This window comes from Cupriavidus sp. 22TCCZM01-5 (genome assembly GCF_057798915.1).
Window position 1 is genome coordinate 1 of sequence record NZ_JBYOJR010000040.1, and the last position, 56395, is coordinate 56395.

At 68.2% G+C, this 56395-nt stretch carries 51 protein-coding genes; 40 read left to right on the forward strand and 11 right to left on the reverse strand.

What is annotated here, in order from left to right; all coding sequences use genetic code 11:
- Positions 1-364 precede the first annotated feature (364 nt).
- Positions 365-1498: a helix-turn-helix transcriptional regulator gene (locus AC3FNH_RS27795; RefSeq protein ID WP_488722356.1), complete on the reverse strand. Its 1134-nt coding sequence runs from the start codon at positions 1496-1498 to the stop codon at positions 365-367.
- A gap of 807 nt (positions 1499-2305) precedes the next feature.
- Here AC3FNH_RS27795 and AC3FNH_RS27800 point away from each other — a divergent pair.
- Together AC3FNH_RS27800 and AC3FNH_RS27805 are read left to right on the forward strand one after the other, a co-directional pair.
- A complete protein-coding gene (locus AC3FNH_RS27800) occupies positions 2306-2746 on the forward strand; it encodes an Hsp20/alpha crystallin family protein (RefSeq protein WP_276101958.1) in 441 nt (146 codons plus the stop codon).
- A gap of 24 nt (positions 2747-2770) precedes the next feature.
- Positions 2771-3181, forward strand: coding sequence for an Hsp20/alpha crystallin family protein (locus AC3FNH_RS27805; protein WP_488722357.1), 411 nt, complete (start codon positions 2771-2773; stop codon positions 3179-3181).
- 59 nt (positions 3182-3240) lie between these two features.
- Here the strand turns inward: AC3FNH_RS27805 and cysN are convergent, their stop codons facing one another.
- Both cysN and cysD read right to left on the reverse strand, forming a co-directional pair.
- Positions 3241-5163 carry a sulfate adenylyltransferase subunit CysN gene (gene cysN, locus AC3FNH_RS27810; RefSeq protein ID WP_488722358.1) on the reverse strand — a complete coding sequence of 641 codons (1923 nt, stop codon included), beginning with the start codon at positions 5161-5163 and terminating at the stop codon, positions 3241-3243.
- Positions 5163-6116 carry a sulfate adenylyltransferase subunit CysD gene (gene cysD / locus AC3FNH_RS27815; RefSeq protein ID WP_488722359.1) on the reverse strand — a complete coding sequence of 318 codons (954 nt, stop codon included), beginning with the start codon at positions 6114-6116 and terminating at the stop codon, positions 5163-5165. Before cysD ends, cysN begins: the two co-directional genes overlap by 1 nt.
- A gap of 156 nt (positions 6117-6272) precedes the next feature.
- Between cysD and AC3FNH_RS27820 the strand changes: the two genes are divergently transcribed.
- From AC3FNH_RS27820 to AC3FNH_RS27835, 4 genes are all read left to right on the forward strand, one after another.
- Positions 6273-7394, forward strand: a complete 1122-nt coding sequence (locus AC3FNH_RS27820) for a DUF1214 domain-containing protein (protein ID WP_488722360.1) — start codon at positions 6273-6275, stop codon at positions 7392-7394.
- Complete coding sequence (locus AC3FNH_RS27825) at positions 7391-8560, forward strand: sulfotransferase family protein (RefSeq protein WP_488722361.1); 1170 nt, start codon at positions 7391-7393, stop codon at positions 8558-8560. Before AC3FNH_RS27820 ends, AC3FNH_RS27825 begins: the two co-directional genes overlap by 4 nt.
- Positions 8561-8721: 161 nt before the next feature.
- Positions 8722-9513 carry an SDR family oxidoreductase gene (locus AC3FNH_RS27830; protein ID WP_488722362.1) on the forward strand — a complete coding sequence of 264 codons (792 nt, stop codon included), beginning with the start codon at positions 8722-8724 and terminating at the stop codon, positions 9511-9513.
- A 23-nt stretch (positions 9514-9536) separates the two neighbouring features.
- Positions 9537-10529 (forward strand): acetyltransferase, encoded by a 993-nt coding sequence (locus AC3FNH_RS27835; protein ID WP_488722363.1) that lies wholly within the window; start codon positions 9537-9539, stop codon positions 10527-10529.
- On the opposite strand, the gene AC3FNH_RS27840 is transcribed toward AC3FNH_RS27835, so the two are convergent.
- Genes AC3FNH_RS27840 through AC3FNH_RS27850 form a run of 3 tightly spaced genes read right to left on the reverse strand, consistent with a single transcriptional unit; the run spans position 10504 to position 13457 of the window.
- Entirely contained in the window at positions 10504-11616 is a 1113-nt protein-coding gene (locus AC3FNH_RS27840) for a 3,4-dihydroxy-2-butanone-4-phosphate synthase (protein WP_488722364.1), read from the reverse strand. The two genes, AC3FNH_RS27835 and AC3FNH_RS27840, sit on opposite strands and share 26 nt — an antisense overlap.
- Positions 11613-12614 (reverse strand): alpha/beta hydrolase, encoded by a 1002-nt coding sequence (locus AC3FNH_RS27845; protein WP_488722365.1) that lies wholly within the window; start codon positions 12612-12614, stop codon positions 11613-11615. Before AC3FNH_RS27845 ends, AC3FNH_RS27840 begins: the two co-directional genes overlap by 4 nt.
- A 33-nt stretch (positions 12615-12647) precedes the next feature.
- Entirely contained in the window at positions 12648-13457 is an 810-nt protein-coding gene (locus AC3FNH_RS27850; RefSeq protein WP_488722366.1) for an SDR family NAD(P)-dependent oxidoreductase, read from the reverse strand.
- Between the two features lie 399 nt (positions 13458-13856).
- Here AC3FNH_RS27850 and AC3FNH_RS27855 point away from each other — a divergent pair, with 399 nt between their 5' ends.
- On the forward strand, positions 13857-15044 hold the full coding sequence (locus tag AC3FNH_RS27855) for a helix-turn-helix transcriptional regulator (protein WP_488722367.1): 1188 nt from the start codon (positions 13857-13859) through the stop codon (positions 15042-15044).
- 816 nt (positions 15045-15860) lie between these two features.
- Here AC3FNH_RS27855 and AC3FNH_RS27860 read toward each other — a convergent pair.
- Positions 15861-16205 (reverse strand): VOC family protein, encoded by a 345-nt coding sequence (locus AC3FNH_RS27860; RefSeq protein ID WP_488722368.1) that lies wholly within the window; start codon positions 16203-16205, stop codon positions 15861-15863.
- Positions 16206-16426: 221 nt separating this feature from the next.
- Here AC3FNH_RS27860 and AC3FNH_RS27865 point away from each other — a divergent pair, with 221 nt between their 5' ends.
- From AC3FNH_RS27865 to AC3FNH_RS27900, 8 genes are all read left to right on the forward strand, one after another.
- Complete coding sequence (locus AC3FNH_RS27865) at positions 16427-17578, forward strand: LLM class flavin-dependent oxidoreductase (RefSeq protein WP_488722369.1); 1152 nt, start codon at positions 16427-16429, stop codon at positions 17576-17578.
- Positions 17579-17761: 183 nt separating this feature from the next.
- The gene (locus AC3FNH_RS27870; RefSeq protein ID WP_276101945.1) at positions 17762-18955 is read left to right on the forward strand and encodes a flavin-dependent monooxygenase; all 1194 of its coding nucleotides are present in this window, start codon (positions 17762-17764) and stop codon (positions 18953-18955) included.
- 25 nt (positions 18956-18980) lie between these two features.
- Entirely contained in the window at positions 18981-20735 is a 1755-nt protein-coding gene (locus AC3FNH_RS27875; RefSeq protein WP_488722370.1) for an FAD-dependent oxidoreductase, read from the forward strand.
- On the forward strand, positions 20732-21256 hold the full coding sequence (locus AC3FNH_RS27880) for a flavin reductase family protein (protein WP_276101943.1): 525 nt from the start codon (positions 20732-20734) through the stop codon (positions 21254-21256). The genes AC3FNH_RS27875 and AC3FNH_RS27880 overlap by 4 nt, the downstream gene beginning before the upstream one ends.
- 60 nt (positions 21257-21316) lie before the next feature.
- Positions 21317-22081 (forward strand): SDR family oxidoreductase, encoded by a 765-nt coding sequence (locus AC3FNH_RS27885; protein WP_488722371.1) that lies wholly within the window; start codon positions 21317-21319, stop codon positions 22079-22081.
- Between the two features lie 29 nt (positions 22082-22110).
- Positions 22111-23166, forward strand: a complete 1056-nt coding sequence (locus tag AC3FNH_RS27890) for a ferredoxin--NADP reductase (RefSeq protein ID WP_276101941.1) — start codon at positions 22111-22113, stop codon at positions 23164-23166.
- A gap of 1 nt (position 23167) precedes the next feature.
- Entirely contained in the window at positions 23168-24799 is a 1632-nt protein-coding gene (locus AC3FNH_RS27895; RefSeq protein ID WP_488722372.1) for a FadD3 family acyl-CoA ligase, read from the forward strand.
- Between the two features lie 17 nt (positions 24800-24816).
- A complete protein-coding gene (locus tag AC3FNH_RS27900; protein ID WP_276101939.1) occupies positions 24817-25263 on the forward strand; it encodes a nuclear transport factor 2 family protein in 447 nt (148 codons plus the stop codon).
- Positions 25264-26005: 742 nt separating this feature from the next.
- Here AC3FNH_RS27900 and AC3FNH_RS27905 read toward each other — a convergent pair.
- Positions 26006-26872 (reverse strand): SDR family NAD(P)-dependent oxidoreductase, encoded by an 867-nt coding sequence (locus AC3FNH_RS27905; protein ID WP_488722373.1) that lies wholly within the window; start codon positions 26870-26872, stop codon positions 26006-26008.
- Between the two features lie 231 nt (positions 26873-27103).
- Here AC3FNH_RS27905 and AC3FNH_RS27910 point away from each other — a divergent pair, with 231 nt between their 5' ends.
- From AC3FNH_RS27910 to AC3FNH_RS27920, 3 genes are read left to right on the forward strand one after another with little or no spacing between them, the layout of a single operon-like run.
- Positions 27104-27523 carry a nuclear transport factor 2 family protein gene (locus AC3FNH_RS27910; RefSeq protein WP_488722374.1) on the forward strand — a complete coding sequence of 140 codons (420 nt, stop codon included), beginning with the start codon at positions 27104-27106 and terminating at the stop codon, positions 27521-27523.
- A complete protein-coding gene (locus tag AC3FNH_RS27915; protein ID WP_488722375.1) occupies positions 27520-28377 on the forward strand; it encodes an SDR family NAD(P)-dependent oxidoreductase in 858 nt (285 codons plus the stop codon). The genes AC3FNH_RS27910 and AC3FNH_RS27915 overlap by 4 nt, the downstream gene beginning before the upstream one ends.
- A gap of 26 nt (positions 28378-28403) precedes the next feature.
- Positions 28404-29162 carry an SDR family oxidoreductase gene (locus AC3FNH_RS27920; RefSeq protein ID WP_276101935.1) on the forward strand — a complete coding sequence of 253 codons (759 nt, stop codon included), beginning with the start codon at positions 28404-28406 and terminating at the stop codon, positions 29160-29162.
- Between the two features lie 44 nt (positions 29163-29206).
- Here the strand turns inward: AC3FNH_RS27920 and AC3FNH_RS27925 are convergent, their stop codons facing one another.
- Both AC3FNH_RS27925 and AC3FNH_RS27930 read right to left on the reverse strand, forming a co-directional pair.
- The gene (locus tag AC3FNH_RS27925) at positions 29207-30106 is read right to left on the reverse strand and encodes an NAD-dependent epimerase/dehydratase family protein (protein ID WP_276101934.1); all 900 of its coding nucleotides are present in this window, start codon (positions 30104-30106) and stop codon (positions 29207-29209) included.
- Positions 30107-30149: 43 nt separating this feature from the next.
- Positions 30150-30980: an SDR family NAD(P)-dependent oxidoreductase gene (locus AC3FNH_RS27930; RefSeq protein WP_276101933.1), complete on the reverse strand. Its 831-nt coding sequence runs from the start codon at positions 30978-30980 to the stop codon at positions 30150-30152.
- Positions 30981-31180: 200 nt separating this feature from the next.
- On the opposite strand from AC3FNH_RS27930, the gene AC3FNH_RS27935 reads away from it, so the two are divergent.
- The 22 genes from AC3FNH_RS27935 (at position 31181) to AC3FNH_RS28040 (ending at position 54874) form a co-directional block, all read left to right on the forward strand.
- Entirely contained in the window at positions 31181-32368 is a 1188-nt protein-coding gene (locus tag AC3FNH_RS27935; protein ID WP_488722376.1) for a helix-turn-helix transcriptional regulator, read from the forward strand.
- Between the two features lie 190 nt (positions 32369-32558).
- Complete coding sequence (locus AC3FNH_RS27940) at positions 32559-33275, forward strand: EthD domain-containing protein (RefSeq protein ID WP_488722377.1); 717 nt, start codon at positions 32559-32561, stop codon at positions 33273-33275.
- A 106-nt stretch (positions 33276-33381) separates the two neighbouring features.
- A complete protein-coding gene (locus AC3FNH_RS27945) occupies positions 33382-34278 on the forward strand; it encodes a VOC family protein (RefSeq protein WP_488722378.1) in 897 nt (298 codons plus the stop codon).
- A gap of 26 nt (positions 34279-34304) precedes the next feature.
- A complete protein-coding gene (locus AC3FNH_RS27950) occupies positions 34305-35195 on the forward strand; it encodes a CoA transferase subunit A (protein ID WP_488722379.1) in 891 nt (296 codons plus the stop codon).
- A gap of 35 nt (positions 35196-35230) precedes the next feature.
- Positions 35231-36031, forward strand: coding sequence for a CoA-transferase subunit beta (locus AC3FNH_RS27955; protein ID WP_488722380.1), 801 nt, complete (start codon positions 35231-35233; stop codon positions 36029-36031).
- A 16-nt stretch (positions 36032-36047) separates the two neighbouring features.
- Positions 36048-36956 (forward strand): enoyl-CoA hydratase, encoded by a 909-nt coding sequence (locus AC3FNH_RS27960; protein ID WP_276101927.1) that lies wholly within the window; start codon positions 36048-36050, stop codon positions 36954-36956.
- A gap of 8 nt (positions 36957-36964) precedes the next feature.
- Positions 36965-38047, forward strand: a complete 1083-nt coding sequence (locus AC3FNH_RS27965) for an NAD(P)H-dependent flavin oxidoreductase (RefSeq protein ID WP_488722395.1) — start codon at positions 36965-36967, stop codon at positions 38045-38047.
- A 19-nt stretch (positions 38048-38066) separates the two neighbouring features.
- Complete coding sequence (locus AC3FNH_RS27970; protein WP_488722381.1) at positions 38067-38858, forward strand: enoyl-CoA hydratase family protein; 792 nt, start codon at positions 38067-38069, stop codon at positions 38856-38858.
- Positions 38848-40014 carry an acyl-CoA dehydrogenase family protein gene (locus tag AC3FNH_RS27975; protein WP_488722382.1) on the forward strand — a complete coding sequence of 389 codons (1167 nt, stop codon included), beginning with the start codon at positions 38848-38850 and terminating at the stop codon, positions 40012-40014. Before AC3FNH_RS27970 ends, AC3FNH_RS27975 begins: the two co-directional genes overlap by 11 nt.
- Positions 40015-40033: 19 nt before the next feature.
- A complete protein-coding gene (locus AC3FNH_RS27980) occupies positions 40034-41113 on the forward strand; it encodes an acyl-CoA dehydrogenase family protein (RefSeq protein ID WP_488722383.1) in 1080 nt (359 codons plus the stop codon).
- A 21-nt stretch (positions 41114-41134) separates the two neighbouring features.
- Complete coding sequence (locus AC3FNH_RS27985) at positions 41135-42286, forward strand: acetyl-CoA C-acetyltransferase (protein ID WP_488722384.1); 1152 nt, start codon at positions 41135-41137, stop codon at positions 42284-42286.
- A gap of 10 nt (positions 42287-42296) precedes the next feature.
- Complete coding sequence (locus AC3FNH_RS27990; protein WP_488722385.1) at positions 42297-43172, forward strand: SDR family oxidoreductase; 876 nt, start codon at positions 42297-42299, stop codon at positions 43170-43172.
- Between the two features lie 11 nt (positions 43173-43183).
- Complete coding sequence (locus tag AC3FNH_RS27995) at positions 43184-44338, forward strand: acyl-CoA dehydrogenase family protein (RefSeq protein WP_488722386.1); 1155 nt, start codon at positions 43184-43186, stop codon at positions 44336-44338.
- The gene (locus AC3FNH_RS28000) at positions 44335-45537 is read left to right on the forward strand and encodes an acyl-CoA dehydrogenase family protein (RefSeq protein ID WP_488722387.1); all 1203 of its coding nucleotides are present in this window, start codon (positions 44335-44337) and stop codon (positions 45535-45537) included. The genes AC3FNH_RS27995 and AC3FNH_RS28000 overlap by 4 nt, the downstream gene beginning before the upstream one ends.
- Positions 45534-46346: an SDR family oxidoreductase gene (locus AC3FNH_RS28005; RefSeq protein WP_488722388.1), complete on the forward strand. Its 813-nt coding sequence runs from the start codon at positions 45534-45536 to the stop codon at positions 46344-46346. Before AC3FNH_RS28000 ends, AC3FNH_RS28005 begins: the two co-directional genes overlap by 4 nt.
- A 56-nt stretch (positions 46347-46402) precedes the next feature.
- A complete protein-coding gene (locus tag AC3FNH_RS28010; RefSeq protein ID WP_276101918.1) occupies positions 46403-46858 on the forward strand; it encodes a MaoC family dehydratase in 456 nt (151 codons plus the stop codon).
- Positions 46859-46874: 16 nt separating this feature from the next.
- Positions 46875-48077, forward strand: coding sequence for an acetyl-CoA C-acyltransferase (locus tag AC3FNH_RS28015; protein ID WP_488722389.1), 1203 nt, complete (start codon positions 46875-46877; stop codon positions 48075-48077).
- 130 nt (positions 48078-48207) lie between these two features.
- The gene (locus AC3FNH_RS28020; RefSeq protein WP_488722390.1) at positions 48208-49170 is read left to right on the forward strand and encodes a WD40/YVTN/BNR-like repeat-containing protein; all 963 of its coding nucleotides are present in this window, start codon (positions 48208-48210) and stop codon (positions 49168-49170) included.
- 28 nt (positions 49171-49198) lie between these two features.
- Positions 49199-51652: an efflux RND transporter permease subunit gene (locus AC3FNH_RS28025; RefSeq protein ID WP_488722391.1), complete on the forward strand. Its 2454-nt coding sequence runs from the start codon at positions 49199-49201 to the stop codon at positions 51650-51652.
- Positions 51653-51681: 29 nt separating this feature from the next.
- Complete coding sequence (locus tag AC3FNH_RS28030) at positions 51682-52923, forward strand: NADH:flavin oxidoreductase (protein WP_488722396.1); 1242 nt, start codon at positions 51682-51684, stop codon at positions 52921-52923.
- A gap of 71 nt (positions 52924-52994) precedes the next feature.
- The gene (locus tag AC3FNH_RS28035) at positions 52995-54080 is read left to right on the forward strand and encodes a 3-ketosteroid-9-alpha-monooxygenase, oxygenase component (RefSeq protein WP_488722392.1); all 1086 of its coding nucleotides are present in this window, start codon (positions 52995-52997) and stop codon (positions 54078-54080) included.
- 2 nt (positions 54081-54082) lie between these two features.
- Positions 54083-54874, forward strand: coding sequence for an SDR family oxidoreductase (locus AC3FNH_RS28040; RefSeq protein WP_276101913.1), 792 nt, complete (start codon positions 54083-54085; stop codon positions 54872-54874).
- 85 nt (positions 54875-54959) lie between these two features.
- Here AC3FNH_RS28040 and AC3FNH_RS28045 read toward each other — a convergent pair whose 3' ends face one another.
- A complete protein-coding gene (locus AC3FNH_RS28045) occupies positions 54960-55784 on the reverse strand; it encodes a 3-oxoadipate:acetyl-CoA acetyltransferase (protein ID WP_488722393.1) in 825 nt (274 codons plus the stop codon).
- Positions 55785-56395 lie beyond the last annotated feature (611 nt).

The following is a 56395-nucleotide window of genomic DNA, read 5'->3' on the forward strand; positions in this document are numbered from 1 at the left end:
GGCGATTACACGATGTCGGTCGCAGCAGGGACCACGGACAGTTTCGGGGCTCGTTCAATCAGCACTCTAATCCTGCCCACGGACGTGCACCACGCGGCAGGCAGCCAAGCAGACTCTGAAGCCCATACCCGTACAACACCCGCAGCACACTACGATCAATATTCGCCCGCTAGGGCAAGTAAACGCGCTTTTTGGTTACTTTTTGTCGCTCGGACAAAAAGTGACTCGCCGGCTACGCCGGCGAAACAGCAGCGCCTGCCAAGAACGACAACCCCATCAATACCCATTCCCCGCAATCCCCAACTGGTACCTCCAGCCCAGGAAAGAACCAACGCTGAGCCTCAATTGCCTACGTTAGCCCGCCTCAAAGGACCACGCTCGAAAGCAGCATCTTCACCAGCACCGCCTGCCGCGTCGCCCCGGTCTTGGCGAAGATCCCGCGCAGGTGGGCCCGCACCGTGTTCTTCTTGACCCCAAGCCGAACGGCCGCTTCATCCAGGGTCAGCCCATCGACCATCAGCAAGGCCAGTTCGATTTCTGTCGGCGTCAGGTGGAAGAGCTTGCGCAGGCTGGCGTGCGGGTTGCGCGGCGTGCCTGCCGGATCGCGGATGAACACTACCACCGCGGGGCGGCGCGCCCTGTCTTCGGTGCGGTACCTGAGCGGGATCGGGCGCACCAGTACGCTGAGCGGCGTGGGTGCCGCGGGACGGCTCAGCGTGGTGACTTCACTGCGCGGCGCGGCCAGCGCATGGGCCTGGGCGGCGTCTTCGAGGATCTTGCGGAACCTGCGGCTTTCCACCGGGCAGTGCGCGTGCAGCGCGTCGTCTGACAGATAGAGGCCGTCGCGCTCCCGCAGGAGGCGGCCGGCGACGTCGTTGCTGCGGATCGCCTTGCCATGCTCGTCGAGGATGATGGTGCCGACCAGCATTCGGTCCACGGCTTCCGCGTACAGGGCGCGCTCGGATTGCAGCGTGTCGAGCGCGGCATGCAGGTCGACCGCTCGCTTCAGGTGTGGCAGCAGGCCGAGCAGCAGTGCCTTCTCGGCTTCGCCGAAGTCCTGTCCGGCATGGCCGCGGCTCACGAACCACGCACATTCCACGCCATCCGGCGTCACCAGGTTGGCTGCCAGGATATAGCGCAGGCCGAGCGGTTCCAGGTACTTGGTATAGAAGGGGTGCGCCAGCCAGCCGGCTTCGCCGAACAGTTCGTCGGCGCTGAAGAGACGGTCCGGATGCAGGTCCAGGAAGGGGCACAGCGCGTAATACCGCTCGCTGTAAGCGGGCTCGCCCGGCAGGTGCGGGCCGAAGCCGGAGGCGTTGACGATCAGGCCGGGCCGGTTGCTGGCGGGGTGGCGCAGCACCAGCGTGACGAAGACGGCGCCCAGGCGCTGGCGCATGCTTTCCAGGAAGCCCGCCCAGGGCATGTCCTCGGTCGGGCCCTGGTAGAGCTGGGCGAGCAGGGCGCTGAGTTCGGTGGCCGGCAGGGAGTCTGGAAGCATGATGACGGTGGCTCGATGCAGGGCAACAGGAAAAGCGGGCATCCCGCCGTTCCCATCGTACCGACCGAGGCCACCGCCTCATCGTCCGTTCGGCCTAGGGTTTCTCCCGCAGCCACGATGGATGCTATCGGGAATAGTTGCTGGAAACTATGATGCTTGCGAAGACGACGTAGCCTGCTGACTCTCTTTGTCCGGCCGTCCTGAAAGGAACCATTGTGACGGCCCGTGTCTGGTCAGGCGGATGTATCCTCAAAGGAGGATGTTATCCGGAGAGCCGGATGGATCTTGCAACTTGCGATCGATACATAGCGGACGGCCGCGCGCGCGTACGCCGTCAAATTGCGCTCGTGAGAGAGCTGGGTGCGGATGGCCATGACACAACCTTTGCGCGCCAGCTTCTGACCGCTCTTCGAGAGACAGTCGCTGCCCAACGGCGGCATCGCGCTTTGGTCGTAGAGTTAAATGGCCATATAAAGCCACAAGGCAAGGCTGACGGCACGATCGTCGTCGGGCGAGAAGCCTAGGCGGATTGGCGCCTTCGCGGCAGTTGTTAATACACATTCACAGCCGGCTTTGCCGCACAGGCAGCAACGCAAGACTTCCGCAGCTCCCGGAAAGTACTTGAACGTGTACTTCAGTCGCCTGCGTTCTTGACGTCTTGAAATCTCCCCACAGGGCCCTAGATAAGCATTGCGAAGCCGCCGCAGCCGTGCGAGCGGCATGAACCACCGGGTGTGCCAGCGGGTGGCAGGCAACCATGTGGCAATGGCCGGCGCCATCCGTGCTAACTGGAAGGAGGACCTAACCATGAGTGAATATTATTTCGGCACTGACTTGTTCAGTGAGTTCGACCGGATGCAACGGCAGATGGCGAGCCTGTTCGGCGGGTTCCCATCGAGCTTGCGATCCGGGCGTTTCGGGGCATTTCCCCCGGTCAATATCGGCACGACCGACGACACCATCGAGGTGGTCGTATTCGCCCCAGGCATGCGCGCCGACCAGATTGACGTGTCGATCGACAAGGGGCTGCTCACGATCAGCGGCGAGCGCACCGCGGCGCGGCCGGAGGGCGATGCCGAAGCGCGCGCCTACGCGCAGGAGCGCTTCTCAGGCAGTTTCCGCCGTGTGATCGAGTTGCCGCAGTCGGCCGATCCCGACAAGGTGCAGGCGCGCTACGCCAACGGCTGCCTGTCGATCAGCGTCGGCAAGCGCGAGACCTCGCGTCCGCGGGCCATTACTGTCAGCTAAATGATCGATGTCAAGGAGCGAGCCATGAATGATTCCACCCAAGTCACGCAGAACACGCAACAGGGACAGGGCGCGGTTGCGCAGCGCCGCGACACCGCACAGGCAACGACGCTGGTCCCGGCGGTCGACATCTACGAAACCGCCAGCGGCGTCGTGCTGTGGGCAGACTTGCCAGGTGTGCCGCGGGAAAAGCTGGAAGTGCACGTACATGACAGTCAGCTGCGCATCGAGGGCGAAGCTGTAGTGCCTACCCCGGCAGGTCTGCGCGTGCAACATGCCGAGGTGCGCCAGCCGCGCTATGCACGTACCTTTACGCTCAGTGCTGACCTGGATGCTGCTGGCATCGAGGCAAACCTGCAGGACGGTGTGCTGAAGGTGACCGTCCCGCGCCGCGAAGAGGCCAAGCCTCGGCGAATCGAAGTGTCAGCTGGCTGACGGGCCCAATGCGGAGCAGCGGTGCGGCTTGGCACCGCTGTTTCCGTTCTTTGAATCGCTTAAGGTCTGTCCCGCAGCCATGCTACGATCCGCTGCGCCGCCTGCTCCGCGGTATCGGCCGTAGTATCGATGCGCAGTTCCGGCCGCTCAGGCGGCTCGTAAGGCGAATCGATGCCGGTGAAGTTCTTCAGCTCGCCGCGGCGCGCCTTGCGGTACAGGCCCTTGGGATCGCGTTGCTCGGCCACCGCCAGCGGCGTATCGATGAAGACTTCGACGAACTCGCCGTCGCCGGCCAGCGTGCGTGCCATCTCGCGTTCGGAACGGAACGGCGAGATAAACGACACCAGCACGATCAGTCCCGCATCGAGCATCAGCCTTGCCACTTCCGCCACGCGCCGGATGTTCTCGACGCGGTCCGCCTCGGAGAAGCCCAGGTCCTTGTTCAGGCCGTGGCGCACATTGTCGCCGTCGAGCAGATAGGTGTGGTGGCCGAGTGCGTGCAGGCGCTTCTCCACCAGGTTGGCGATGGTTGACTTGCCCGCGCCGGACAGCCCGGTGAACCAGACGATGCGCGGCGACTGGCGCTTGAGCGCGGCGTGGGCGCGGCGGTCCACGTCGATCGCCTGCCAGTGCACGTTCTGCGCCCGGCGCAGCGCAAAATGGAGCATGCCGGCACCGACCGTGTTGTTGGTGAGGCGGTCGATGAGGATGAAGCCCCCCAGCTCGCGGCTGCGCGCGTAGGGATCGAACGCCACCGGCTGGTCCAGGTGCAGGTTGCACACGCCGATCTCGTTCAGCTCCAGCGTGCGCGCGGCCAGGTGTTCGAGCGTGTTGACGTTGACCTTGTACTTGGGCTGCGCCACGGTCACGCCCACGGTGCGCGTGCCGAGCTTGAGCAGGTAGGGGCGCCCGGGCAGCATGGCGTCCTCGTTCATCCACACCAGCGTGGCCTCGAACTGGTCGGCCACCGCGGGCGGGTTTTCCGCGCACGCCAGCACGTCGCCGCGGCTGACGTCGATCTCGTCGGCCAGCGTCAGCGTCACGGCCTGGCCGCGCATGGCGTACTCGCATTCCCCGTCGGCGCGGACGATCGCGGTGACGCGGCTTTCGCGGCCGGAAGGCAGCGCGCGCACGCGATCGCCACGGCGGATCTCGCCCGCGCTGACCGTGCCGGCAAAGCCGCGGAAGTCCAGGTTGGGGCGGTTGACCCATTGCACCGGCAGCCGGAACGACTCGTCCTGCGCGGGCACATGGTCGATCGGCACGCTTTCCAGATGGTCCATCAGCGTCGGGCCCTGGTACCACGGCGTATTCGCGCTGGGAGCGGTGATGTTGTCGCCGCGCAGCGCCGACATCGGGATGCAGACGATATCGGTCAGGCCGATCTGCTGCGCGAACTCGCGATACTCCTTTTCGATACGCGTGTGGACGTCGCGCGAGTAGTCCACCATGTCGAGCTTGTTCACCGCCAGCACCACGCGCCGGATGCCCAGCGTCGACACCAGATAGCTGTGGCGGCGTGTCTGCGTCTGCACGCCGCGGCGCGCATCCACCAGCAGGATGGCCAGGTCGGCGGTTGAGGCGCCAGTGACCATATTGCGCGTGTATTGCTCATGCCCGGGCGTATCGGCGACGATGAACTTGCGCTTGTCGGTGGCAAAGAAGCGGTAGGCCACGTCGATGGTAATGCCCTGTTCGCGCTCGGCGGCCAGGCCATCCACCAGTAGCGCGAAGTCCAGGTTCTCGCCCTGCGTGCCCATCTTCTTCGAGTCGGCTTCGAGCTGGGCCAGCTGGTCCTCGAACAGCATCTTCGATTCATACAGCAGCCGGCCGATCAGCGTGCTCTTGCCGTCGTCGACGCTGCCGCAGGTGATGAAGCGCAGCAGGCTCTTGCTTTGCTGGGCGCGCAGGTAGTGGGCAATATCGCCCTGTGCGCCGTCCGGTTGCGCCATCGCGGGCGCATTGTCGATCAGGGTTTCCATCAGAAATATCCCTCCTGCTTCTTCTTTTCCATCGAACCGGCCGAGTCGCTGTCGATCAGCCGTCCCTGGCGCTCCGACGTGGTCGCCAGCAGCATTTCCTGGATGATGCCGCCGAGCGTGTCGGCCTCGCTTTCGATCGCGCCCGTGAGCGGGTAGCAGCCCAGCGTGCGGAAACGGACCTTGCGCATCTGCGGCGTTTCTCCCGCAAGCAGCGGCAGGCGCTCGTCGTCGACCATGATCAGCGTGCCGTCGCGCTCGACCACGGGCCGCTCCTTGGCGTAGTAGAGCGGCACGATCGGGATGTCGTTGAGATAGATGTATTGCCAGATGTCCAGCTCGGTCCAGTTCGACAGCGGGAACACGCGCAGGCTTTCGCCCTTGCGCTTGCGGGTGTTGTACTGGTGCCAGAGTTCGGGGCGCTGCATCTTAGGGTCCCAGCGGTGCTGCGCGGTGCGTACCGAGAACACCCGCTCCTTGGCGCGCGACTTCTCCTCGTCGCGGCGTGCGCCGCCGAAGGCGGCATCGAAGCCATAGTGGTCCAGCGCCTGCTTCAGGCCCTGCGTCTTCCACACGTCGGTATGGACGGCCGAGCCGTGCTCGTGGGGGCTGATGTTGCGCTCCAGCCCTTCGGGGTTGATATGCACGCGCAGGTCCAGGCCCAGGCGCTCGACCGTCTGGTCGCGGAACGCGATCATCTCGCGGAACTTCCACGTGGTATCGACGTGCAGCAGCGGAAACGGCGGCCGCGCGGGATGGAAGGCCTTCATCGCAAGGTGCAGCATCACGGCGCTGTCCTTGCCGATGGAATAGAGCATGACGGGGTTTTCGCATTCCGCCACCACCTCCCGCATGATGTGGATGCTCTCCGCCTCCAGTTGCTCCAGGTGGGTCAACATCGGGATCTCCTCTTGGTTGCGCCGGCCCCGTGCAGGGATCTTGCGGTGGCCTGGCATGGGCAAAAGGTAGCGAGCCGGGGCCCTGCGCCACTTCGTCCGGGCGGACTAAGAAATGGCGGGACGGGGCGCGCATTTCCTAGTCCGCCCGGACGAGGCTGAGCCTGCCCTGCGCTGGGTATCGTTGCTTCGCCGACGAACCACGGGAGCAGGCAGATGGCGACCTCCGCCGAAGACCAGTTGCTGAGCGGCCAGACCTGGGCCGAGTTTTGCGAAGTGCTCAGGCGCAGCGGACAGCAGATCCTGCGCCCGGAGGCGCCATCCGACGCGCTCACGCGCGCCGAGGGCTTCCGCTACCTGAGCCGCTTGCTGCGCATTGCGCTGGAGATGCATGTGGAATTCGCCGATCCGGCGTTTCCCGGCTTTTTCTCGCCGTCGCACGAGACCGCCAAGATCGGCGCGGACAATCCGGACAATCTCTATCGCTACGCGCGGCTGGACGGCAATGCGGAGTACCGCGTCCGCGGCCGCCGCGGCACGGTGGCCTACCTGAGCTTCGGCACGCAGAAAGGCGGCTACGAAACCGACGGGCGCATGATCCAGACCGGCTTTATCGACAGCAACAAGCTGGCGGTGGACGCGGACGGCAGCTTCGAGCTCATCCTCAGCGCGCGCCCGCACGACGGCAACTGGGTGCGGATGGAGCCGGCCACCAATGCGCTGGTGGTGCGGCAGACCTTCCTGGACCGCAAGGCGGAGACGCCGGCCGAGCTGCATATCGAGCGTCTCGACGGCAGCGGCAAGCCGCCCGCAATCAGTGCGGAGCGCCTGCACGCCGGCCTGCTGCGCGCCGCGGGCTTTGTCGAGGGCACCGCGCGCGTGTTCGCCGACTGGGCGCAGGGCTACGGCGGCCATGTCAATGCCCTGCCGCCGGCGGACCAGGCGGTGTGCCAGGCGGCCGGCGGCGATCCCAACATCTTCTATTACCACTCCAGCTGGCAGCTGGCGGACGACGAGGCGCTGGTGATCGAGGTCGAGCAGGTGCCGGCGTGCGAGTTCTGGAACTTCCAGGTCAATAACTACTGGATGGAATCGCTCGACTACCGCTACCACGATATCTGCATCAACAAGCACAGCGCCCGCCTCGATGCCAACGGCGGCGTCACCGTCATCCTCGGCGCGCGCGACCCGGGCCTGCCCAACTGGCTGGAGACCGCCGGCCATGGCAACGGCACCATGTGCTGGCGCTGGGTCGGGGCGGCGCAGCCGGTGCATCCGCGCACGCGTGTGGTCAAGCTTGTATCGCTCAGGGAGAACCTCAGGGAGAACAAGGCATGAATGCAATCAATGTGGAGCGCCTGCTCGCGCAGGCCAGCCAGCAGGCCGGTGGACTGACCGACTTCGGCCCGGGCAACTACCGCGAGGCACTGGAGGTGCTGTCCGGCTCGCTGGCGCGCGAGGCCAGGCTGTCGCCGCAGGGCGTGCAACTGCTGGAAGGCAAGCTGCAGGCGCAACTGGTGAACCGGCTGGTGATTCAGGACTACTGCAAGCGCCATCCGGAGATCCTGCAGGAGCGCGTGGAAGACCCGCTGGTCATCGTCGGCCTGCCGCGCACCGGCACCACGCTGCTGCAGCGCATGCTGGCCACGGACGCGCGCTTCTGTTCCGCGGCGTGGTGGGAAACCCGCTACCCGGCGCCGCTGCCCGGCGAGGACGTGGGCGACCCCGGCCAGCGCATTGCGCTGGCGCGCGAGGAAGTCGCGCAGATGATCCGCTTCATCCCGGACATCCTCGCCATCCACCCGCTGGACGCCATGGCGGCCGACGAGGAATTCATGCTGATGGAGCATTCCTTCCTGTGCGCGATGGATTCCTACGCCAACGTGCCGGCCTACACCGCGTGGCTGGCGCGCCAGGACCGCACCGAAGTCTATGCCTACCTGAAGACCATGCTGCAGTTCCTGCAATGGCAGAAGCGGCAGCGTGGCGAGGCACCGGCGCAGCGGTGGGTGCTGAAGACGCCGCAGCACCTGCATACGCTTGAGATCCTGTTCAAGGTGTTCCCGGGCGCGCAGGTCGTCCTGACCCACCGCGATCCTACGCAGACGATACCGTCGATGGCCAGCATGGCGCATACGCTGTGGAAGATGTACGCCGATGCTCCCGATGCCGTCACCGTTGGGCGGCAGTGGAGCGAGCAGATGCGGCGCGGCACCGAGCACGCCATGGCCGTGCGCGACGGGCTGCCGGCCGACCGTTTTCTTGACGTGCGCTTCGAGGACACGGTGAGCGATCCTTTCGGCGTGGCCCGCGCGGTCTACCGCTTTGGAGGCATGCCGCTGACCGAAGCCGCGCGCGCGGGAATGTGGGCATGGATGGAAGGCAATCCGCGCAACCAGCGGGCGGCGCATGCCTATACGCCGGAACAGTTCGGCCTGAGCCAGGTGCAGCTTGAGCGCGACTTCGCTGGCTACCGGGGAAGGCATATTTTGAATCGCAATTGAGGGGATTGGGGTTTTGGTGGATTGGGGGTTGCCAGTCACCACCACGAAACCCCGCCGGCCAAGCCGGCGAAACAGCAGCGCTAGCCAAGAACGACAACCCCATCATCACCACAATCCCGCGAAGAACCCAAAAGATCCAAAACTCTGAAGGAGACAACACCATGCTACTAAAAGACAAAACCGTCATCGTGTCCGGCATCGGCCCGGGACTGGGCATCAAGCTCGCCGTGGAAGCCGCACGCGAAGGCGCCCGCGCCGTGGCCATCGCCGCGCGCACCGCGGCGAAACTGGACGAAGCCCAGACCCGTATCGACGCCCTGGGTGCCGACTGCGAAGTGCTCAAGGTCGTGACCGATATCACCGACCGCACCCAGTCCCGCCACCTGGCCACCGAGACCATGCGCCGCTTCGGCCGGATCGACGCGCTGGTCAACAGCGCCTTCCAGCACGGCAATTTCCCCGAGCCGGTGGAGGCCGCAGACCTGGATGTCTGGCGCCAGGTGTTCGACACCAACGTGTTCGGCACCATGACGCTGACGCAGGAGGTGGCGGCGCTGATGAAACCGCAGGGCGGCGGCGCCATCGTGATGATCAACACCCAGGCCACGCGCAAGCCGATGCCCGGCGAATCGGGCTACGCGGCGTCCAAGGGCGCGCTGGCGGTGGCGGTCAAGTACCTGGCGCGCGAACTCGGTCCGCACGGCATCCGCGCCAACAGCGTGTTCATGGGCTGGATGTGGGGCGCGCCGGTGCAGGGCTACGTGCGCCATGCCGCAGCCGAGCAAGGCGTCAGCGAGGACGCTATCATCGCACCCGTGGCTTCGCAGATCGCACTGGGCCGCATGCCGACGGACGATGACTGCGCGCGCGCGGCGCTGTTCCTGGTGTCGGACTATGCCCGGGCGATCACCGGCGCCTCCCTGGATGCCAACGGCGGCGATTTCATGCCCTGACCCACGACCCCTGAGCCATTGCCATGACCCGCTACATTGCCTTCAACGGCGACGCCGATGGCCTGTGCGCGCAGCAGCAGCAGCGCCTGGCTAACCCTGGCGACGTCACCCTGGTCACCGGCGTCAAGCGCGATATCCGGCTGCTCGACCGCATCGACGCCGTGCCGGGCGATTCGGTGACCGCGCTCGACATCTCGCTCGACCAGAACCGCGACGGCCTGCTGCGCTTGCTCGCGGCCGGTGCCAGCGTGGAGTACTTCGACCACCACCATGCCGGCGAAGTGCCGGCCCATGGCTGCCTGCGCGCCCATATCGACGAGGGACCCGAGGTCTGCACCAGCATCCTGGTCGACCGCCACCTCGGCGGGCGCCACCGGCGCTGGGCAATCACCGCCGCGTTCGGCGACAACCTGGCTGCCGTGGCCCGGGCGCTGGCGGCGCAGTCAGGGCTCGATGCTGGCCAGATCGCCATGCTGGAGCGCCTGGGCACTTGCCTGAACTACAACGCCTATGGCGAGTGCCTGGCGGATCTGCATTTCGATCCCGCCGACCTGGCGCTCCACATGCTGCCCTTCGAGGACCCCCTGGCATTCGCGGCGCAATGCGGCGCCTATGCGGCCCTGTGCGACGGCTACGAGGAAGACATGGCGCACGCGCGGCGGCTGTCGCCCGCGCATGAGGTGCCCGGTGCCGCGCTGCTGGTGCTGCCCGACGCGCCATGGGCGCGGCGCGCGATCGGTGTGTTGGCCAATGAGCTGGTGCGCGGGCGCCCCGGCGATGCGATTGGCCTGCTGTCGCCGAAGTCCGGCGGCGGCTTTGCCGTCAGCGTGCGGGTGCCGGCGCACTGCGCTACCAGCGCGGTGGACTTTTGCCGCGGCTTCGAGACCGGCGGCGGCCGGCGCCTGGCCGGTGGCATCAACCACCTGGCCGACAGCGATGTGGACCGTTTCACCCGCAGCTTTGCCGATTGTTTTGGCGGGCCTGGCCTGATCAGGCCGGCGGGACAAACTCGGTAACCTCCAGCTCGAATCCGGTGACGGCGCGGTACGGCACCGGATGGCTGAGCAGGCGCAGCTTATGCGCGCCCACGTCGCGCAGGATCTGCGCCCCGACGCCCAGTGCCCTTTGCGCGAACGCCGGCGCGGGTGCGGCCGATGGCGGCGCCGCCAGCCGCTCCACCCGCTGCTGCGGCGATTCGCGCTCATCGAGCAGCACCAGTACGCCGCAGCCCTCGGCGCCGATGCGCGCGAGCGACCGTTCCAGGTTCCAGGCGGGCAGCGCCGGCGTGCCGAAGGCCAGCACGTCGCGGTGCATTTCCACGGTCTGCACGCGTGTGAGCACGGGCTGGCGCGGATCGGGCGCACCCAGCACCAGCGCGAGATGGAGCGCGTCGACCGGCGCGTCATGGTACGCATGCACCGTGAAGCGCCCGTAAGGCGTGTCGAGTTCGCGCGTGTGCGTGCGGCGCAGTGAGCCTTCGGTCAGCAGGCGGTGGTGGATCAGCCCGCTGATCGAAACCGCCGGCAGGCCGTGGCGCCGGGCAAAGGCCAGCAGGCCGGGGCCGCGCAGCAGGTCGCCGTCATCGTCGAGCAGCATGGCATACGAACCGGCCGCAACGCGTCCTGCCAGCCTGGGCAGGTCGGAGCAGGCCTCGGCGAAGCCGGCGCGGCGCAGCACGCCGTCCGGCTGTGCCACCACCGGGAAAACGTGGCCCGGCTGCACCAGGTCGTGCGGCTGCGCATGCGCCGCTGCCGCCACGCGCAGCGTCAGGGCCCGGTCCGCGGCGGAAATGCCGGTGCTGACGCCCGTGGCCGCTTCGATCGACACCGTGTAGCGTTCGCGCTGGCGCTGGTTGGCCGCCATCGGCGGCAGTTGCAGCCGCTGGCGGCGCGCTTCGGTGATCGCCATGCACACCAGGCCGCGCGCCTCGGCGGCCATGAAGTTGACGTCGGCCTCGGTGGCGCGCTCGGCCGCGACCAGTACGCAGCCGGTGGCTTCGTCGGTTTCGTCTTCGATCACCACCGCGCGCTGGCCCGCGGCCAGTGCCGCCAGTACGTCTGACATAGCGTCGGCCATCGGCGGCAGTACGTTGGCCGCGCTCATGCTGCCTCCTGGCGGCTAGCACTGCTGTTGTCACTCCAGGCCTGGCGCAGTGCCGCCGCCGTCGCATCCAGCGCATCGCTCGCGGCGTCGATTGCGCCCTGCATGCTCATGAAGCCATGGAACTGGCCGGGCCAGCGCCGCACGGTGGCGCTGCCGCCGGCACGCTGCAAGGCCTCGCCATAGGCTTCGCCCTGGTCGCGCAGCGGGTCGAATTCGGCGGTGATGATGGTGGCAGGCGGCAAGCCGTGCAGGTCGCGCTGGTGCAGCGGGCTGGCGCGCACGTCGGCGGCGTCCGCGCGATGGGCCAGGTATTGGGCGCGGTACCAGTCCAGTTCCGCCGCGCTGAGGAAGTAGCCCTCGCTGCATGCGCGATAGCTGGCGCTGCCGGTGGCGGCGTCGGTGCAGTCCAGGTAGGGGTAGAGCAAGAGCTGGTGCCGCAGCGCGATGCCGCTGCCACGCAGTTGCTGGCATGCCACGGCGGCAAGGTTGCCGCCGGCGCTGTCGCCGGCCACGGCAATCCGGGCCGGGTCGGCGCCCAGTTGCGCCGCATGCGCGGCGGCCCAGCGCACGGCCACGACAGCGTCTTCGGCGGCGGCCGGGAAGCGTGCCTCGGGGGCCAGGCGGTAGTCCACCGACAACACCAGCGCACCGCTGCGGCGCGCGAGGGTGCGGCAGATGTTGTCGTGCGAATCGAGTCCGCACAGGACAAAGCCCCCGCCGTGGAAATAGACCACCAGCGGCAGCCCCGCGCTGTCATCGGGCCGATGGTCGGGCCGATGGTCGGGCCGATGGTCGGGCCGGTAAAGGCGGGCCGGCAGCGGCCCGTCGGCACCCTCGATGGTGAGGTCCTGTTGCGCGGCGATGGCATCGCCCGGCGCGAAGCCCGGCATGGCCGCCAGCGCGGCGCGGTAGTCGGCGGCGCGCAGCGTTGTGAAGTCGGGGCGGGGCATGGCGGCCATGGCCTCCAGCATGGCGCGGGCCTGAGGATCGAGCGGCATCTTGTCTCCTGCTATGTATCGGGGAAGTCTGCTTCAGAGCGAAAATGCCGGCGGTGTGCCGGCGGCAATGCCTTGCGCGCGCGCCATCGCCGCGTGCACGGCCTGCTCGTGCGGCAGGATCCAGAACTGTCCGGCCGCCACGCCATCCAGGATCACGCGCGCGGCCTCGTCAGGGGGCAGGCCGGCGGCGATGCCGCCGCGCAGCGCACCGTTCATCTGGTTCACTTCCTCCGGCCCGGCGCCGTTCAGGTCCGCCGCGATGCTGGTGGCCACCGGGCCGGGGCAGACCACGGACACCTTGACCGGCATACCGGCCGCCTGCAGTTCCAGCGCCAGCCCTTCGCTCAGTGCGACCACGCCCTGCTTGGACAGCGTGTAGGGCGCCAGCCATGGTCCGACGGCCAGGCCGGCCATTGACGCGATATTGACGATATGACCCGAGCCTTGCGCCGCCATGCGCGGCACGAAGCAGCGCAGCGCGTGCAGCACGCTCCACAGGTTGACGCGCAGCACGCGCTCGAACACCTCCGGCGCCAGTTCCCAGCAACGGCCGGTGGCGAGCACGCCGGCGTTGTTGATGAGCAGGTCGACATGGCCCAGGCGCAGGAAGCTCTCGGCGCACAAGTGCTCGATCTGCCGCGCGTCGGACACATCGGTAGGAATGGCGATCACGGTCGCCCCCTGGGCAGCAAGCGCCGCGCGCGTCGCTTCGAGCGCATCGGCGTCGATATCCGCCAGCGCCAGCGCATATCCCTGCGCGGCCAGGGCCTGTGCCAGCGCGCGGCCGATGCCGCCGCCCGCTCCGGTGATTACTGCGGCCTGCAGCCGCGGGTTTGCCGCCATGGTGGTCGTTCTCCGTGGAAAGAGGGCGGCGCGGATCGACGCCCATGGCTGTCTTTTAGCGGCGGCACGCCGGCGTGGCATCGTCTGTTTGGGTAGGGCGCAGGGGCGCCATGCGATGGCTAGGGTTTGCCCTTGGCCAGGTAAGCCTGGGTCTGTCCTTAGTCTGTTTGGAGTATGTCTTCGCGCCGCGGGCGCGTGACGATTTGCCCTGTCCCGCGAGACTAGTCCGGCCCGCACCCGGAGCCGGTTTCGACTAGGGCAAACCATGGAGGCAAGGGGCAAGCCGCGACCCCTTGCCGTCCCTATAATCGGGGCACAAAAAAGGGCCAGAGAGCCCGCAGCAGGCCAGCCGTCCGGCATGCCCGGGGCGCTGCGCACGCCACAATGGAGACAGAGGAAATGCTGATGGAGGTTAGCCACAACCAGGCCGCCGCACACCTGTTCGCGCAAACGACGGTGTCGCTGTCGGAATTCAGCGCGCTGCTGGGCGACATCTACCAGGGCCCGATGGAGCAGGTGCCCTGGGGCAAGGCGCTGGAGCACATCCGCCGCCAGCTCAACGCCAACTACGCCACGCTGATCCTGCGTTCGCCGGCCACCGACCGGCCCGGGCTGATGGTCAATGTGTCCGAGCACGGGGGCTCGACGCTTGCGGGCGAGACCTCCTACAACAACTACTACTACGCGCTCGATCCCTTCATCGGCCTGCCGTCGGACCGCGTGGTGACGATCGACGAACACCTCGGGCCGGGCGTGTGGTGTCAGAGCGAGATCTACCAGCAGTTCCTGAAGGACGTTGGCATCCGCTACATCCTCGGTGCCGACCTGCGCACCGATGACGGCGTGGAATGCCGCTTCCGCCTGTGCCGCAATATCGACAGCCCGAATTTCTCCGCCGCGGACAAGGCCTTGTGCACGGCGCTGCTGCCGCATCTGAAGCGCGCGGTGGATCTGCACTCGCGCATCGACGTGGTGGAATCGGAGCGCACCGTCTATGCCAGCGCCATCGACCGCATGCTGGTCGGCATGGTGATCCTCGACGAATCCGGCACCATCATCAAGACCAACGCCGCCGCCGACGAGATCCTTGGCGCCAGGGACGGCATCCGCATCTCCAAGGGCGGGCTGGACGTGGAATACGGCCAGGAGAACCGCAAGTTCCAGCGGCTGCTGCGCCAGGCGATGATGGGCCACCTGGGCACCACGCCGGCGCTGATGGAAGCGATGTCGATCACGCGCCCGTCGGGCAACGCCCGGCTGGGCGTGCTGATCCGCACGATCCCGCTCAGCGAGTGGTCGGAGGACAATCGCAAGCGTCCGGCGTGCGTGGTGTTTATCCGTGATCCGGAGCGGCGCTCGCAGGCTTCCCACGACGTGGTGCGCCAGCTGTTTGATTTCACGCCGGCGGAAACGCAGCTGGCGCTGCAGCTTGCCAACGGGCTTACGCTTGATGAAGCGGCTGACGAACTTGGTATCAGCAAGAACACGGCACGCGCGCATCTGCGGGCGATTTTCTCCAAGACTGGCGTGACCCGTCAGGCTACGTTGGTGCGGATGCTGTTGAGTAGTGTGATTTCGTTGGGATGAAGGACGGTTCTTGGGGGGGAATGGGTTGTCGTGCTTGGTGGGCGCTGCTGTTTCGCCGGCGTAGCCGGCGAGTCACTTTTTGTCCGAGCGACAAAAAGTAACCAAAAAGCGCGTTTACTTGCCCTAGCGGGCGAATATTGATCGTAGTGTGCTGCGGGTGTTGTACGGGTATGGGCTTCAGAGTGTGCCCGGCTGCCTGCCGCGTGGTGCACGTCCGTGGGCAGGATTAGAGCGCTGATTGAACGAGCCCCGAAACTGTCCGTGGTCCCTGCTCCTGGCAGGTATCGCATCATCGCCTTCGGCTGCGCTACGCGCGGCTCAGTAGCCTGGGCACGCAGGCCGCAGCCAACTCATCCCCCAGCAGTTTGCTCGCGCGCATCGCCATGCGCGAGGGAACAGACCTTCGGTGCCAGCGACGTTGATGCCTGTGGCCGACCGACTAGGACGCGCGCGCAGCGCAGCCGAAGGCGTCCGACCACTGACGCTGTTGGAACGCTGTACCCGAGCCCTACATGGGGATCGTACAAGAGCCGGTTATCGCAGGCACTGGTTCTGAATCACTATGCGTAGCAGGGTCGAACGGGCAACCAAGCCTCGCGAGACCAAAGCCGCTTGAACACAAGAAGCGTATCGTTGATGGCCAGCCGCCAGGCGACGCGCTTCTTGCCTACTTCTTGTCGCTCGGACAAGAAGTAGGTCGCCGGCTACGCCGGCGAAACAGCGGCGCCCGCCAAGCACGACGAGCCAGTCATAGCCACAAAGCCCCCGCCGGCGACGCCGGCGAAACAGTGACGCCGGCCAAGCACGCCACACCAATCAATACTTCCCGCTGAGCACCAACGCAAAACCCTCCAGGGTCTGCAGCACCGCGCGCGTCTCATGCGGACCCTGCGCCGCGGGCAGTGTCACGATGGCACCGGCATCCACCAGCCGCGCAATGGCTGCGTCGATCTCCTGTCCTTCCTCCACCCTGAACGCCAGCGCCGGCTGCTCCACCAGTCTCTCTTCGCCGGCCACGAGCGCCAGCGTCAACGCCCCCGCATCGAGCGCGCAATAGCGGTCGCCGTCGCGAAACTTCACGGGCAGCCCGAGCCCTTCGGTGAAAAACGGCAGCGCGGTGTCGATATCCGCGACGGGGTAAAGCAATAGTCTGGCTTGCATGATGTCCTTGGTCCCTTCGATGAACGGGCGTGATGTTGAACTGAGGCCCGCAGCCAATGATAGGGATGCGCCATCGAGTGCTCATAATCCAATCAGACGATGTTGCAACGCCTTGCGCCGACCACACTGCAAGCACACAGGCCGCTTCCGGCCCGAGGCGCGGCATCCGGCGGCGTCCCGGCGGCGGTCCTGAACCATCAATGCCAGGGAAGGGGACTGCAATGCGTTTTTCGCTGATCTATGAAGCACAGACCGTCGATGCCTCGCGCGCCGGCGACCACAAGGTGTTCGATGAAATCATGGAACAGGTGGTGCTGGCCGAGGACATGGGCTTTGACGTGGTCTGGGCGGTCGAGCACACCGCGCTGACCAACTACGCACACATGAGCGCGCCCGAAACGTTCCTGGCCTTCGTCGCCGGCCGCACGCAGCGCATCGGCATCGGCCACGGCGTGGTATGCCTGCCGCCCGCGATGAACCATCCGGTCAAGGTGGCCGAGCGCATCGCCACGCTCGACATCCTCTCCGGCGGCCGCGTGCACTTCGGCGTGGGCAAGGGCGGCACCCAGCAGGAGGCCGGCACCTTCGGCTACGACCTGAACAGCCTGCACCCGATGATCGACGAGTCGATGTACCTGATCCCGAAGATCATGACGCAGGACGAGATCGAGCACAACGGCGAGTTCATCAAGATCCCGCGCCGTCCGATCCACCCGAAGCCGCGCCAGGACCCGCACCCGCTGATGTACCTGGCCTGCACCAATGCCGACACGCTGCAACGCGCCGGCGCGCGCGGCATGGGCGCGCTGGTGCTCGGCTTCGGCGGCCCCGAGGATGTCGCCAAGAAGAACGAGATTTACCGCAGCGCGTGGGCGAGCCGCAAGGCCGAGGACCAGGTCGGCTTCCGCCCGCACCAGCACCTGGCGGCACTGTGCCCGACCATCGTGCTCGACGATGGCCTGGCCGCGCGCAAGATCGGCATCACGGGGCAGCGCTATTTCATGGAATCGCTGTCGTACTGGTACGCCGGCGGCGAGCGCCCCGACCCGTCGAAGTGGGACGACGAGCATGTCACCGCCACTGACGCGCAGGGCAAGGCCGTCATCAACACCAGGTTCGCATCCGAGAAGGTCTCGGTGGACTTCAGCGACCCGTCGATGATGATGCTGAACCCGAACCACGCCTACGGCACCGTGGATGACTGCATAGGCTACGTGCAGCGCCTGATCGACGCCGGTGCCGACGAGATCCTGTTCATCTGCCAGATGGGCACGGTGCCGCAATGGGCGCAGCTCGAAACCATCCGCAATATCGGCGAGCACGTGATTCCGCACTTCCGCAAGCAGGGCCGCAAGCTGAGCGCGGTGGCCTGAGCGCGCAAGCGTTTGCTTCCCGTGGGGGCGAGACCCTCTCCCGCTTGCGGGAGAGGGCCAGCGCCGCCACGAAGTGCCACACGCCAGATCGCAAAGACAGCTAGTCCCATCAGACGATGGCACCCGGCCCACCCGGTGCAAACATCAACGCCAGCACAAGACAAGACCACAAGGAGACCCGCGGTGCCTCACCACAACAACCCCAAGGACCTGGCCGCTAGCCTGATCGCGCGTGCCGAGCAGATGATTCCCGCGCTGGCCGGACGCGCCGGACAGGCAGAAGCCGAAGGGCGCATCCCCGCCGAAACCATCGCCGAGATGCAGGCCGCGGGTTTCTTCAAGGTGCTGCAGCCGCGCCGCTACGGCGGCTACGAGCTGGACCCGCAGACCTTCTTCCGCATCCAGATGGCCCTGGCCAGGGGCTGCATGTCCACGGCCTGGGTCTACGGCGTGGTCGGCGTGCACAACTGGCAGCTCGCGCTGTTCGACGAACGCGCGCAGAAGGAGGTGTGGGGCAACGATCCCGCCACGCTGATCGCCTCGACCTATATGCCGGTCGGCAAGGTCACGCCGGTCGAAGGCGGCTACCGCTTCTCCGGCCACTGGAAGTTCTCCAGCGGCAGCGAGCTGTGCGACTGGATCTTCCTGGGCGGCCTGGTGCCGCCGGCCGAACCGGGCGGTGCCCATGACTACCGCACCTTCCTGCTGCCGCGCTCCGACTACAAGATCGTGCGCAACTGGGACGTACTGGGCCTGCGCGCCACCGGCAGCCACGACATCGTGGTCGATGACGTGTTCGTGCCGGACTACCGTACCCACCGCGCCGTCGATGGCGCCATGGGCACCAGCCCGGGCCTGGCGATCAACGACACGCCGCTGTACCGCCTGCCGTTCGCGCAGATCTTCGTGCGCGCCGTGTGCACCGCGTGCATCGGCGCGCTGGAAGGCACGCTCGACGATTTCATCGGCTACGCCGACGGCCGCGTCAGTAGCAACGGCGGCAGCAAGACCGCGGAGGACGGCGGCGCGCAACTGGCCTGCGCCAATGCGCAGGTGGCCGTCGACGAGATGCGCGCCATCCTCGAACGCAACTTCGACGAACTGCTCGCCGTCGCGCGCGAAGGCGGCCAGCTGCCGACGCCGCGCCGCCTGCATTTCCGTTACCAGTCGTCGCAGGTGGCCGAACGCTGCGCGCAGCTTGCGAACGGCCTGCTGCGCTACGCCGGCGGCAACGGCATCTACCGCAGCAACCCGATGGTGCGCCGCTTCCTGGACCTGCACGCCGCACGTGCCCACTACGCCAACAACCTGGACCGCTTCGGCCAGAACCTGGGCGGCGTGATGATGGGTCGCGCCAACACCGACTTCTTCATCTGAAGCCGCCAAGGCAAGGGAGCCCATCATGACCCAGAGCACAGCGCGCATGCAGCCGACGGAGTTTGACGTGGTGGTGGTCGGCTCGGGCGCCGGCGGCATGCTGGCCGCCTGCCGCGCCGCCGACCGCGGGCTGTCGGTGGTGGTGCTGGAAAAGAGCAGCCAGTACGGCGGCACCTCGGCGGTGTCCGGCGGCGGCATCTGGATTCCGATGAACCACCATATCGCGCCGGCCGGCGGGCAGGACGACTATGCCAAGGCGCTCGAGTACGTGCTCGCCTGCACCGGCGAGCATGGCGACCCGCAGCGCATCCGCGCCTACCTCGAGCACGCGCCGCGCATGCTGCAGTACCTCGAGCAACAGGCCGGCGTGCGCTACTACACGCTGCCGCGCTACGCGGACTACTTCCAGAAGGAACCGGGCGCAATGCCCGGCTACCGCGCGCTTGACCCGATGCCGTTCGACGGCGCACGGCTGCGCGAGGAATTCGACCGGCTGCGTCCGCCGTCGCCAGGCACGCTGGTGGGCGGCCGCGTGGCCGTGACTTCGGGCGAGGCGCACGCATTGCTGTGCCGCTCACCCGGCTGGTTCGGCCTGGCGGTGCGCCAGTTCGCCCGCTACTGGCTGGACATTGGCTGGCGCCGCAAGACCCGGCGCGATCGCCGCCTCACGCTCGGCAACAGCCTGGCCGGCGGCCTGCGACGGGCGATGATGGACCGTGCGATTCCGCTGTGGCTCGATACCGCGCTGCAGGACCTGATCGTGGAAGACGGCGCGGTGCGCGGCGTGCGCGCGCTGCAGGGCGGGCGCGCGGTGGAGATCCGCGCATCACGTGGCGTGATCCTCGCCGCCGGCGGCTTCGAGCGCAACCAGGCCATGCGCGAGCAGTACCTGCCGCAGCCGACGCGGTCCGACTGGAGCGCCACGCCGCCGAACAATACCGGCGACGCCATCCGCGCCGGACAGGCTGCCGGCGCCGGCGTGGCATTGATGTCCCATGTCTGGGGCGCGCCCACGGTGCATGTGCAGGGTGAGGAGAAGCAGCGCGCGCTTTTCATCGAGCGCGCCATGCCGGGCTGCCTGGTGGTGAACGGGCTGGGCCGTCGCTTCGTCAACGAGGCCGCGCCGTATTCCGAGTTCGTGCCCGCCATGTATCGCGACCATGAAAAGACCGGCTGCAGCGTGCCGGCGTGGATGGTGTTCGACGCCACCTTCCGGCACAAGTATCCGTGCGGGCCGATCCTGCCGGGCTCGGTCATGCCGGACCGCAGCATTCCGGCCGATCTGTCCGGCATCCTGGTGCGTGCCGGCTCGCTGGCCGAACTGGCAAGCCAGATCGGCGTCGATGCCGACGGGCTTGCCGACAGCGTCGCGCGCATGAACCGCTACGCCGCCACCGGCGTCGACGAAGAGTTCGGCAAGGGCGACAACGTCTTCGACACCTACTACAGCGACCCAACGGTGCGGCCGAACCCGTGCCTGGCCCCGATCGGCAAGGCGCCGTTCTATGCGGTGCGGCTCGACGCCGGCGATATCGGCACCAAGGGCGGGCTGGTGACCGACGCCGGCGCGCGCGTGCTGCGCGAGGACGGCAGCGCAATCACCGGGCTCTTCGCCATCGGCAATACCAGTGCCTCGATGATGGGCACCAGCTATCCCGGCGCGGGCTCTACCCTGGGCCCCGCCATGACCTTCGGCTTTATCGCGGCCGACCTGCTTTCGCAGCGCGCGCCGCAGCCGGCCGCCGTGCCCCACGCTCAAACCGTACAGGAGGCCTCATGAGCGCCAATCCCGAAACCAGCACCGCGCTGCGCGACGACATGCTGAAGGCGATGCGCCGCATGGCGCGCTCGGTGGCGGTCATCAGCTGCCGCCATGGCGAGCGCCGCTATTCGATGTCCGTGACCGCGGTCGATTCGCTGTCAGCGGATCCGCCTTCGCTGCTGATCTGCATCAACCGGAATTCGTCGATCTACCCGCCGCTCGATGCCGGCGCGGATTTCTGCATCAACCTGCTGGCCGCCGACCACCGCGATATCGCGGTGGACTGCAGCGGCCGCCTCAAGGGCGAGGAGCGCTTCACCAGCGGCGAGTGGGAAGACGACCTGCTCGGCGTGCCGTGCCTGCGCGACGCCCAGGCCAACCTGGTGTGCCTGCAGGACGGCCGCTTCGACTACGGCACGCACGCGATCTTCATCGGACGGCTGCGCGAGGTGCGGCTGGCGGGCGAGGTGTCGCCGCTGGTCTATGTCGACGGCGCCTATACCACGTCGGCGCCGCTGGGCGCGCCGTGCCCGGCCTGAGCCACCTGACACAACAGCCTGCCGGTGGGCGGCGGGCACACACCAACAAGGAGATGTCCCATGAGCCGACGTACTGAAGGCAAGATCGCGATCGTCACCGGGGCCGCCAGCGGCGTCGGCAAGGAAGATGCCCTGCTGCTGGCGCGCGAAGGCGCGCGCGTGGTGCTGACCGACCTCAACGAGGAAGCCGGCCACGCGCTGGCGCGCGAGATCGGCGAGACCGCGCTGTTCGTGCAGCACGACATTGCCAGCGAAGCCGGCTGGCAGCAGGTGATGGCGCGCACCGGGCAGCGCTTCGGCGCACCGAATGTGCTGGTCAACAATGCGGCCATCCTGATGCTCGGCACGGTCGAGGACACCACGCTGGAGCAATGGCAGCGCGTGCTGCGCATCAACGCCGACGGCTATTTCCTCGGCTGCAAGTACGGCGTTGCCGCGATGAAGGCGGGCGGCGGCAGCATCGTCAATATGTCGTCGGTGGCGGCGCTCGGCGGCATGGGCGCGTTCTGCGCCTACAGCGCCAGCAAGGGGGCGGTGGCCGCGCTTACGCGCGCGGTGGCGGGCCACTGCAAGCAGAGCGGCTACAAGGTGCGCTGCAATTCGATCCATCCGGACGGCATCATGACGCCGATGACCGCGGCCTTCCTGCCTGGCGGCGCCGCAGCCCTGCCCGAGGAAATCGGCGGCGCCGAGCCCATGCAGCGCATGTGCCATCCGCGCGACGTGGCCAACCTGGTGCTGTTCCTAGCCTCCGACGAATCGCGCTTCATCAATGGCGCGGAACTGCGTATCGACAACGCGCAGACCATCATGGGCGTGGCCTGACGCCGCACCTCAGCTATAGAAGGACATCCATGGCGCCAGTGCAATACCATCGGCTGCAGATCGCCGAAGTCGTCACGGAAACGGAGCAGGCGCATTCGCTGGTCTTTGCGCTGCCCGACGGCTTGCGCGATACCTTTGCCTACCGTCCGGGGCAGTTCCTGACGCTGCGCGTGCCCGTCGACGGCAAGCCGCTGCAGCGCTGCTATTCGCTGTCGAGCACGCCCGAGGTCGACCACGCCCTGCGCGTGACGATCAAGCGCGTGCAGGGCGGGCGCGTGTCCAACTGGATCTGCGACCATCTTGGCGCGGGCGATACGGTCGAGGTGATGGCGCCGGCCGGCGTCTTCACGCCGCCCACGCTGCATGGCGATTTCCTGCTGCTGGCCGGCGGCAGCGGCATCACGCCGGTATTGTCGATCGCCAAGGCGGCGCTGCGCCACGGGCGCGGCGCGGTGACGCTGGTCTATGCCAACCGCGACGAGCGCTCCATCATCTTCGCCGAAACGATTGCGGCGCTGGCGCGCAGCCATCCGGGCCGGCTGCGCGTGGTCCACTGGCTGGACAGCGTGCAGGGGCCGCCGACGCAGCGCCAGCTGGAAGAACTGGTGAGGCCCTGGAGCCTGGCGGAATGCTTTGTGTGCGGCCCGGCCCCGTTCATGGACGCGGCCCAGGCTGCGCTGCAGGAACTCGGCGTGCCGCGCGGCAAGCTCCACGTGGAGCGCTTCCTGTCCCTGCCCGATGTGCCGGTGGCAATACCGCCAGCGCAACCGGCCGTGATGGATGCGGCCACCCCTGCGCCCGCCATGCGGGGCGCGGCACTGACCGTTGAGCTCGACGGCGCGACCCACCAGGTCAGCGTGACGCCGGACGAGACCGTGCTCGACGCCCTGCAGCGCGCCGGCGTGCCGGCGCCCAATTCCTGCCGCGCCGGGCTGTGCGGCGCCTGCATGTGCCAGGTGACGCGGGGCGACGTGTCGCTCGGCGAAAACCATGTGCTCGACCGCGCCGACCTGGAGGCTGGCTGGACCCTGGCTTGCCAGGCGCGCGCGGCGAGCGACGAGATCCACCTGAAGTTCCCGGACTGACATGACTGCCTCCGACACCATTGATGCCATTGCGGCGTCCGCCGGCCTCGACGCCGCCGGGCACGAGGACCCTGCCGCGACCATTCCCGAACTGGTGCGGCGCGCGGCGCAGCGCCACGGCGAACGCACCGCCATCCAGGAAGACGGGCTGCGTCTGAGCTACGCCGGGCTGGATGCGTGCCGGGTCCAGGCGGGCCGGGCGCTGATGGCGCTCGGTGTGCAGCCGGGCGACCGGGTCGCGGTATGGGCGCCGAATTTCTCGGAATGGATCATCGCCGCGCTGGCCACGCACAGCGTGGGTGCGGCGCTGGTGCCGCTCAATACGCGCATGAAGGGCGCGGAAGCCGCGGCCGTGCTGGCCGACAGCGGCGCGCGTCTGCTGTTCTGCGTCGACGATTTCCTCGGCGAGCGCTATCCGCAGATGCTGGCGCCGCACCGGCCGGCCACGCTGGAGCGCCTGGTGATCCTGCGGCCGGGGCGGGGTACGGCGCCGGGCGACGGCGAGCTGGCGTGGGATGACTTCCTCGAACTGGCGCAGCAGGTGGACACGGCCGCATTCGCGCAGCGCGAAGCCGGCGTGCGCGGCGACACGCTCATGGACATCATGTTCACCTCCGGCACCACCGGGCGGCCCAAGGGCGTGATGACCGCGCACGCGCAGAACCTGCGTGCCGTCGACGGGTGGGCGGCGATCACGGGCGTGCGGGCCGGCGACCGCCACCTGATCGTCAACCCGTTCTTCCATACCTTCGGCTACAAGGCCGGCTGGCTTGCGGCGCTGTCGCGCGGGGCCACCGTGCTGCCGCACCTGGTATTCGACGCCGAAGCCGTGATGACGCGCGTGGAGAACGAGCGCATCACGGTGCTGCCGGGGCCGCCGACGCTGTACCAGACGCTGCTGAATGCGCCGCGCCTGCGCGAGTTCGACCTGTCCTCGTTGCGCGTTGCCGTGACCGGCGCTTCGGCGATCGCGCCGGTGCTGATCCAGCGCATGCGCGACGAACTGGGTTTCGACACGGTCATCACCGGCTACGGCCTGACCGAGTCGTGTGGCTTTGCCACGCTGACCCGCGCGGGCGACGATGCCGAAACGGTTGCCGGTACATCGGGGCGCGCCATGCCCGGGATCGAGCTGTGCTGCGTCGATGCGCAGGGCCAGCCGGTTGCAATGGGTGAGGCTGGTGAGGTGCTGGTGCGTGGCTACAACGTGATGCAGGGCTACTTCGGCCTGCCTGAGGCTACCGCGGAAGCCATCGATGCCGATGGCTGGTTGCATACGGGCGACGTCGGCACGCTCGACGCGCGTGGCTACCTGCGCATCACGGATCGCATCAAGGACATGTTCATCGTGGGCGGCTTCAACTGCTACCCGGCGGAAGTGGAAAAGCTGCTGGTGGCCCATCCGGCGGTGGCGCAGGTCGCGGTCGTCGGCATGCCGCACGAGCGGCTCGGCGAAGTCGGGCGCGCCTACGTGGTGTTGCGTCATGGCGCACGGCTGGACGCCGAGACCTTGATCGTCTGGGCGCGCAGGCACATGGCCAACTACAAGGTGCCGCGCGAGGTGCAGTTCGTGACTTCGCTGCCCGTGAGCGCGGCGGGCAAGGTCTTGAAGTATCAGTTGCGGGAAGCCTGAGAAGCGGGGGATTGGAGATGAACGAGATTGCCAGTATTGCCGAGCGCCTTGCGCGGCTGGAAGCCGCAGATGCGATCCGGGCGCTCAAGCTGCGCTATTTGCGGGCGTGCGATGACAAGGATACCGATGCCATGCGGGCCTGCTTCGTGCCGGACGACGCGCATATCCACTATGACCGGATTGGGGGCTTTGCCGGGCGGGAAGCGTTGGTGCAGTGCTTTGCGGAGCTGGCGTGCCGGCCTACGCTGCGGGAAATGCATTTTGCAGGGCAGGCGGATATTCGGGTGCTCGATGCCGATACGGCGCGGGGGAGCTGGGATCTGGCGTACCTGGCGCTGGATGATGCCAACGGATCGCGGACGTTTCTGACGGGGCGCTATGAGGATGAGTATGTGCGGATCGATGGAGCGTGGCTGATCCGGTCGACGGTGTTTGCGACGGGGTTGTTGTCGCAAGGGCAATGAATGGGTTTTCGTCCTTGGCAGGCGTCTCTGTTGCGCCTGGGCTAGCCGGCGGGGCTTTGTGGTTGGGATCGCGCTGTCGTTCTTGGCATGCGCCGCTGTTTCGCCGGCGTAGCCGGCGACCTACTTCTTGTCCAAGCGACAAGAAGTAGGCAAGAAACGCATCGCCTGAGCGGCTGGCTATCAACGATACGCTTCTATGGTTCAAGCGGCTTTGGTCTCGCGAGACGTGGTTGCTCGTTCGAACCTGCTACGCATAGTGATTCAGAACCCGTGCCCGCGATAACCTGCTTTTGTACGATCCCCATGTAGGGCTCGGGTACAGCGTTCCAACAGCGTCAGTGGTGGGACGCCTACGGCAGCGCTACGCGCGCGTCCTAGTCGGTATGCGGGGGGTATCAACGGCGCTGGCGCTGGCGCCGGTGCTGACGCTACTCGTCTTTTGTTTTGCTCCCGAGCCGCGCGCAGCGCAGCCGCAGGCGTCCCACCGATGGCATTCTTAGCAGGGGCCACCAAGTAATCCGGGTTCGCTCATCTGACGCTTCTATCCTAATCATCTACGCGGCAGGCAGTCTGGCTATGCCCTGTACCGTCTTCACCCCAACGGGCCTTTCGTCGACCACGAGAACGCGTTTTTGGTTACTTTTGTCGCGAGACAAAAGTAACTCGCCGGCTACGCCGGCGAAACAGCAGCGCATGCCAAGAGCGTAAACCCAACCCCAACCACACGCCCCCCAATCCCCCTCTACTCCACAATCGCCGGATGCACCCCCGGCGGCCCGCCCAGTGCCTGCCGGTAAGACGGCGGTTGTACGCCATCAGCATCGACAATCCCATACCCCTGAGCCGCTTCCGCCGCGATCAACACCTGGCCCGATTTTTCCATCAGCGAAGGATCGCGATACAGCGCATCGATAACCTTCCCCGTGAACTCCGGCGTTTCCGCTACCGGCGCGAACGACGCGTACTTGTCCGGATGCTGTTCCCACACACGCAGCGTGCGTGCGGTGCGCAGCGGCCCCATCCAGACCGATACCGCCGCGACCCCATGCGGACGCAGGTCAACCGCCATGTCGTGTGCGAACTTGTCGATCCCCGCCTTCTGTGCCCCATAGGCCGGCCCATGCATATAGCAATTGGCACCGAAGGAAGACGTGAAAACAATCAACCCCCGCCCGCGCGCCGCCATCATCGGCGCCGCATGCCAGCTGGCCACGTAGCCGGATCGCAGGCCTACATCGAGAATCCCCGCCATCTCCAGCGGCTTCTCCCAGAACGGCCCCGGCATGATGAGCTCGTCATGGAGGAAGGTGGCGTTGTTGACCAGGATATCGATTCGCCCCATCTCCTCGCGCACGCGCGCAAACAGCCGCGCCACCTGCGCATCGTCCCGATGGTCGCATGCGACCGCGATGCCGCGCCCGCCCAGCGCGTCGATCTCGCGCGCCGTGGCGTGGATGGTGCCGGGCAGCGGCGCGCTGCCTTCCTGCTCCGTGCGCCCGGTCACATACACCGTGGCGCCAACCGCGCCGAGCGCCAGGGCGATGCCCTTGCCGGCCCCGCGCGAGCCGCCCGTGACGACCGCGACGATGGCCTGTTCCGCCTGCTTCATGTCTGTCTCCTGTATCAGTGATGCGCGGGCGCCGTTCGGGCCGCCCGTGCTCGTCGAAGCTTGGGGCGGGCGAGGCCACGGTACATCCTTCGTTCGGACTAAGCGGCATCCGTCCCGCTTACTCCACGCGGACGATGGCCCGCTGCGCGGCAGGGCTGACGATAGTCGCCATCCCAACGACCGGCCGTGGACCTTGCACCGGCCGGTCACAACCAAGGAGTGAGACCGGCCATGTCCGAACTGGAGCACAAGCAAGCCATTCACGCGCTGACCTGCCGCTACGCGCGGGCGGTGGACCGGCGCGATTTCCCGAGCCTCGCGGAACTCTTCACGCAGGATGCGCGGCTGACCGGGCCCGGCTTCCGCCTGGACGGACCAGAAGCAATTGCCAAGGGCATGTCGGCGCTAGGCCAGTACAGCGCCACGCAGCACCACGTGCACCAGCAACTGGTGGACATCAACGGCGATACCGCGACGGGCGAGACTTATTGCGTGGCCAACCACCTGTATGAGCAGGACGGCGTGCCGCGCAAGCTGGACTGGGGCATTCGTTACCAGGACCGTTTCGAGCGATCGCAGGGCCAGTGGCGCATCGCTGCGCGCGAACTGATGGTTGACTGGACGCAGGACCTGCCGATGCGGGAGGCATGATGACGACGAATCGTGTACTGGAAGGCAAGACGGCACTCGTTACCGGCGGTGCAGGTGGCATCGGCGCGGCCAGCGCGCTGGCGCTGCTGCGCGATGACGCGGCGGTAGTGCTGATGGGGCGGCGGCGCGAAGCGCTGGAAGCGGCGCGGCGCGACCTGCTTGCACAAGTGGCCGGCGCCACGGTCGAGATCAACGTCGGCGACGCTTGCCGCGAGGATGACGTGCAGGCCGCGCTCCGGCAGGCCTGGGAACTGGGGCGCCGGCTCGACATCGTCGTGGCGACCGTCGGCGGTGGCGGCTTCCGTCCCATGCTGATGCATGACACCGCGTCGTTGATGGCGGAGCTGGAACTGAATATCGCCAGCGCCTTCCTGGCAGTGCGCCACGCCTCGCCGCTGATGGCGCCGCATGGCGGCGCCATCGTCTGCATCTCGTCGAACGCGGCGCGCATGACCTGCCGCTGGCTGTCGGCGTACTGCGCCGCCAAGGCGGGCCTGGAAGCCTTCGTGCGCGCGGCGGCCGAGGAACTGGCCGGCTGCGGCATCCGCGTCAACGCGGTGCGGCCGGGCCTGACCCGCTCCGGCGCGACCGGGCCGATGTTCGACAACCCGGCCATGCTCGACAAGTTCGTCGCGCAGATGCCGCTGGGCCGCGCCGGCGAGCCGGACGACATCGCCAGCGCGGTGCGCTACCTGGCCGGGCCGGAATCGGGCTGGGTCACCGGCCAGAGTATCGCCGTCGATGGCGGCAGCGAGCTGCGCGGCAATCCCATCCTCGATGAAACCGTGGCGGCGGTGTATGGCGAAGCCGCGCTGCGCGCGGTGCTGGCCGGCATGATTCCCGACGCCGCCTGAAGACGGATCACCCAAGGAGAGAAACGATGAATCAGGTCAGGGACAAGGTCGCGCTGATCACCGGCGCGGCCAGCGGGGTAGGGCGCGCGGATGCGCTGCTGCTGGCGGCGGAAGGCGCGCGCGTCGTGCTCGGCGATGTCAACGAGGAGGCCGGGCAGGCGCTCGCCAGGGAAATCGGCGACGCGGCGCTGTTCGTACGCCACGACATCGGCAGTGAAGAGGACTGGCGCCGGGCCATGGCCGCCGCGCTGGACCGCTTCGGCCGGCTCGACGTGCTGGTCAACAACGCGGCCATCTGTCCGCTGGGATCGATCGAGGAGACCTCGCTCGACTGCTGGCGGCAGGTCATGCGCGTCAATGCCGACGGCTATTTCCTCGGCTGCAAGTTCGGCGTGGAGGCGATGAAGGGCAACGCGACCGGAGGCTCCATCATCGTGATGTCGTCCGTGGCTGCGCTGGGCGGCTTGCCGATGATGTGCGCGTACAGCGGCGCGAAAGGTGCCGTGACCGCGCTGACGCGCAGCGTGGCCGTGCACTGCAAGCGCAACGGCTATCGCATCCGCTGCAACTCCATCCACCCCGATGGCATCTGGACACCGATGACGCAGGCGCTGGTTCCGGACCTGGATCCGGCAGCGCTGGGCATCGGCACGGACCCGATGGCGCGCATGTGCGAGCCGGAGGATGTGGCCAACCTGGTGCTGTTCCTGGCTTCGGACGCGTCGCGCTTCATCAATGGCGCGGAACTGCGCATCGATAACGCGCAGTTGATCTCCGGACTGTAAGGCCGGGTGCGGCGGCCCGCTTGCGCGGGCACCGCTGTGCCAGCTTACTGGTACTGCGCCACGATCTCGCTGACCGTGCGCAGGATGTCCCGGCGGCGATAGCCGAGCAGGGCGGTCTCGGCCGCATCCGGCTCGTAGTAGAGCGTGTTGCCGCGGCCGAAGCAGATCGCCGAGTCGGGCAGCAACGGATGCTCCTGGTCGATGACCGGCGGAACCGCGCGGCCGGCATCGCGGAAGAACGCGCCGAAGTAGTCCTGGAAGGTCAGGTTCTCGTCGCCCACGAGGTAGGCCTTGCCATTCTCGCCGCGCAACAGCGCACCTTCGATCGCTTCCGACAGCGACATGGCCGAGATGAAATTGACGCCGCCCGGCGGCGCGAAGTCCGGCATCGGCGCAAAGCCGCCCCGGGCGTAGTCGGTATAGGCCTTGAACATCGGGACCGTCAGGCCCGGCACCGTGCCCACCACGAACGGGGCATTGACGCTGCTGACGCGGAAGGTCTCCGTCGCCAGTGCCCGCACGCCTTCGTCGGCCAGCTTGCGCGAGCGGATATAGGCGTTGTCTTCGGCCAGCCTCGGTGCCGCCTGCGGATAGAAGCTGCCGACATGCACGGCGACCCGGATGCCGGCATCGCGCGCGGCACGGAAAAAGCGCGGCACGCCTTCGACGTTGGCGCGCTCCCAGTGTGCCGCTTCGTCGCCGCCGGGCGGCACGTGGCGCACGTCGTTGCCGGCGGCGAATACCAGCGCATCGAAGGCGCCGAGCTGCGCCGCGGGCAGGTCGTTGGCGATGTAGTCGCAGCGCAGGAAGTCCAGCCCGCCCAGCGGCGTGCCGGACGCGGGGCGGTTGCGCCCGGCGATGGTGACTTCGTGCCCGCGGCTGCGCAGGTGCAGGGCCGCGTGGCCCCCGATCATGCCATTGCCGCCGACGATGAGTATCTTCATGCCTGTCTCCTTGCTTGGGTGGTGTGGCCGCGTGACGCGGCCGTCAGAGGTTCATGCCGTTGCCGTTGATGACCGGCATGTTGGTCCACGCCCCGTTGGGTTCGCGGTACCAGCCGGCGGCGGCCAGGGCGCCGCCGTTGACGTGCAGGGCCGTGCCGGTGATCCAGGCCGCGCGCGGGCTGGCCAGGAACAGGATGCCGTCGGCAATATCCTGCGGCGTGCCGAAGCGGCCCAGCGGGATCCAGCGCGGGATATGGTGCCGGTGCTCCTCGGCGACCATCTGCGACACAGGGACCTGCGGGGTTTCGGTGGTCTCGGGGGCGATCAGGTTGACGCGGATGCCCGCCGGCGCCAGTTCCAGCGCCAGGCTCTGCGTGAAGCCGGTGATGGCGGCCTTGAAGGCGGCGTAGACGCTGCAGTACGGAATGCCGCGGAAGGCCTCGATCGACGACACGCTGACGATGCTGCCGCCGGCGCTGCGCCGCAGCAGCGGCAGCATGGCGCGCGTGACCGTGAAGACGTGGCCGAGGTTGGCGGCGTAGAGGCTGGCGATCTCGTCGTCGGCGTAGTCCTCGAACGGCTTGGCGATGCGCAGGAAGTCGCCGACGTTGTTGACCAGTACGTCGAGCCGCCCGAAGCGCTGCTCGATCTGCGTGGCCAGTTCGCGCACGGTGCCGGCATTTGCCGCATCTCCCTGTACCACCAGCACGTCGGCGCCGGCCTTGCCCAGCAGCGTGTGGGCATGGTCGGCGCGCTGCGCGTCGATCTCGAGCATCGCCACGCGCGCCCCCTGATCCAGAAAGGCCTGCGCGGTGGCGAGCCCGATGCCGGCGCCGCCGCCGGTGACCAGCACGGTCTTGTCGGTGAAATCCATCTTGGTTGCTCTCCTTCGGTTGCACTGCGGGGATGCACGCATTGAATCGACGGCACGCGCTGCGGGCATCGTCCGATTGCAGGTCAGGGAAAACACCGAGGGCCGCATATTGGCGGGCAGCGGTCCCTATAATTTGCGCTGCCCCAGGTGCCGCAGAGCGCCGGCAGGCACACACGTGGTGTGGAACCAGGAGACAGGGAATGTTGATGGCGACCGTTGAGGCGCGGGAAATGGCGGCGCCTTTGCTTGCGCAGTCGGGCTTGAGCGTCACGCGGTTCGGCGCGCTGCTGGCCGCGGTCTATGAAGGGCCGATGGAACCCGTGCCCTGGGGCCACGCGCTCGAGATGCTGCGCAAGCAACTCGACGCCAGCTATGTGAGCTTTATCCTGCGCTCGCCCGCCAGCGACCGCAGCGGCCTGGCGGTGCATGCTTCGGCGCACGGGACTTCGCTGGAGGCGGAGGCTTCCTACAACAGCTACTACTACGCCATCGATCCCTTCATCAACCTGCCAACCGACCGCGCGGTGACGGTCGACGAAGCGCTGGGCGCCGGCAACTGGTGCCACAGCGAGATCTACCGACAGTTCCTGCAGCCGCTCGGCATCCGCTACCTGCTGGGCGCGGACATCCGTACCGAGGATGGTGTCGAGTGCCGCCTGCGCATCTGCCGCCAGGACGACGCGCAGGACTTCTCCGAAGTGGACAAGGCGACCTGCGGCGCCATCCTGCCGCACCTGAAACGCGCGATCCGGCTGCATTCGCGGCTCGATGTGGTCGAATCCGAGCGCTCGCTCTACGCGGGCGCGATCGACCGCATGCTGGTGGGCATGGTGATCCTCGACGCCGCCGGTGCGATCCTCAAGAAGAATGCGGAGGCTGACGAGATCCTGGCGGATAACGACGGCATCCGCCTCAACGGGAACACCTTCGAGATCGCCTATGCCCAGGAGAGCCGCAAGTTCCAGTACCTGCTGCGCCGTGCGCAGCTGGGGCACCACGGCAGCGAGCCTGCGCTGGCCGAAGCCATGTCGATCACCCGCCCGTCTGGCCGCAGCAAGCTCGGCGTGCTGATCCGCACCATTCCGCTCAGTGAATGGTCGGAAGAAAACCGGCATCGGCCAGCCTGCGCCGTCTTTATCCGCGATCCCGAGCGCAAGTCGCGCGCCTCGCACGAGGTGGTACGCAAGCTGTTCGACCTGACCCCCGCCGAAACCGCGCTGGCTCTGGTGCTTGCCGACGGCATGACGCTCGACGAAGCCGCCGAGGCACTTGGCACCAGCAAGAACACGGCACGCGCCCACCTGCGCTCGATCTTCTCCAAGACGGGAGTGACGCGGCAGGCCACGCTGGTGCGCATGCTGCTGAGCAGTGTGGTGACGCTCGGCTGAGCGCCATCGCGTAGTCCGATTGGAGGATGAGCGTCGCCATCCACGCGCCTAGCATGCACAGGACCAGCGGGCGCGGCACCTGGATGGCACGTCGGACGGGCGCGATGCACGCGGTCCGCGCTCGTTCCTGTTCCGCGCACGCTTCAACCTGTCCGGCCACGGCCGGCACCTGTACCAGGGAGCGTGGAGCATGGAAAAAGTCATCTATATCGTCTGGCGCGATGCGCGCACCGAACCGGCGGATTTCGCGCGCCGGCTGCGCACGACGCTCGCGGACAAGCTGCTGGCGCTGGGCGCGCGCGGACTGCAGGTCAACGTGGCGGATGACGCCGTGCTGCCTGCGGCCGGCCTGCGCCAGACCAATACGCGCCCGCAGATGGAAGGGCTGGTCTCGGTCTGGATCGACAGCGCCGTCGACCGCCTGCGCCAGCCATTCGACCAGGCGGTCGAGGCAGCGACCGGCCGCATGGCGGGCTATCTCGTCACGGAGTCCCAGCCGATCCGCAATACGCGCTTCCCGGCCGCGCCGGGCGAGCGCACGCCGGGCTTCGCGCAACTGGCTTTCCTGACGCGCCCGCCCCGGCTCACGCCGCAGGCGTGGCTGGACACCTGGCACAACCATCACACAGAGGTGGCCGTCGAGACGCAGGACAACTTCCTCTACGTGCAGAACGTGGTGGTGCGGTCGCTCACCTACGCCGCGCCGCCCTACGACGCCATCGTCGAGGAGTGCTTTCCCGATGCGGCCATGACCGACCCGCAGGCCTTCTTCGACGCAGTTGGCGATGAAGAGAAGTTCCAGCGCAACCTGCAGGCCATGATGGCAAGCTGCGAGCGCTTCATCGACTTCGACAAGATCGACGTAGTGCCCACCAGCCAGTACATCGTCCGCCCCGCCGCCGCCTGAATCCGGCAACGGATCGGCTAGTCCCACTGGACGATGTGCCGGGTAGCCGCGCACGGAAGAATAGGTCTCATCAGCCAGCAGTGGCAACGAACCTGAGGAGACCCGCATGTTGGATATCCGTGCGCTTGGCTACATCGTGGTCGAGTCCACCGACCTGGGGCAATGGCGGCAGTATGCCGAGCAGGTGCTCGGCATGACCTGCTCCGGCGCCCCCGGCGGTGCCCTGTACGTGAAGATGGACGAACGCGATTACCGCTACCTGGTGGTGCCGGGCGCGCGCGACCGCTACCTGGCGTCCGGGTGGGAACTGGCCGACGAGCAGGCCTACCGGCACGCGCTCGAGACGCTGCGCCAGGCCAGCGTGGAAGTGAGGCATGCCAGCGCCGCGGAAGTGGCCCAGCGCCGCGTGCAGGCAATGGCCTGGTTCGCCGATCCGTCGGGCAACCGCCACGAGATCTCGTGGGGCATGCGCTCGGACTTCCTGCGCTTCGTCTCGCCGGTCGGCGTGCCGCGCTTCATCACCGATCCGATGGGCGCCGGCCATACCGTGCTGCCGGCGCCGGCGTTCGACGAGACCTACGCCTTCCTGCGTGACGTGATGGGCTTCGGCCTGTCCGACATCTTCCGCGTGCGCTTTACCAGCGATCCCGACGAGCCGGAAAAGCGCATCCACTTCCTCCACTGCGGCAACGGCCGCCACCACAGCCTGGCGATCTTCGAGATGCCGTCCGAGGCCGGCTGCATCCATGTGATGGCCGAGGTGCCGGACATGGCCGAGGTGGGCCGCGCGCTCGACCGCGTGCAGCAGCACGGCGTGAAGCTGTCCGCCACGCTGGGTCAGCACTGCAACGACCGCATGACCTCGTTCTACATGAAGACCCCCGGCGGCTTCGACCTCGAATACGGCCACGGCGGGCTGGTGGTGGACTGGGGCCACCACGCCGCCTACGAAGCCACGCGCGTCAGCCTGTGGGGACACGACTTCAACATCGGATACCGCTAAAGAGCGCCAGACAACGCTACACCGCCATGACCAAGACAATCGACAAGACCATGAGCGCGGCCGACGTGGTCGGCCAGCTCGCCGATGGCATGACCATCGGCATCGGTGGCTGGGGGCCGCGCCGCAAGCCGATGGCTCTGGTGCGCGAGATCCTGCGCTCGCCGCTGAAAGACCTGACCGTGGTCGCCTACGGCGGGCCCGAGGTGGGCATGCTGTGCGCGGCCGGCAAGGTGCGCCGGCTGGTGTTCGGCTTTGTCTCGCTCGACGTGATTCCGCTCGAGCCCTACTTCCGCCAGGCGCGCGAGCGCGGCCAGCTGGAGGTGACCGAACTCGACGAAGGCATGCTGCAGCTCGGCCTGCGCGCGGCGGCGGCGCGGCTGCCGTTCCTGCCGACGCGCGCGGCGCTGGGCACCGACGTGCTGGCGCAGAACCCGCAGCTGAAAACCGTGCGCTCGCCCTATGCCGACGGCGAGGTGCTGGTGGCGATGCCCGCCATCGTGCTCGACGCCGCGCTGCTGCACGTGAACGAGAGCGATGTGCTCGGCAATACCCGCATCGACGGTCCCGATCCGTTCTTCGATGAATGGTTCGCGCGCTCCGCGCAGCGCTGCTACGTGAGCTGCGAAACGCTGCGCCCCCGCATCGAGGATACAGACCTGGCGCGCGCTCGCAACAACGCCTTCGAGCGTTCGCTGGTGACGGGCGTGGTGCACGCGCCCGCCGGTGCCCATCCGACTTCGTGCGCACCCGCGTATGGCTGGGACCTGCCCGCGCTGAAGGCGTACTGCGCCAGCGCCGAGGCCGACGACGGCTTCCGCAAGTATCGCGATGAGGTGGTGGGCGCCAGCGAGGCGGCCTACCTCGAGCGCATCGGCGGCCTCGGCCATGTGCATGACCTGCCGCTGCCCGTCCTTTGAACCGCCGATTGAACCCGCCAACCCAAGGAGCGACCGTGAGCGCCACTTATGAATTCACCCGCGCGGAGCTGATGATCGCCGCCGCTGCCCGCGCCTGGAGCGACGACGGCGAGGTGCTGGCCACTGGCATCGGCACCGGCCCGCGCATCGCCGCCGGCCTGGCGCGGCTTGCGCACAACCCGGGCCTGCTGATGACCGACGGCGAAGCCTACCTGGTCGAGACGCCGGTGCCGCTGGGGCCGCGCGAGCCAGGCTACAAGGTACGCGCCAGCGGCTGGATGGGTTATTCGCGCGTGTTCGACTGCCTGTGGGGCGGACGGCGCCACGCGCTGGTGATGCCGACGCAGATCGACCGCTTCGGTCAGGCCAATATCTCGTGCCTCGGCGGCACGCATGCGCAGCCCAAGACCCAGCTGCTGGGCGCGCGCGGCTTTCCCGGCAACAGCATCCACCACGCCAATTCCTTCTTCGTGCCCGGGCACAGCACGCGCGCGTTTGTCGGCGGCGAAGTCGACATGGTCTGCAGCGCCGGCTACAACCCCGCGCGCCAGATCGAGGGCATGCGCAGCTTTGTCGACCTGCGCGTGATCGTTACCGACCTGTGCGTGATGGACTTCGGCGGACCTGGCCATGCCATCCGCGTGCGCTCGCTGCACCCGGGCGTGAGCCTCGGGCAGGTACAGGCGGCCACCGGCTTTGCGCTGGCCAATGCCGCTGGCGAGGCCTTGCCCGAGACGGCGCCGCCGACGGCGGAAGAGCTGAAGCTGATCGCACTGCTCGATCCGCACAACCTGCGCGCCACGATCGTGCGCGGCAATCCTTCCGGACGCGCTTGAAAGGGAACACGCCGAGATGACAACGCCAGCCATCGAACCCGCCGCAGCCGTCGATCCTGTCGGCCTGGGCCCCAACGCCGAAGTCCTCTATAGCGTCGCGGACGGCATCGCCACCGTGACCATGAACCGGCCGCAGTACCACAACGCGCAGAACTCGAAGATGACCTATGCGCTGGACGACGCGTACCGGCGCGCCGCCGCGGACGATGCGGTCAAGGTGATCGTGCTGCGCGGCGCGGGCAAGCATTTCTCCGCCGGGCACGACATCGGCACGCCGGGGCGCGACATCAACGAGTCGTTCGAGCGCGCCTCGCTCTGGTACGACCACGTCAACAAGCCCGGCGGCGAATTTCTCTATGCGCGCGAGCAGGAGGTCTACCTCGGCATGTGCCGGCGCTGGCGCGAGCTGCCCAAGCCCACCATCGCGATGGTGCACGGCGCGTGCGTCGCCGGCGGGCTGATGCTCGCCTGGGTGTGCGACCTGATCGTGGCCTCGGACGATGCCTTCTTTGCCGATCCGGTGGTGCGCATGGGCATTCCGGGGGTGGAGTATTTCGCGCATCCCTACGAGCTGCACCCGCGCATCGCCAAGGAATTCCTGTTCATGGGCGAGCGCATGAGCGCCGAACGCGCCGAGCGCATGGGCATGGTCAACCGCGTGGTGCCGCGCGATGCGCTGGAGGAAACGGCCTACGGCATGGCGGCCAAGGTCGCGCAGATGCCCCGGCTGGGCCTGACGCTGACCAAGCAGGCGGTCAACCATGTGGAAGACCTGCAGGGCAAGCGCACGGCGATGGATGCGGTCTTTGCCTGGCACCACTTCGCCCATGCGCACAATGAACTCGTCAGCGGCGACAAGCTCGGCGGCTATGACGCGCGTGCGATGGCGGCGTCGCAACGCACTGGCGGCGAGGAGAAGGCATGAGCGCCGGCATGAGCAACGCGAGCCTGCACACGGTGCTGTGCGACCTGCTGGGCTGCCGTTACCCGATCGTCCAGACGGCGATGGGCTGGGTGGCCGATGCAAAGCTGGTCGCGGCCAGCGGCAACGCGGGGGCGTTCGGCTTCTTGGCCGGCGCCACCATTCCGCCCGGCGAAGTCGAGCAGGAGATCCTGCGCGTCAAGGCACTCAGCGACCGGCCCTTCGGCATCAACTTCCACATGTTTCAGCCCAACGCGGACGAGGTCATCGAGATGGCGATCCGCCACCGGCTGCGCGCGGTCAGCTACGGCCGCGGCCCGGACGCGAAGATGGTCGGCCGGCTCAAGGCGGCGGGGATCGTCTGCATGCCCACGGTCGGCGCCGCCAGGCACGCGGCCAAGGCGGTCGAGCTGGGCGCGGACGTGGTCACCGTGCAGGGCGGCGAGGGCGGCGGCCATACCGGCGGCACGCCGACGACATTGCTGCTGCCGCAGGTGCTGGACAGCGTCAGCGTGCCGGTGGTGGCGGCGGGTGGCTTCTTCGACGGACGCGGGCTGGCAGCGGCGCTGGCCTACGGCGCGGCCGGCGTGGCCATGGGCACGCGCTTCCTGATGTCGGCCGAATCGCCGGTGCCGGCGCAGACGCTGGAGCGCTACGTCAAGGTGCGCGACCCGGGCCATATCCGCGTGTCGCTGGCCATCGACGGGCTGCCGCAGCGGATGATCGACAACCCCTTGCTGCTCGAATTGGAGAAGGCCGGCCCGTGGCGTCGCACCTGGCTGGCGCTGGCGGCCGCGCGCAAATGGCAGGCGCGCACCGGCATGCGCGGCACGCAGATGCTGGCCACCGCCTGGCGCGCCATGCGCGAGCAGGACTACAGCGCGGCCCAGACGCTGATGGCCGCCAATGCGCCGGTGCTGATCCAGCGCGCGATGGTGGAGGGCTGCCCCGACGAGGGCGTGCTGCCCAGCGGCCAGGCTGCCGCCGCCATCGGCGCGATCGAATCGTGCGAGCAGATCGTGGCCGGCATTGCCGCGCAGGCGCAGGCTCGGCTCGCGGCACTGGCGGGGACCGCACTGGCCGCAGCGGCCTGATCGAGAGACAGAGGAAACCATGCAAACGAATCAAAAGACCGGGCCCTTCCGCATCGACACCGCCGATGGCATCGCCGAACTGGTGATCGACCATCCGCCCGTCAACGCGCTCGACAACGCCGGCTGGCACGCGCTGGCCGCCGCCATCGACCACCTCGGCGCCGACCCCGCCGTGCGCGTGATCGTGCTGCGCGGCGAAGGCCGCGGCTTCTGTGCGGGCGTCGACATCAAGGAGCTGTCGGCGCATCCGGAGCGCATCGTCGACGTCAATGCCGGCAACTACGCCACCTTCCGCGCCGTGCACCGCAATCCCAAGCCGGTCATCGTGGCCGTGCACGGCTTCGTGCTGGGCGGCGGCATCGGCATCTGCGGCGCGGCCGACATCATCGTCGCGTCGGAGTGCGCGCGCTTTGGCGTGCCGGAGATCGACCGCGGCGCGATGGGCGGCGGTGCGCACCTGCAGCGCATGTTCGGCGTGCAGAAGGTCAGGGCGATGTACTTCACCGGCGAGATGATCAATGCCGCCGAGGCGTATCGCCTTGGCGCGGTCGAGCGCGTGGTGTCCCGCGCGGAGTTGCGCGATGCCGCCATGACCCTGGCCCGCCAGATCGCCACCAAGAGCCCGGCCATGCTGCACCTCGCCAAGGAAGCGCTCAACGGCGTCGAGGACGGCAACCTGGAGGACAAGTACCGCTGGGAGCAGGGCTTCACGCTGCAGGCGTACATGAGCGCGGATTCCGGCGAGGCGCGCGCCGCCTTTGTCGAACGGCGCGAAGCGAGCTTCGCACAAGGGGCGCGCGATGCAGCTTGAATACACCGACGCCCAGCGCGCCTTCCGCGCCGAGGTGCGCGACTGGATGGCCGCGCACGTGCCGCGCACGCCGCTGGCCAGCTTCGACACCGAGGAAGGCTTTGCCCAGCACCGCGCGTGGGAAGCCACGCTCAACCAGGGCCGCTGGAGCATGGTCACGTGGCCGTCCGAGCTGGGCGGGCGCGGCTGCGACCTGATCGAGTGGCTGATTTTCGAGGAAGAGTACTGGCGCGCCGGCGCGCCGATGCGCGTCAACCAGAACGGCATCTTCCTGCTCGGGCCCACGCTGATGGAGTTCGGCACCGAGGCGCAGAAGGCGCGCTTCCTGCCGCGCATGGCCTCGGGCGAGCATATCTGGGCGCAGGGCTGGTCCGAGCCGAACGCCGGCTCCGACATGGCCGCGATCCGCTGCAGCGCAATCCGCGATGGCGATGATTATGTGATCAACGGCCAGAAGATCTGGTCGACGCGCGCGGTGTGGGCGGACTGGCTGTTCGGGCTGTTCCGGACCGATCCGGCATCGACGCGCCACCACGGGCTGACCTTTGTGCTGGTGCCGCTGAACACGCCGGGCATCACCGTGCGGCCGATCCGCCAGCTCAATGGCCAGACCGGCTTCGCCGAGATCTTCTTCGACGACGTGCGTGTGCCGGTGGAAAACCGCCTGGCCGCCGAAGGCGCCGGCTGGCAAGTGGCCATGGCCACCGCCGGTTTCGAGCGCGGCCTGATGCTGCGCTCGCCGGCCCGCTTCCAGGAAACCGCCCGCGCGCTGGTCCGGCTGTACCAGGCCAACCGCGAGGCCGCGGACCGCGACCCCTCGCTGCGCGACGCAGTGCTGCGCGCGTGGATGGACGCCGAAGCCTACACGCTGTCCACTTATGCCACCGCGAGCCGGTTGGTGCGTGGTGGACATATCGGCGCGGAGTCGAGCACGAACAAGGTGTTCTGGTCCGAGCTGGACATCCATATGCACGATACCGCGCTGGCCATCCTGGGGCAGGCGGCCGAGGTCGCGCCCGCGGGACAGGCCCCGGGTTCGCTCGGCCACTGGCTGGACGGCTTCCTGTTTTCGCAGGCCGGGCCGATCTATGCCGGCACCAACGAGATCCAGCGCAATATCGTCGCCGAGCGCCTGCTCGGCATGCCGCGCGCATGACGGCACCGGGGAGAACACCATGGATTTCGCACTGACCGAAGAACAGGAACAGTTCGCCGAGGCGATCCGGCGCTTCCTGATGACAGAGATGACGCCGGAACTGACGCGCGAACTCTGGAACACCGACACGGGCCGCTCCGACGTGCTGTGGCGCCAGCTTGCCGACCAGGGGCTGACCGGCCTGATGGTGCCGCAGGAGCAGGGCGGACTGGCGCTGGGAGAGGTGGAATGGGCACCGCTGGCGCAGGCGTGCGGCTATTTCGCGCTGCCCGAGCCCTTGCTCGACACCGCGCTGGTGGCGGCCGGGCTGCTGCGCGATGCCCTGGCGCTTGGGCGAGACACGGCTCCGCATGCGTCGGCGCCCGAGCGCTGCGCCACGCTGCTGGAGCGCATCGCCACGGGTGATGCCCGCGTGGCGGTCGCGCATCCGCAGGAACGGCTGGTAGCCGACGCCCATGTCGCCGACGCGATCCTGTGCGCCCACGAAGGCGCCGTCCACTTGCTGCGCCAGGACCAGGTCACGCTGACGCCGCGCACCGGACTCGATCCGTCGCGCCGCTTGTTCGAGCTCGCGTGGAAGCCCGACGCCAGTACCGAACTGATTCGCGCCGGCACCGGCCTGTGGGACATGGCGCTGAACCGCGGCGCGCTCGGCGTGGCCGCGCAGCAGCTGGGGCTCACGCAGCGCATGCTCGACCTGGCGATCGACTACAGCGCCCAGCGCAAGCAGTTCGGCAAGGCCATCGGCGCCTACCAGGCGGTCAAGCACCTGCTGGCCGACGTGGCGATCCAGCTCGAGTTCGCCAAGCCGGTGCTGCTGCGCGCCGCCGCCGCGCTGGCGCATGGCCGGCCCGATGCCGGCCTGCATGTGTCGCATGCCCGCGTGGCGGCCGCGCGCTGCGCATGGAGCGCGGCGCGCCAGGCGATCCAGGTGCATGGCGCGATGGGCTACACCTGGGAGCTGGACCTGCAGATCTTCACCAAACGGGCCTGGGCGCTGGCCGGAAGCTGGGGCGACCGTGCCTTCCACAAGGCGCGCGTGGGCGCGCACATCCTGGACGGCGCCCATGACATCGGCGCCGGAGCGACCTTCGCCTGAATCCATTGAGAGCACATGATCATGAAAGACGCCTATATCGTTGATGCCCTGCGCACGCCCACCGGGCGCCGCAAGGGCGGACTGTCGCACATGCACGGCGCCGACCTGGGCGGCTTCGTGCTGGCCGAGCTGGTGCGCCGCAACGGCATTCCCGCCGAGGATTACGACGACGTAGTGTTCGGCTGCGTCGACACCATCGGCCCGCTGGCCGGCAATATCGCGCGCAGCGCATGGCTGGCCGCCGGCCTGCCGCTGACCGTGCCGGGCGTGACCGTGGACCGCCAGTGCGGCTCGTCGCAGCAGGCCGTGCACTTTGCCGCGCAGGCGGTGATGAGCGGCGCGCAGGACGTGGTGATCGCCGGCGGCGTGCAGACCATGACGCAGATCCCGATCTCGTCGGCGATGCTGGCCGGGCAGGCTCTGGGCTTTGCCGATCCGTTCTCGGGCAGCAAGGGCTGGCAGGCGCGCTTCGGCGATGCGCCGGTATCGCAGTTCCACGCCGCGCAGCGCATTGCCGACCACTGGAAGTTGTCGCGCGAGGCCATGGAAGCCTACGCGCTGGAAAGCCACCAGCGTGCGGCCGCGGCGATCGAGGACGGCCGCTTTGCGCGCGAGATCGTGCCGTGCGAAGGCGTGAAGATGGACGAGACACCGCGCCCCGATACCACGCTGGCAAAGATGGCCACGCTCGAACCGCTGATGCCGGGCAGCTCGCTGACAGCGGCGGTGTCCAGCCAGACCGCCGACGCCGCCGCCGCGCTGCTGATCGTTTCCGAAGAAGCGCTCAAGCGCTACCAGCTCAAGCCGCGCGCGCGCATCGCGCATATGAGCGTGCTGGGCGACGACCCGCTGTGGATGCTGACCGCGCCGATTCCGGCGACCAGGCGCGCGCTGGAACGCAGCGGCCTGCGCCTGTCGGATATCGACGCGGTCGAGATCAACGAGGCCTTTGCCTCGGTGGCGATGGCGTGGCTGGCCGAGACCGGCTACGCGCCCGAGCGCACCAACCCCAACGGCGGCGCGATTGCACTGGGCCACCCGCTGGGCGCCACCGGCGCGCGCCTGATGACCACGCTGCTGCATGAACTCGAACGCACCGGCGGGCGCTATGGCCTGCAGACCATGTGCGAGGGCGGCGGCCTGGCCAACGTCACCATCATCGAACGGCTGTAAGGAGAGCGCCATGGGAATCTGCGAGGGACGCACCGTCATCATCACCGGCGCCGGCGGCGGGCTGGGCCGCGCCTACGCGCTGGCGTTCGGCGCCGAGGGCGCCAATGTAGTCGTCAACGACATCCGGCGCGAAGCAGCCGAGGCGGTCTGCGCGGAGATCCGCGCAGCCGGCGGCACTGCTCTCGCCAGCGATGACGACATCACGCAACTGGCCACCGCGCAGCGCATCGTCGATGCCGCGGTCGAGGCCTTCGGCGAAGTACACGTGCTGGTCAACAACGCCGGCATCTGCCGCGACCGCATGTTCCTGAGCCTCACCGAGGCGGACTGGGACGACGTGATGCGCGTTCACCTGCGCGGCCATTTCTGTCTGGCCAACCTGCTGGCCAAGCGCTGGCGCGACGCGGCCAAGGCCGGGCGCGCCGTCGACGCGCGCATCATCAACACCAGTTCCGGCGCGGGGCTGCAAGGCTCGGTCGGGCAGTCCAACTACGCCGCGGCCAAGGCCGGCATCGCCGCGCTGACGCTGGTGCAGGCGGCCGAGCTGGGCCGCTACGGCATCACCGCCAACGCGCTGGCGCCTGCCGCGCGCACCGGCATGACCGAGCAGGTCTTCGCCGACATGATGAAGGCGCCGGAGGGCGGCTTCGACTACTACGATCCGGCCAATGTCGCGCCGCTGGTGGTGTGGCTGGGCAGTGCGGATTCGGCGCAGGTGACCGGCCGCATGTTCGAGGCGGCCGGCGGCATGGTGTCCGTGGCCGATGGCTGGCGCACCGGCCCGAAGGCCGACAAGGGCGCGCGCTGGCAGCCTGCCGAATTGGGTGCTGCGGTGGCCGGGCTGCTGGCGCAGGCGCAGCCGCCCCAGGCGGTCTACGGCACCTGAGCACGACGGCCATGGATTTCTCCCTTTCTGTCGAACACCAGATGGTCCGCGACAGCGCGCGCGACTACCTCGCCGGGCACAGCGATTCGGCGGCGGTGCGGCGCGCGACCGAGGCGGGGCCGGCGCATGATGACGCGCTGTGGCACGCCATCGCGGGCGAATTGGGCTGGTGCGGCATCGCACTGCCCGAAGCCGCAGGCGGTGCCGGCCTGGGCGCGCCGGGGCTGGCGCTGCTGCAGGAACAACTCGGACAACGCCTGGCGTGCGTGCCGTTCTGGTCGACCGCCTGTGTCACCGCGCCGTGGCTGCAGGCTGCGCTGGGTCCGCGCGGCGCCGCGCAATGGCTGGAACGTCTGGCCGCAGGCGAGTGCCGCGCCGCCGCGGTGTTGCCGGCCGATGGTGGCTGGCAGTACGGCGCTGTCGCGATCACCGCCCGGGCGCACGCGGAAGGCTTCGCGCTGCATGGTAACGCAGCCCAGGTGCCGGATGCCATCGGCGCCGACTGGCTGCTGGTGCCCGCCACGCTTGATGATGGCGAACCGGCGCTGTTCCTGCTGGAGGTCGCCGCGCTGGCCGATGACGCGCGCTTCTCGCTGGGCTTGCTCGATACGCTCGACCGCACGCGGCCATTGGCGTCGCTGCGGCTGGACGGGCTGGCGGTGCGCGCCGAGGCCTGCGTGTCGCGCGGCGACGCCGCGGCGCACGGACTGGCGCAGGCGTGGTGGCACGGCAAGCTGATGCTGGCGGCCGAGCAGCTCGGCGCGGCCCAGCAATGCCTGGATCTCACCGTCGCCTATGCGTCGGAGCGCATCCAGTTCGGCCGCGCCATCGGCTCGTTCCAGGCGGTCAAGCACCGCTGCGCGCAGATGATGGTGCTGGTCGAGGCGGCGCGCTCGGCAGTGTACGGCGCGGCGTCGGCATGGGAATCGTCGGACTTGGCCGACGCCCGCCTCGAAATCGCCGCCGCCTCCGTTGCGGCCGACGAAGCGCTGCGCTTCAGCGCGCAGGAGGCCATCCAGCTGCACGGCGGGGTCGGCTTCACCTGGGAATACGACCCCCAGCTCTATTTCAAGCGCGCGCAGGCCGCCAGCCACTGGCTGGGCGGTGCCGGCGCCGCGCTCGCCTATCTCGCGGACCACGGCCCGCAAGCCTGGAGGACAGCATGACCGCGCATGAAGAATCGGCATTCCGCGCCGAGGTGGCGCAGTGGATGGCCGCCAACCTGGCCGGCGAATTCGCCTGCCTGAAGCACCGCGGCGGTCCCGGCGACGAAGACGCCTTTCCCGAGCTGCGCAAGGCATGGGAGCGGCGCCTTGCCGAGGGCGGCTGGACCGGCCTCGGCTGGCCGCGCGCGCATGGCGGACGTGACCTGCCGGTGATGCAGCAGGTGATCTTCCACGAGGAATACGCGCGCGCTGGCGGCCCCGGGCGCATGGGTCATATCGGCGAAGGCCTGATCGGCCCGACCCTGATCGCCTTCGGCACCGAGGACCAGAAATCGCGCCTGCTGCCCGGCATCCGCAACGGCACCACGTTCTGGTGCCAGGGCTATTCGGAGCCTGGCGCGGGCTCGGACCTGGCCAATGTGCGCACGCGCGCGGTGCGCGATGCCGCCAGCGGCGACTGGCTGGTGAGTGGCCAGAAGGTGTGGACCTCGCTCGCGCACGATTCGGACTGGATCTTCGTGCTGGCGCGCTGCGAGCCCGGCTCGCGCGGTAGCAAGGGGCTGATCTTCCTGATGCTGCCGCTGGACCAGCCCGGCATCGAGATCCGTCCGATCCGGCAGATGGGCGGCGGCGCCGAGTTCAACGAGGTGTTCTTCGACGGCGCGCGCGCCGCGGCGGCCGATGTGCTGGGCGAGCCCGGCGACGGCTGGCGCATCGCCATGGCGCTGCTCGGGTTCGAGCGCGGCATCTCCACGCTCGGCCAGCAGATGCAGTTCACGCATGAGCTGGAATGGGTGGCGCAGGCCGCACGCGACAACGGCAGCAGCCGCGACGCGCTGGTGCGCCAGCGCATCGCGCGCGCCTGGGCCGGACTGCGCGTGATGCGCGCCAATGCGCTGCGCATGCTGGCCGGCGCCGCGCAGGCGGGCCAGGACGGCGGCACCGCAATGCAGCGCGAGGCGCTGATCTACAAGTACTACTGGTCCAACTGGCACCGCGACCTGGGCCAGCTCGCGCTCGACGTGCTGGGCCCGCTGGCCAACGTGCTCGATGCCGCCGACGCACGCCGCACCCGCCTGCAGCAGATGGCGCTGTTCTCGCGCGCCGACACCATCTACGCCGGCACCAACGAAATCCAGCTCAACATCATCGCCGAACGCGGCCTTGGCATGCCGCGCGAGGCCCGAGGACAGTCATGACCGTGAATACCGAAGCCCCTATCGCCGCCCCTGCCCCGGCCTATGTGCCCGGCCATCAATTGCTCGCCGGCAAGAGCGTCCTGATCACCGCCGCCGCGGGCGTCGGCATCGGCTTTGCCGCCGCGCGCCGGTGTGCGGAGGAGGGCTGCCGCGCGCTGATGATCTCCGACATCCATCCCAAGCGGCTGGACGAGGCGGTAGCGCGCCTGCGTGCGGAAACCGGCCTGCAGGCGGTCCATGGCCAGCTTTGCGATGTGTCCGACGAAGCACAGGTACGCGCGCTCGTGGCCGCCGCGGAAGAGGCGCTCGGCGGCACCGACGTGCTGATCAACAACGCCGGCCTGGGCGGCTCGCGCCGCCTAGTTGATATGGACGATGCCGAGTGGTCGCGCGTGCTCGATATTTCCCTCACCGGCACCTTCCGCATGACGCGCGCGATGTTGCCGCACATGCAGGCGCGCCGGCGCGGCGCCATCGTCAACAACGCGTCGGTGCTTGGCTGGCGCGCGCAGAAGGAGCAGTCGCACTACGCCGCGGCCAAGGCCGGGGTGATGGCCCTGACGCGCTGCAGCGCGATGGAGGCCGCCGAGTTCGGCGTGCGCATCAATGCGGTGGCGCCCAGCATCGCGCTGCACGACTTCCTGAAGAAGTCGGCGCCGGCCGACCTGCTGCGCCAGCTCAGCGAGCGCGAAGTGTTCGGGCGCGCGGCGGAAGTGTGGGAGGTGGCCAACGTGATGGTGTTCCTGGCCAGCGACTATGCCTCGTACATGACCGGCGAGGTGCTGCCGGTGAGCAGCCAGCGCGCCTGAACGGAAGCAGGACCGGGCAGCACAGCCGGAATCGGGAACAAGAGTAGGAACCAGACATGCCACGTATTTTCCGCTCCGCCGAAGACATCCACGCCGCCGTCGGCCAGCACCTCGGCGAGAGCGCCTGGACCCGCATCACCCAGGACCAGGTCAACCAGTTTGCCGATGCCACCGGCGACCACCAGTGGCTCCATGTCGACCCGGAGCGCGCCGCGCGGGGCCCCTACGGCGGCTGCATTGCCCACGGCTACCTGACGCTGGCCCTGGTCAACCAGTTCCTGCCGGAACTGGTCACTGTCGAAGGCATGAAGTTCGGCGTCAACTATGGCTGCGACAAGGTCCGCTTCCCGGCGGCAGTGCGCGTCGGCGCGCGCGTGCGCGGCGTGGGCGAACTGGTGCGCGCCGAGACGCTGCCAGGCGGCGTGCAGTCGGTGGTGCGCATGACGGTGGAGATCGAAGGCGAGGCCAAGCCCGCCTGCGTGGCCGACACCATCAGCCGCTACTACTTCTGACCATAGGGAATCAAGCATGAACGAAGCAGTCATTGTCGCCGTTGCGCGCACCCCGATCGGCAAGGCCTTTCGCGGCGCCTTCAACGATACCGAAGCCCCGGTGCTGGGCGGCCACGTGGTGCGCGCGGTGGTCGAGCGCGCGGGCGTGGACCCGGCCGAGATCGACGACGTGCTGATCGGCGCGGCCGCGCAGCAGGGCACCCAGGGCTACAACCTGGGTCGCCTGTGCGCGGTGGCCGCCGGGCTGCCCGACAGCGTGCCGGGCATGACCATGGACCGCATGTGCGGCTCGGGCCTGATGACGATCGCCGCGGGCGCGCGCGCGATCCAGTGCGGCGAGGCCGACATCATCGTGGCCGGCGGCGCGGAATCCATTTCGCTCACGCAGAACAAGCACAAGAACAGCTACCGCGCCCAGTCCGAAGCGGTGCTGGCACGGCAGCCGGCCGCCTATATGGCGATGATCGAGACCGCCGAGGTGGTGGCGCGCCGCTACGGCATCAGCCGTGCCGAGCAGGACGCCTACGCCTGGCGCAGCCAGCAGCGCACCGCCGAGGCGCAGCGCCGCGGCGCCTTCGACGACGAGATCGTGCCGCTGGAAACGCGCCGCGCGCTGTTCGACAAGTCCGGCGCGCTGACCGGCCACGAGACCGTGCGCCTGGCGCAGGACGAATGCAACCGGCCCGATACCACGGCCGCCAGCCTGGCCGCGCTCAAGCCGGTCTGGAGCGGCGGGCAGGCGGTGGCCGAGGGCGAGTACATCACCGCGGGCAATGCCTCGCAGCTGTCCGACGGCGCCGCCGCGGTGCTGCTGATGAGCGCCGACGAAGCGCGCCGCCGCGGCCTGCGGCCGCTGGGCCGCTATCGCGGCATGACGGTGGCGGGCTGCGCGCCGGACGAGATGGGCATCGGCCCCGTGTTAGCGGTGCCGAAGCTGCTGGCGCGCCACGGCATGACGGTGGCGGATGTCGGGCTGTGGGAGCTGAACGAGGCCTTTGCCTCGCAGGTGCTGTACTGCCAGCAGAAGCTGGGCATTCCCGATGCGCGGCTGAACGTGAACGGCGGCGCGATCTCGGTCGGGCACCCGTTCGGCATGTCGGGCGCCCGCATGACCGCGCATGCGCTGATCGAGGGCCAGCGCCGCGGCGTGCGGCAGGCAGTGGTGACGATGTGCATCGGTGGCGGCATGGGTGCCGCTGCGTTGTTCGACGTCCTGTAACAAGGGCCGCTTGTTTTCTCCCCTTTCCCGAAAGCCGGGAGGGGAGGATACAGTTCGCTGCGCAAGGCAGCCCCGGCATGGACGGCCCGCCACGAGGCCGCCTGCCACCACTCCACACGGAGGAGACATCATGAAACGACTGATCGGCATCGCCATGTCGCTGGCCGTGCTGGCCACCGCGGTGTGGGCCTTCGCGCCGCGCCCGCTGCCGCCATTCCCGGCCTCCACGCTGCGCCCCGACGGCCTGCAGATCAACGGCATCGCCCGCGCCGGCGAACGCCTGGTCGCGGTCGGCGAGCGCGGCAAGATCCTGCTCAGCGATGACCTGGGGCGCAACTGGCGCCAGGCCTCGGTGGATAAGCCGCAAGGCGCCACGCTGACGCAAGTTGCCTTTGCCGATGGCCGCCAGGGCATCGCGGTCGGCCACAGCGGCCTGATCCTGCGCACCGAGGACGGCGGCGCGCACTGGCAGCAGGTCGCCTTCGACGAACAATCGTCCGACCCCCTGCTCGGCGCCCTGGCACGGGCCAGCGGCCCATGGTTCGCCGTGGGCAGCTTCGGCCGGTTCCTGGTGTCGCACGACCAGGGCAGGCATTGGGAGACGGCGGCGGACAAGACCATGCAGGACCGCCACCTCAACGCCATCGCTGCCGACGGGCAGGGGCGCCTGATGCTGGTCGGCGAAGCCGGCCTGGTGTTGCGCTCGACCGATGGCGGCAGCCACTGGGAGCCGCTCAGGACCCCTTACGACGGCTCGCTGTACGGCGTGCTGCCGCTGCGCGACGGTGCCTGGCTGGCCTTCGGCATGCGCGGCAACGCGCTGCGCAGCGAGGACTCCGGCACCACCTGGCAGGCCGCGGAAACCGGCCTCAGGACTTCGTTCTTCGGTGGCGCCGAACTGGCCGATGGCCGCATCGTGCTGGCCGGGCAGGGCGGCATGCTGGTGATGTCCGCCGATGGCGGGCGCCACTTCGCGGCGCTGCCTGCCGGCAGCCCGCAGACCCTGGCCGCGCTGGCCCCGACCGGCAAGGACACGCTGGCACTCGGCGGCAATGGCGGCCTGGCTGGCGCCACGCTCGCCGCCAATCACTGAATCCGCCCGACCGGACGCGAGAACGATCATGACCCGCCCCCACTCCCCCGGCCGCCTGGGCCGTTTCGTCGATGCCTGCGCCGGCGTGCTGATGCGCCAGCGCCGCCTGCTGATGTTGCTGTGCCTGGCCGTGACCGTGGCGCTTGGCTTCTCCGCCACGCGCCTGCGGCTCGATCCCGGCTTCAACAAGATGATCCCGCTGCAGCACCCGTACATGCAGGTGTTCACCAAGTACGCGAGCACTTTCTCCGGTGCCAATACCGTGCTGGTGAGCCTGCGCTGGAAGGGCGACGGCGATATCTACAACGCCGCCTTCATGGACAAGCTGCGCCACGCCACCGATGAAGTGTTCTTCATCCCCGGCGTGGACCGCTCGCGCGTGTTCTCGCTGTTCACGCCGAACGTGCGCTACACCGAGGTGACTGAAGCGGGCTTTCGCGGCGACGTGGTGGTGCCGGGGCGCTTCTCCGGCACGCCGGACGAACTCGACAAGGTCCGCCGCAATGTGGCGCGTTCCGGGCAGATCGGCCGGCTGGTCAGCAACGACCTGAAGTCCGCGCTGATCCGCGCGGAGCTGCGCGAGACCGATCCCGCCACTGGCAAGACCATCGACTACGGCTCCGTGGCGCGCCAGCTCGAGAAGATCCGCGCGCAGTTCAGCGGCACCGATGTCGAGGTCAATGTGGTCGGCTTCGCCAAGCTGGTGGGCGATGTCGAGGAAGGGATCGCGGGCGTGATGGGCTTCTTCGCGCTGGCCTTCGCCGTCACGGCGCTGCTGCTGTGGCTGTACACGCGTTCGCTGCGCATCACGGTGCTGGCGCTGGCGGTGGCGCTGCTGCCGGTGTGCTGGCTGCTGGGCCTGCTGCCGCTGCTGGGCTACGGCATCGACCCGATGTCGATCCTGGTGCCGTTCCTGATCTTCTCGATCGGGGTCTCGCACGCGGTGCAGATGACCAATGCCTGGAAGCAGGAGGTGGTGCAGGGCCTCAATGCACTGGACAGCGCCGGCGCGGCCTTCCGCAAGCTGTTCATCCCCGGCACGGTGGCGCTGCTGACCAATGCGTTGGGCTTTATGGTCATCATGCGCATCGAGATCGACATCGTGCGCGAGCTCGGCATTACCGCCTGCCTGGGCGTGCTGCTGATGATCGTGACCAACAAGGTATTCCTGCCGATCCTGCTGTCGTACACGCGGCTGGAGCCGTCGGCGCTGGCGCGCGCGCAGGCACGGCGTGCGCGGGAGACAGGGCAGGGCAATGGCGGGCTGTGGCAGAAATTTGGCGCGCTGGCGCGCCCGGCGCCCGCACTCGGCGTGTTCGTGGCTGCACTGGCATTGCTGGCGGCCGGCGCCATCGAGTCGCGCGGCCTGAAGATCGGCGATGTCGGCACCGGCGCGCCGGAGCTGCGCGTGGATTCTCGCTATAACCACGACAGCGCGAAGATCGTGAGCCAGTACAACATCGGCTCGGATGCGCTTACGGTGGTGGTGGAGCCGACCGGCTTCGACGACGGCTGCCTGCACTACCCGGTGATGAGTGCGGTGGAACGCTTCGAGATGCATATGCGCGGCGTTTCCGGCGTGCAGTCGGTGGTCAGCGTGTCGTCGCTGGCCAAGGTGGTGATCGGCGCCTACAACGAAGGCAACCCGCGCTGGGAGGCGCTGCCGCGCAGCAGCGACGGCTTGAGCCAGGGCGCCAAGGCCTACGACCCGGACAATGGCATGAATACGTCGAACTGCCAGGCCATCCAGGTGCTGATCTACACCGCCAACCACGAGGGCGCGACGATTGCCCACATCATCCGCGAGATCCGCCGCTTCAACGCCACCGACAAGACGCCCAACGTGGCGTTCCGCCTGGCCGGCGGCAATATCGGCGTGATGGCGGCGACCAACGAAGCCGTGGAAGAGGCCGAAGTGGCCATGCTGCTGGCGATCTTCGGCGCGATCACGCTGCTGTGCCTGCTGACGTTCCGCTCGTGGCGCGCAGTGCTGTGCATCATCGTGCCGCTGACGCTGGTGTCGTTGCTGTGCAATGCGCTGATGGCGCGGCTCGGCATCGGCCTGAAGGTGTCGACCTTGCCGGTCATCACGCTGGGCGTTGGTGTAGGCGTCGACTATGGCATCTACCTGTACGAGCGCATCCAGCACCAGATCCGCGAGGAAGCGCAGTCCTTGCCGCAGGCCTTTGCCGAGGCCATGCGCCAGCGCGGCTCGGCGGCGCTGTTCACGGCGCTGACGATGTGCATCGGCGTGGGCACCTGGGCCTTTGCCGCGCTCAAGTTCCAGGCGGACATGGGCATCCTGCTGGCCTTCATGTTCCTGGTGAACCTGTTCGGCGCGGTATCGCTGCTGCCGGCGCTGGCGGCGTGGCTGGGGGTGGAGGACGAGGAGCGTGCGCGCGCCGCGGCCAGCACTGCCGCGTCGGCGGAAAGCGGCCGGTCGGTGGCGCCGGCGCCCGCGCTGAAATCGGACGCAACCTGAGCCACGCAAGCAATACCAGGAGAGACATGATGCGCGATACCCAGGCAGCCGCCGCAACGGCCTTCACGCCGCTGCGCATCGGCCCGCTCACGCTGCGCAACCGCTTCATCAAGGCGGGCGCGAACGAAGGCATGACCCCGCATGGCCTGCCCACGCAGGCGCTGGTCAGGCATCACCGCGATCTTGCCGCGGGCGGCGTGGGCATGACCACGGTGGCCTACGCGGCCGTGGCCGACGACGGACTGACCTTCCCGCACCAGATCAGCATGCGCGCGGAGCAGGTGCCGCATCTGCGCGTGCTGACCGACGCCGTGCATCGCGAAGGCGCGGCGGCCTGCCTGCAGATCACCCACGCGGGCTCGTTCACCACCATGCGCCACGGCGGCAGCCGCGCGCCGGGCAGTGCCTCGCCCGGCCTCAACGCCTTCGGCATGATGCACGGCGTGTATTTCCAGCGCGCCCTGCGCGAGGCCGACATGGCGCGGGTCGCCTGCCAGTTCGCCGAGGCGGCGCGGCTCGCGCGCGAGGCCGGCTTCGATGCAGTCGAACTCCACATGGGGCACGGCTACCTGCTCAACCAGTTCCTGTCGCCGCTGAGCAACCGGCGGCGCGATCCGTTCGGTGGCAGCGTGGAAAACAGGACCCGCTTCCCGGCGGCGGTGCTGCGGCAGGTGAAGGATGCCGTCGGTGGCGCGCTGGCGGTGTGCTGCAAGCTCAGCGTCAGCGACTGCGTGCCGGGCGGCAACCAGCCCGGGGACTCCGCCGTGACCGCGCGCATTCTCGAGGCGGAGGGGGCCGACCTGCTGACGCTCAGTGGCGGGCGCAACGTGGAAAGCCCGTGGGCGCTGTTCGGCAGCCCGATGCCGACGGCGCAGATGAAGGCCGCCGCGCCGACCGCGCTGGCCCGCTTCGGCATCACCATGCTGGAAAAGCGCACGCCGCGCGCGCTGGCCTTCCGCGAGCTGTATTTCCTTGAGGCGTCGCGCGTGGTGCGGCAGGCGGTGCGCATGCCGCTGGCCTACGTCGGCGGCGTCAAGTCGATCGGCAATGTGGCGCAGCTCATGGAAGAGGGCTTCGACGGCATCGCGCTGGCACGCGTGCTGATCCATGACCCCGCGCTGGTGGCCAACTGGCAGCGCGGCACGGTGCAGCGCTCGGCCTGCGACAGCTGCAATGGCTGCGTGGCCCGGATCTACGACCCCGCCGGCGTCAGTTGCGTGCATGGCCCCGGCAACGACCCGGCGCTGGCGCGGCTGGTCGCATTGCAGTAGTCCGATGGGACGATGAGCCGCCGCCCGGACGCTCTTATCTTGAAGTTCCCACGGGATTTCAAGGAGACACCATGAGCACGAACGGCATCAGCGGCTACAAGATCGAATCACGCCCGCCCGCGGACCGCTACGCGCGCGGCTGGCACTGCCTGGGCCTGGCCGACGCCTACCGCGACGGCAAGCCCCACACGCTGGACATCTTCGGCCGCCGCCTGGCCGCGTTTGCCGACTCGACCGGCGCCATCCGCGTGATCGACGGCCACTGTCCGCACATGGGCGCAGACCTCAGCACCGGCACCGTGCAGGGCGACAACCTGGTGTGTCCGTTCCACGGCTGGCAGTGGGGCGGCGACGGCGGCTGCAAGTCCATCCCCTACTGCAAGCGCGTTCCGCCCAAGGCGCGTGTCGGCGCCTGGGAGACCTGCGAGCAGAACCGGCTGCTGTTCATCTGGAACGATCCCGAGGGCCGCCCGGCGCCACCGCAAGTGGCCATCCCGCGCATCAATGCCTGCTATTCGCCGGAGTGGTCGGAGTGGGCCATCGACGACATGCTGATCCGCACCAATTGCCGCGAGCTGGTCGACAACATCTCCGACATGGCGCATTTCGGCGTAGTGCATGGCGCGCCGGTGGACTATTTCGGCAACCTGTTCGAAGACCACAAGGCCACGCAGCTGATGATCGGGCGCAGTGCGCGCCTGTCCGGCGATGCGCGCCTGACGGCGCTGTCGACCTACTTCGGGCCGGCGTACCACATCACCGAGATGACCGGCCAGATGGGCGACCAGCAGATCCACTCGATCCTGCTCAACTGCCACGTGCCGATCGACCTGAACAGCTTCGTGCTGCGCTATGGCGTGCTGGTGAAGAAGATCCCCGGGCTGTCCGACGAACAGAACCGCGCCATGGCGCAAGCCTATGTGGAGCAGGCGCGTGCGGCCTTCTACGAGGACGTGGCGATCTGGGACAGCAAGATCCGCATCGACAACCCGCTGCTGTGCGAAGGTGACGGGCCGATCTACCAGATGCGCGACTGGTACCAGCAGTTCTACACGGATGTTGAACAGGTGCGCCCGTCCAGCGTGGCGCGGCGCGTGGTCGAGATGAATCTGGCCAACATCGAGCCGCCGGTGCTGCGGCACGTGTTCGAGGGCTGACCATGAGGACGGTGGTGGTTACCGGCGCCGCGTCCGGCATGGGCGCGGCGGTGCGCGCGCGCATGCTGGCCGACGGCTGCCGGGTGATCGGCGTGGACCTGCGCGACGCGGACGTCCTTGCCGACCTGTCTACCGAGCAGGGGCGCGCTGGCGCTCTCGATGCCGTGCTGTCGCGCTCGGGCGGCCGCATCGACCAGCTGGTGTGCTGTGCCGGGCTGGGCCCGCATGTCGACCCTGCCACGCTGGTGGCATCGGTCAACTACTTCGGCGTGGTGGCCTTGCTCGACGGCCTGTTCGAAGCGCTGCGCCAGGGCTCGGACCCTGGGGCGGTAGTGGTGTCGTCGAACTCGTCCACGCTTCAGTCGTGGGAAGGCAGCCCGCTGCGCGATGCCTATCTTGCTGGCGACGAGGCCGGCGTGCTGGCCATGGTGGCTGCCGCCGCGCAGGCCGAGGCCACGCGCGATCAGGCGGGCTATATCGCCTACGCCAGCTCCAAGCACGCGGTCACGGCGGCCGCGCGGCAACGCGCCGCCGCATGGGGCCAGGCGGGGGTGCGCCTCAACGTGGTCGCGCCGGGCGCGGTGGAAACGCCGCTGCTGCAGGCGGGGCTGAAGGATCCGCGCTACGGCGATGCCATCCGCGATTTCGTGCCGCCGCTGGGCCGCCGCGCCCGGCCCGAAGAGGTGGCCGCGCTGATTGCCTTCCTGTGCGGGCCGGATGCCGCCTACCTGCATGGCAACGTGGTGTTCATCGACGGTGGACTCGATGCCGCGCAGCGGCCACTGATGTTCTGAAGCGCACGTCGGAATCCGTCCTTCGGTCCGGCGGGACCTGGAGGGCTCGGGGTTAAAGTTGCGGTGAGCGATGCGGGAATGGCGTTCAGCCCAGACTCAGGATCTGGCGAGCCTGGGCTGCGGTGGCGACAGGGCGGCCATACTCAGCGCAAAGCTCGGCAACCTGGCGCACGAGCGCGGCATTGGACGGGGCGAGCGTGTTCTTGTCCATCCGCACATTGTCCTCGAGGCCGGTGCGGCAGTGCCCCCCGAGTTCGAGAGACCAGCGAGCCATCGTCAGCTGATCGCGACCGATGCCGGCGCCGGTCCATGTCGCATCAGGCGAAAGGCGCTTGAGGGTACGAACGTAGAATTCAAGCACTTCGCGATCGACCGGCATTGCGTTCTTGATGCCCATGACAAACTGGATATGCAGGGGCCCGACAATCGCGCCCGCCGCCTGCATGGCTGCGGCCTGGAAGATCATCGACAGGTCAAAGGCCTCGACTTCGGGCTTGATGCCGTAGGCTTTCATTTCGGCGGCGAGCCAGTTGACCAGGTCCGGCGGGTTGTCATAAACCCGGGTCGGGAAATTGACCGAGCCGGTTGCCAGGGATGCCATGTCAGGCCGCAGCGACAGCATGGCACCTCTCTCATTGCCGGCCCCGGAGCGGCCACCGGTGGACACCTGCGTGATCATGCCCGGCGCGTGCTTGCGAATGCCTTCCAGCACCAGCGCGAAACGATCGGGATTTGACGTAGGAGTTTCGTCATCGTTGCGTACGTGGAGATGAACCAGGGTCGCGCCGGCTTCGAATGCCGCCTGGGTCGATTCCACTTGCTCGTTCACTGTGATCGGCACAGCCGGATTGTCTTTCTTGCGCGGCAGTGATCCCGTGATCGCAACAGAGATGATGCAAGGCTTGTTCATGCTCGATTTCAGTAGATCAGGTAGAGGGGGCGGGGGGCATTGTCTGGCACCGGGAAGGCGGCCTCTGCGCCGGATTGGCGCTGTCCTCGTTCGTATCGGTCGACAACTCGCTTGCATCGTATGGGCGGCTGCCTGGCTGCGTCCAATACTGATTGGGTTTGCAACGATACGGAGGGAGTATCGATAGCCGTCGCATGTCGCACGCTGCACGCCGCATGCTGGATTGGCGTGGCGTTCTTGGCAGGTGCCGCTGTTTCGCCGGCGTAGCCGGCGACTTACTCTTTTGTCCGAGCGACAAAAGAGTAAGCAGAAAAGCGCGTCGCCTGGCGGCTGGCCATCAACGATACGCTTCTTGTTTTCAAGCGGCTTTGGTCTCGCGAGGCTTGGTTGCCCGTTCGAATCTGCTACGCATAGTGATTCAGAACCAGTGCCTCCGATAACCGGCTCTTGTACGATCCCCATGTAGGGCTCGGGTACAGCGTTCCAACGAGGTGGCTGCGCTGCGCGCGCTTCCTAGTCGGTGTGCGCGCGGCATCAATGTCGCTGGCGCGGTGCTTCTCCCCCTCGCCGTTTGCCTTTTCAGTTTTCTCACTGAGCCGCGCGCAGCGGAG

What these genes read in the sequence shown, in the direction of transcription:
- AC3FNH_RS28025 (WP_488722391.1), top strand. Translation starts at nt 49,199, where the DNA reads ATGACCCGCCCCCACTCCCCCGGCCGCCTGGGCCGTTTCGTCGATGCC.
- AC3FNH_RS27875 (WP_488722370.1), top strand. Translation starts at nt 18,981, where the DNA reads ATGACCCAGAGCACAGCGCGCATGCAGCCGACGGAGTTTGACGTGGTG.
- AC3FNH_RS27950 (WP_488722379.1), top strand. Translation starts at nt 34,305, where the DNA reads ATGACCAAGACAATCGACAAGACCATGAGCGCGGCCGACGTGGTCGGC.
- AC3FNH_RS27900 (WP_276101939.1), top strand. Translation starts at nt 24,817, where the DNA reads ATGAACGAGATTGCCAGTATTGCCGAGCGCCTTGCGCGGCTGGAAGCC.
- AC3FNH_RS28015 (WP_488722389.1), top strand. Translation starts at nt 46,875, where the DNA reads ATGAACGAAGCAGTCATTGTCGCCGTTGCGCGCACCCCGATCGGCAAG.
- AC3FNH_RS27820 (WP_488722360.1), top strand. Translation starts at nt 6,273, where the DNA reads ATGGCGACCTCCGCCGAAGACCAGTTGCTGAGCGGCCAGACCTGGGCC.
- AC3FNH_RS27975 (WP_488722382.1), top strand. Translation starts at nt 38,848, where the DNA reads ATGCAGCTTGAATACACCGACGCCCAGCGCGCCTTCCGCGCCGAGGTG.
- AC3FNH_RS27980 (WP_488722383.1), top strand. Translation starts at nt 40,034, where the DNA reads ATGGATTTCGCACTGACCGAAGAACAGGAACAGTTCGCCGAGGCGATC.
- AC3FNH_RS27830 (WP_488722362.1), top strand. Translation starts at nt 8,722, where the DNA reads ATGCTACTAAAAGACAAAACCGTCATCGTGTCCGGCATCGGCCCGGGA.
- AC3FNH_RS27840 (WP_488722364.1), bottom strand. Translation starts at nt 11,616, where the DNA reads ATGAGCGCGGCCAACGTACTGCCGCCGATGGCCGACGCTATGTCAGAC.
- AC3FNH_RS27995 (WP_488722386.1), top strand. Translation starts at nt 43,184, where the DNA reads ATGGATTTCTCCCTTTCTGTCGAACACCAGATGGTCCGCGACAGCGCG.
- AC3FNH_RS27885 (WP_488722371.1), top strand. Translation starts at nt 21,317, where the DNA reads ATGAGCCGACGTACTGAAGGCAAGATCGCGATCGTCACCGGGGCCGCC.
- AC3FNH_RS27795 (WP_488722356.1), bottom strand. Translation starts at nt 1,498, where the DNA reads ATGCTTCCAGACTCCCTGCCGGCCACCGAACTCAGCGCCCTGCTCGCC.
- AC3FNH_RS27800 (WP_276101958.1), top strand. Translation starts at nt 2,306, where the DNA reads ATGAGTGAATATTATTTCGGCACTGACTTGTTCAGTGAGTTCGACCGG.
- AC3FNH_RS27895 (WP_488722372.1), top strand. Translation starts at nt 23,168, where the DNA reads ATGACTGCCTCCGACACCATTGATGCCATTGCGGCGTCCGCCGGCCTC.
- AC3FNH_RS27920 (WP_276101935.1), top strand. Translation starts at nt 28,404, where the DNA reads ATGAATCAGGTCAGGGACAAGGTCGCGCTGATCACCGGCGCGGCCAGC.
- AC3FNH_RS27880 (WP_276101943.1), top strand. Translation starts at nt 20,732, where the DNA reads ATGAGCGCCAATCCCGAAACCAGCACCGCGCTGCGCGACGACATGCTG.
- AC3FNH_RS28030 (WP_488722396.1), top strand. Translation starts at nt 51,682, where the DNA reads ATGCGCGATACCCAGGCAGCCGCCGCAACGGCCTTCACGCCGCTGCGC.
- AC3FNH_RS28000 (WP_488722387.1), top strand. Translation starts at nt 44,335, where the DNA reads ATGACCGCGCATGAAGAATCGGCATTCCGCGCCGAGGTGGCGCAGTGG.
- AC3FNH_RS27935 (WP_488722376.1), top strand. Translation starts at nt 31,181, where the DNA reads ATGTTGATGGCGACCGTTGAGGCGCGGGAAATGGCGGCGCCTTTGCTT.
- AC3FNH_RS27865 (WP_488722369.1), top strand. Translation starts at nt 16,427, where the DNA reads ATGCGTTTTTCGCTGATCTATGAAGCACAGACCGTCGATGCCTCGCGC.
- AC3FNH_RS27850 (WP_488722366.1), bottom strand. Translation starts at nt 13,457, where the DNA reads ATGGCGGCAAACCCGCGGCTGCAGGCCGCAGTAATCACCGGAGCGGGC.
- AC3FNH_RS28020 (WP_488722390.1), top strand. Translation starts at nt 48,208, where the DNA reads ATGAAACGACTGATCGGCATCGCCATGTCGCTGGCCGTGCTGGCCACC.
- cysN (WP_488722358.1), bottom strand. Translation starts at nt 5,163, where the DNA reads ATGGAAACCCTGATCGACAATGCGCCCGCGATGGCGCAACCGGACGGC.
- AC3FNH_RS27845 (WP_488722365.1), bottom strand. Translation starts at nt 12,614, where the DNA reads ATGCCGCTCGATCCTCAGGCCCGCGCCATGCTGGAGGCCATGGCCGCC.
- AC3FNH_RS27905 (WP_488722373.1), bottom strand. Translation starts at nt 26,872, where the DNA reads ATGAAGCAGGCGGAACAGGCCATCGTCGCGGTCGTCACGGGCGGCTCG.
- AC3FNH_RS27910 (WP_488722374.1), top strand. Translation starts at nt 27,104, where the DNA reads ATGTCCGAACTGGAGCACAAGCAAGCCATTCACGCGCTGACCTGCCGC.
- AC3FNH_RS27805 (WP_488722357.1), top strand. Translation starts at nt 2,771, where the DNA reads ATGAATGATTCCACCCAAGTCACGCAGAACACGCAACAGGGACAGGGC.
- AC3FNH_RS27990 (WP_488722385.1), top strand. Translation starts at nt 42,297, where the DNA reads ATGGGAATCTGCGAGGGACGCACCGTCATCATCACCGGCGCCGGCGGC.
- AC3FNH_RS27965 (WP_488722395.1), top strand. Translation starts at nt 36,965, where the DNA reads ATGAGCAACGCGAGCCTGCACACGGTGCTGTGCGACCTGCTGGGCTGC.
- AC3FNH_RS27890 (WP_276101941.1), top strand. Translation starts at nt 22,111, where the DNA reads ATGGCGCCAGTGCAATACCATCGGCTGCAGATCGCCGAAGTCGTCACG.
- AC3FNH_RS28045 (WP_488722393.1), bottom strand. Translation starts at nt 55,784, where the DNA reads ATGAACAAGCCTTGCATCATCTCTGTTGCGATCACGGGATCACTGCCG.
- AC3FNH_RS27835 (WP_488722363.1), top strand. Translation starts at nt 9,537, where the DNA reads ATGACCCGCTACATTGCCTTCAACGGCGACGCCGATGGCCTGTGCGCG.
- AC3FNH_RS27825 (WP_488722361.1), top strand. Translation starts at nt 7,391, where the DNA reads ATGAATGCAATCAATGTGGAGCGCCTGCTCGCGCAGGCCAGCCAGCAG.
- AC3FNH_RS27925 (WP_276101934.1), bottom strand. Translation starts at nt 30,106, where the DNA reads ATGAAGATACTCATCGTCGGCGGCAATGGCATGATCGGGGGCCACGCG.
- AC3FNH_RS27855 (WP_488722367.1), top strand. Translation starts at nt 13,857, where the DNA reads ATGCTGATGGAGGTTAGCCACAACCAGGCCGCCGCACACCTGTTCGCG.
- AC3FNH_RS27930 (WP_276101933.1), bottom strand. Translation starts at nt 30,980, where the DNA reads ATGGATTTCACCGACAAGACCGTGCTGGTCACCGGCGGCGGCGCCGGC.
- AC3FNH_RS28035 (WP_488722392.1), top strand. Translation starts at nt 52,995, where the DNA reads ATGAGCACGAACGGCATCAGCGGCTACAAGATCGAATCACGCCCGCCC.
- AC3FNH_RS27860 (WP_488722368.1), bottom strand. Translation starts at nt 16,205, where the DNA reads ATGCAAGCCAGACTATTGCTTTACCCCGTCGCGGATATCGACACCGCG.
- AC3FNH_RS27960 (WP_276101927.1), top strand. Translation starts at nt 36,048, where the DNA reads ATGACAACGCCAGCCATCGAACCCGCCGCAGCCGTCGATCCTGTCGGC.
- AC3FNH_RS28005 (WP_488722388.1), top strand. Translation starts at nt 45,534, where the DNA reads ATGACCGTGAATACCGAAGCCCCTATCGCCGCCCCTGCCCCGGCCTAT.
- AC3FNH_RS27970 (WP_488722381.1), top strand. Translation starts at nt 38,067, where the DNA reads ATGCAAACGAATCAAAAGACCGGGCCCTTCCGCATCGACACCGCCGAT.
- AC3FNH_RS27985 (WP_488722384.1), top strand. Translation starts at nt 41,135, where the DNA reads ATGAAAGACGCCTATATCGTTGATGCCCTGCGCACGCCCACCGGGCGC.
- AC3FNH_RS27940 (WP_488722377.1), top strand. Translation starts at nt 32,559, where the DNA reads ATGGAAAAAGTCATCTATATCGTCTGGCGCGATGCGCGCACCGAACCG.
- AC3FNH_RS27915 (WP_488722375.1), top strand. Translation starts at nt 27,520, where the DNA reads ATGATGACGACGAATCGTGTACTGGAAGGCAAGACGGCACTCGTTACC.
- AC3FNH_RS28010 (WP_276101918.1), top strand. Translation starts at nt 46,403, where the DNA reads ATGCCACGTATTTTCCGCTCCGCCGAAGACATCCACGCCGCCGTCGGC.
- cysD (WP_488722359.1), bottom strand. Translation starts at nt 6,116, where the DNA reads ATGCCAGGCCACCGCAAGATCCCTGCACGGGGCCGGCGCAACCAAGAG.
- AC3FNH_RS28040 (WP_276101913.1), top strand. Translation starts at nt 54,083, where the DNA reads ATGAGGACGGTGGTGGTTACCGGCGCCGCGTCCGGCATGGGCGCGGCG.
- AC3FNH_RS27945 (WP_488722378.1), top strand. Translation starts at nt 33,382, where the DNA reads ATGTTGGATATCCGTGCGCTTGGCTACATCGTGGTCGAGTCCACCGAC.